This is a genomic window from Flavobacterium azizsancarii (genome assembly GCF_027980145.1).
Lineage (GTDB): Bacteria > Bacteroidota > Bacteroidia > Flavobacteriales > Flavobacteriaceae > Flavobacterium > Flavobacterium azizsancarii.
Window position 1 is genome coordinate 57,672 of record NZ_JAMZNK010000012.1, and the last position, 57,671, is coordinate 115,342.

Below are 57,671 nucleotides of genomic sequence, written 5' to 3' on the forward strand. Positions count from 1 at the left end.
ACTGTAGCATATCCTGAAGTTAATGGTACTGGGACATTAATAAGCAAATCATTTGTTTTTTTGTAGTAAACATCAAACACAAAGTTTATTTTTCTGTCTAATAAAGACAAATCTAAACCCACGTTGTATTGATTTGTTTTTTCCCATTTCAAATCCGGATTTGCCAGTCGGGTAGGAGCTAGTCCCGTGTATAAAGTACCTCCAAAAGAATAATTTACAGAACCCATTGCAGGAAGAGAAAGGTAGTTGCCAATCTCTTGATTTCCTGTTGTTCCGGCTGTTATTCTAAGTTTAGCTTCAGTTACACCTTTTATGTTTTTGGCAAAATCTTCATCCGTAATATTCCATGAAAATCCTGCTGACGGGAAATATCCCCATAGCGATTCAGAACCAAATCTTGACGAACCATCTGCACGGGCAGAAAGCGTTAAATTATATTTTCCTCTATAAGAATAATTTATTCTGGTCAACCATGATTTTAATACACTTTCGAATGCATCGCTGTATGGTTTTACCGCAACACCATCCTGAAGTGCATTATAAGTGTTGGCATCATTTACAAAAGTATTGGCGCCGGCATTTACAACTTCACCCTGAGTGTATTGAAGTGTATATCCTCCTAAAACTGAGAACTTATGGTTTTCGCCAAAAGTGGTATTGTAGTTCAGAGTATTTTCATTTAGTACAGAACTTACCAATCTGTCTCCAACAGATGCTAACCCTTTTGTTCCAGCACCTGTTGTAGTAGTTGCCGGAGCATAATAATTTTGTTTTGTATTAATTACGTCACCACTCACGGCAACCTTCGCAACCAGTTTTTTGGTTATTTTATATTCACCAAATAAGCTGGTCAAAATTCTATTAATTTTAGTTTCATTGGTGGTACTTACCAAATCGTTTATAGGGTTTGGTATTATACCATTAACCGCTGTTGCGTAAGGATTGTTTGTTAAATTATAACTTCCGTCAGCATTTTTAATTGGTACTACTGGCGGTTGATATAAAGCAACAACTAAAGGACTTGGTGATCTTCCGGCTGTAGCTCCTCCATTGGTTCCTACACCATTTGAAACTGAATTACTGTAGTTGGCATTGACACCAAATTTAAAATTCTGGGAATAATTTCTTTCGTAGTTAACACGTAGAGAAATTCTTTTGAAATCAGAAGCAATCACAATTCCATCCTGTTGAAAGTAACCTGCCGAAACTGCGTATCTTGATTTTTCATCTCCTCCTGAAAATGATAATTGATGATTTTGAACCGGTGCAGCAGTTCTAAAAAGAGCATCTTGCCAGTCATAACTTCCGGATGTTTTAAAAGCTTCTATTTGTGCAGCCGAAAAAGACGGAGCCTGTCCAATACTTGCCTGAACGTCATTGCGTAAGCTTGCCCATTGGCTGGCATTCATTAAATGTAATTTTTTCGAAACATTCTGAAACCCAAAATAACCCTGATACGAAATATTATCCTGTCCTTTTGTACCTTTTTTGGTAGTGATGATTACAACACCATTTGCACCACGAGATCCATATATTGCAGTTGCAGACGCATCTTTTAATACTTCGATAGATTCAATATCGCCGGGATTTATAGTAGACAATACATTGATTGATGAACCGGCGTTTGAAACTCCCGCTGTACCATTATTATTGTCATTATAAATCAATATTCCGTCTACTACATAAAGTGGTTCATTACCCGCAGTAATCGAATTTCCTCCTCTAATACGTACACTTGAAGAAGCTCCGGGACGTCCTGAACTTTGCGTAACTACCACTCCGGCAATTGCGCCCCGTAATAAATTATCTGCAGATGAGGTAACCTGAGCTAAATTTGCTTTAGGTACTGAAGCTACAGATCCTGTAATGTCTTTACGTTTTTGAGCACCGTAACCCACAACTACTAACTCATCTAATTCCTGACGTTCTTCTTTTAGATGAATTGTAACAGGATTTTTGTTTACAACTATTTCCGCTTTTTTGTATCCAATGTAAGAGACAATCAATGTATAAGGAAATTTTTGACCGGTCTGAAAATAAAATTTTCCTTCTGCATCCGTCTGAACACCGTGAGTTGTTCCTTTTATATTTATTGAAGCTCCTATAATAGGTTGATTTGTAATATCATCGACTACAGTTCCGTCAAGCTTAGATTGAATAAGTGGGGTTGTATTTTGGGCATTAATTCCGGCTGATAACAACAGGATAAAAAGCAATGAGTATATTTTTAATTTTTTTTTCATTTCTTTGTATTGGTTTAAGTAATTAACAAGGCACCTTGAAAGTTGAATTTTCAACTCTCTAATGGGATTCTTGATTTAGTGATAAATGTTCTTTAAGCCTTGCCATTTCTGTTGCCGCAGAAATGGCTTTTTTTATTTACAGCAACAATTTTGTATCTTTTTCATTTTAGTTTTTATTAGTTATTAGTCGTTTTTCTTTTTATTATATAAGTATAGTTTCAAGAATCCTTTCGACACAAATTATGTGTTAAACAGACTTTTGTAATTTCAGTAAATAATCTTGAGGTGTTTTTTTATAAGTTCGTTTTTAAATCGATTCGATAGGAGAGAGGAATCGAATGCAAACGAAAAAATTGCCAGGAATTAGCAACAGAAGCACATATAACAAAATGTGTTATAAGTATTTTTTTTAGAAAAAATGTGATACAATATGCTTTCGGTTGTTTTCAAAATATAATTCTTTAGGTTTTTAAATATTTCTATACTCTACTAATCCTATAGACAAAGTTAATTTTATTGTAATAATATCCAAAAAATAGTTTAGTTTTTTTTAAAAATAGTTAATTTTATTTTTTTTTAAGTGTAATTATTTTTATTTAAATTATTGAAAATCAATTATTTGTAATGTTTTTATTTTGTGTTGTATATGTTAAATAAGTCTTTTGAAAAGGATTCAAAATGTAGTATTTTACACTTAATTTTCTAATTTTTAAATCCTTAGCTATTCTAAAAACAGAACAAAAACGTCGAGCATATGCCATTTAGTCATCTGAAACGAGTTTTTTTAACAAAATATTGATTTTCAAAAAAACATAAAAATGGAATAAAATTAAATGCTCATCAATCACAAAATTTTTTATAATTGAGGAAAGACAATTTTATAATTTGTTTTTTAAATTAATTGGTAACTAGTTATTTACTATTATTGTTTTTTTTACTTTTATCACGTTAATGGTTTTATTATCAGTTGTATATATGTAATATTGAAAAATATGAACTGAGGATAAGAGAACTTCAGTACGTTATTCTGGAAGTATATGAGTAATTAAGCTTAAATTTATATTCTTTAAAAAATTTTAGATTATTAATGAATTCAATTAAGTAAAAATACTAGTATTTGTAATACGTATTTTTTGCTTGTATATAAAATAGCAAACCATGATTCAAGTCGAAGAAGCCTTATCAATTATTGCAGAGAATAGCACTAGAATACTGGTCCAGAAAATCCAGATGCATAAAGCGCTGGGATATATTTTGGCTGAAACGGTTTATTCTCCAATTGCAATGCCACCCTTTCGGCAATCATCGATGGATGGGTATGCTTTTATTCATAGCGAAAAACATCAATATGATATTGTAGGTACTATACAGGCTGGTGATCATTCAAAAATAAAGCTTAAAGAAAACGAAGCAGTGCGAATTTTCACAGGCGCTTTTGTACCTAATAATGCTGATACTGTAGTGACGCAGGAACATGTAATGGCTAATGAAAATTCTATTTTGATTACCATAATGCCGGAGCAACATACAAATGTTCGCAATAAAGGAGAACAAATTGGTGAAGAAGAAGTTGTTCTTAAAGTAAATACGCTGATTACTCCTGCAGCAATTGGTTTTTTAGCCTGTTTAGGTATTACTGAAATTTCAGTTTATAAAAAACCTACGGTTGCCATTTTGGTAACTGGAAATGAATTGGTAGAAGCCGGTAAGAAATTGCCAAAAGGAAAAATTTACGAAAGCAATTCGGTAATGTTGCAAGCTGCGCTTCAAACGATTGGAATCAAAAAAGCGAAAGTTTATAAAGTAAAGGATGATCTAAAAGCGGCAAAAAAAGCCCTGAAAGAAATTCTGAATAAATATGATATTGTTTTAGTCTCAGGAGGAATTTCTGTTGGAGATTATGATTTTGTCAAAGAAGCTTTATTGGAAAATGGCGTTCAGGAACTTTTTTATAAAATCAATCAAAAACCTGGAAAACCAATGTTTTTTGGGTCTAAAAATGAAACCTTAGTTTTTGCTTTGCCTGGAAATCCTGCTTCATCGCTAACTAATTTTTATATTTATGTTTATCCGGCGATCAAAAACAGAATGGGTTTTTCAGACATTCATTTAAAGAAAATAGTTCGAAAATTACAAGATGACATTCTAAATACAACAGGAAAAACATTGTTTTTAAAAGCCTTATATGATGAAACTCAGGTTAGGGTTTTAGAAGGCCAGAGTTCAGCAATGCTAAATACTTTTGCTATTGCCAACAGTTTATTAATTGTTCCGCATGATGTAGAATCGATCAAAAAAGGAGAGTTGGTGACTTTATTGCCGATAGGGTAGATTTTAGAGAATAGAGTAAAGAGAATAGAATAAAGAGAATAGAGGATAGAGGATAGAATAAAGAAGAAAAAGTGTAGAATGCGGTATGTAAATTTAAACATATAGCATAAACCTGAAACAAAAAAACCTGAAACAAAGAAAACCTGAAACAAAAAAATAAACCTGAAACTTGAAACAAAAATTAGTCATGGAAACATTAGCTGTATTTATTCTTTGTGGAGGAAAAAGTTCTCAAATGCAATCGGAGAAAGGATTAGTTCTGTTTCAGAATAAACCATTTATTGAACATATTATCAAGGCGATTTTACCAATATCAGAAAACATTAAGCTGATAACAAACAATAAAGAATACGATTATCTGACGTATCAAAAAATACCGGATATAATTTTAGACAAAGGTCCGTTAGGTGGTATTTACACAGCTTTGTCAAATTCAGAAACAGAATTTAATTTGATTCTAAGTTGTGATATTCCCTTAATCTCGACCGAATTATTATCTGAATTAATTGCAAAACATAATCAGGAAGCTCAAATCACTGTTTTTGCATCTGAAAGCAGAATGCATCCGTTAATTGGAATTTATTCTAAAAAAGTAATACCTGTTATCAAAAGTGCAATTGATAATGACGATTTAAAAATGACGAATTTAATAGCGAACGTTCCGCATCAAGTCATCACAATCGAAGAAAGTGAAAACTTTCATTTGACTAATATTAATTCGGCAGACGAATTGAACGATCTGAATATCAATTTAAGTTAATGTTATGCGAAATTTAAAGACACCAAAATTAACGATTGTAGGTGCAGGACCGGGTGATGCCGAATTGATTACACTAAAGGCGATAAAGACTTTAGAGAATGCTGATGTAGTATTATACGATGCTCTTGTTAATGAAGAATTATTGCAATATGCGGTAAAAGCAGAAATTGTTTTTGTGGGTAAACGTCTGGGATGTCACGCTTATACGCAGGATCAGATTAATGAATTGATTGTTTCGATGGCTAATCGTTACGGTCATGTTGTACGTTTAAAAGGTGGAGATCCTTTTATTTTTGGAAGAGGAAGTGAAGAGATTGAATATGTAGAAAAATTTGGAGTAGAAACAGAAATCGTTCCGGGAATTTCCTCTGCTTTAGGTGTACCGACTTCCGTTGGGATAAGCCTGACAGAGCGTTTGGTATCAGATAGTTTTTGGGTCATTACAGGAACAACTTCAAATCATGAATTATCTAAAGATATTAATTTAGCTTCAAAGTCTAATGCAACGGTTGTGATTTTAATGGGAATGCACAAATTAGATGAGATTATTTCCATCTATCAGAAGAACCGAACAGATGATTTACCAATTGCGATTATTCAAAACGGAACTAAAAATACAGAACAAAAAGTGACAGGGAGAATAAGTACGATTAGTAAATTGGTATCAGAAAATAAAATTTCATCTCCCGCAATTATTGTAATTGGCGAAGTTGTGAAAAACACTTCAGGATTGAATTCTTATGTTAAAGAGCATCTTGATGATGAATCATCCCGATAGCGATGAGGGCACGAGGTCCAAAATCCAAATTCAAAATTTATCGCAATAATTATTTTTGCTTAGTGCAATAGATAATGCCCACCAAAAAAAAGGTTCAACTTTATAAGTCAAACCTTCTTTCTAAATTATTTCTTCTTTTTTGCTTTTGCCTTTTTCTGAGACTTAGCTTTCTTTTTTGCTATTTTTTTCGCTTTTGCTTTATCCTTAGCTTTTTTTGCTTTTTCTTTTTTCTTCGCAGTAGCTTTTTGTTTCGCTTTTTTAGCTTTCTCTTTCTTTTTGTCTTTTTTAGCTTTTTCTTTTTTCTTGGCTAATTTCTTTTTCTCTTTTTCCTTGTCTTTGTCTTTCACTTTTTTCTTCTTTTTATCTGTTGATTTATCTTTTTTATCTTTTTTATCTTTTCCTGTTATTTCGGTTGCTTTATCAGTTTTGTTTTCTGATGGCTGTTCTTTCTTTTTTTCTTTGATTGTAACTTTTGGAGTTGTTATTTCTTCTGTTTTCTCAATGGCAGCCGGAGTAATTTTTCTTGCAGGAGCCTTTTGAACTGTCGATTTAGGCGTAGTTGTTGTTGCACTTTTTACAGCAGGTCTTACGGGAGTTTTTGTTACCGTTGGTTTTGCCACTACTGGTTTTACCGTTGGTGTTGCCGGTTTTGCAGCTGCTGTCTTAGCAGGAGTTGCTTTACGAACCGGTGCTTTTGCAGGTGCTGGATTTACAGGTTTTATGTTTTCTGCAACAGGCTTGCTGTTTTCAGATGTTGGTGAATCAATTTTCTCAGGAGTGGTTTCTGTGGGTTTGTTTTCCATATTAATGCGCTTTTAGATGTAGATATTATTACAAATGTGACTAAATTGTTAATTTACAGTTAAGTAAATATAATCATTAAATAAACTCGCCAATGTTAAGTTTTTCAATAAATTTATAAATTAACGTATTGAATGTTAGTTATTTGAAGTGTATTGGAAATATAAAAGATAAAATCTCTTAACAATTTCACTAAACAAAATTGTAAAATAATGCAGGGAAGTTTGTTTGAAAACTGAAAAGCGTATGGGAAGTAAAAAAGTCAGATGAATTGAATGCAAGGAGAAAATTCATTTTTGTAGAGACACGCAAGAGCGCGTCTCTACATCGGTATAATTATTTTTTTAATGCAACAAATCGAATTACAGAGCCTTTTCCGTTATGGAATAATCCTTCATTCAATTCAATCTCTTTCTCTTCTAACACGATGATTTCATAATTAGGAAAATCAGCTTTTATTTCTTCGATAGAAAATAAAGATTCAATATCTTTTGGTCCACCCACTTTATCATTAATCGCAAGATATTCTAAGTGTTTTTTACTAAAAGCTTCAAAAATAACTACTCCGCCTTTGCCTAAATATTGGTCAAGTGTTTTATGAATAGAAGATTTAATTTCTGCGGGAAAGTGTGCATAAATCAGGGCGATAGCATCAAATTGGTTGGGTTGATAATTCAGCGTTTCTAATACTCCAACCTGAAAATCAATTTCAACCTTGTTAGCTTCAGCCAGTTTTATTGCCTTGTTTTTTCCTTCGGCACTAATGTCAAAAGCAGCAACCTTCCAGCCCAATTGTGCTGCAAAAACAGCATTGCGGCCTTCGCCTTCAGCAGGGAAAAGAATGCTTCCGGGTTTTAATTTTCCCAGTTGTTCTTTTAAATAATTGTTGGGTTCCGTACCGTAAGCAAATTCTTCGCTGCTGTAGCGGTCATCCCATCTATCTTTCCAGGAGTTGTTCATGGTTTTATTTGTATTTTGAATAGTACAATAGCCTTAAATATTTTAAAAAGGCTAAAAAAAGGAATTCTTTTCTAAATCAAATATACCCAAATTAAAAAATAAAAAATATTACCATAAAACAAAAAAAACATCCTTTTCAAAAGAAAAAAAAGGTGAATTATAATATTTAGATTTAAAAAATATCTATTTCTTCTATCTAAAAATTCCTGGATTTACAGAAATCATTAGCCAGGTCCAATTGTTGGTATGACCGGCATATCCGGGAGCTTTTAAAACTTCTCAAGTTTTTAGTGGTCTTTTTTTGTTAATTTAAAATCATGAAATATGTTCAAACACATTAATGAAACTATAAACCATAGTAGGACTTATTCAATAAATAAAATCTGAACGTTTTATAATGGTTAAAAACGAAAATGAACTTAAAATATAATTAGGTACAAATACGTAATTTTATACTAAGGAATATTCAGAAGCTTTATTCGAAAGTTCCATTAGATTCTTCACTTTTAGTTTTTTCATCAGATTAAAGCGATGCACTTCAGCAGTTCGTTTGCTAATATTTAGTGCTTCGGCTATTTCTTTGTTTCCTTTTCCTGATAATAAGAGAGTCAGGATCTCTTTTTCTCTTCTGGTAATCATCATTTGTACACCAGAATTTTGTTTGGGTTCCAGAGCTCCGGAAGAACCTGTTAACTGACGAATAAGAATAGAAGAAACATCACCACTAAAATACTTTCCACCTGCTGCAACTGTATGTAAAGCCTTTAGGAATTCCTCCTTACTTGAACCTTTTAGTAAATATCCGTCTGCTCCGGCTTTTAGTGATTTTAGTACATACTCCTCAGTATCGTACATAGAAAGCATTATAATTTTTATCTTATTGTTTTGAGCCCTAAGTTTTTCGATGACCTCAATTCCATTTAAGTTCGGCATCTTAATATCCAGAATAAGTAAATCCGGAACGGTTTCGTTTATTACTTTAATAGCATCGATACCATCAATAGCTTCACCTACAACCTTTATATTTATTTCATTTTCCAGTAATGATTTTACACCATCTCTCACAAATACGTGATCATCTGCAAGGACTATTTTAATAACATTATTCATGAATTACTTATTTTTAATTCTCACTATTTACGTATAATTACCTATAGATAATACGCTAATGTACTTATTTTATATATTTGAAATAAAATTAATTGTAAAATAAGTAAGTGAAATATTATTTTTCAGTAAATAAATTAAGTTTATAAACCTAAAGACGCTTTTATCAAATTTAAGTTTTCTTCAGAATAATTAATCTTTAATGCTTCCTGATGTCCTTTGTCAGACATTTTATCCCAGGTTTTTTTAATGATGTTTTTTAGTTTTTCTTCGTCGTGTTTGTGCACAAAAGGATCCAGGTAATATCCTAAAAAAACTAAGCAAATAACATCTTCAAGTAATTGTGTTTCTACATCTTTTTTAAGTAATTTCTTTTCGATCAAAAAAGAGACACGATCTGTAAATTCAGAAGCATATCCGGCTTTTTCTAAAATTGCTGCGGTAGTTTTAGCATGAAATTTTTTAAGTTCTTCCCTCCATTTCAAGTAACCAACACGATCCATTGGGTACGATTCCCGGGCCACTTTCCATCTGCAAATATGCTGCGCTTTAGAAGCAATCTGCACTTCTTCAGAAGCTTCAGGTTCAAATTGCATTAGTCTTTGATACATCCTGTTCGAATATAATAATTCCTTTGGATATTCAATATTCTGGTCGATTTCGATGTTTGGATCTTGTGCGTTTTCGGTATCGATCCACTCGCTTGCTTTTTGAAAAGGTGTCTTCATTTTTTGGTAAGATAATAGATTTCAAATATACATAATTAATCTCTAAAGCTTATGTATACTTTAGTAGCACAGGTTTTATTCATTCAATATTCAAAATAAAATATTCATTCTAAAGTATGAAAAAATAGTACCATGGATAATTTCTATAGAATTCAGAGTATTTATTTTTAAGTATGTTTTGATCTTAAAATTTTAATAAAGTGTGTTATTTTTCTTAAATTTGATAGTATTCAATTTCTAAAAACATATCTCATGAAAAAACTTCTTTTACTAATGTTATTATCTTCTTTGATAATAAGCTGTAAAATAGCGATAAATAAAAATCCAGATACAAAAGAAACTACTTCAGAATACGGAACTCAGGAAGATCAAATGAAGTATTATTTTACTGCAACCGGCAACGAGCCTTTTTGGGCATTAAAAATGGGGACAGAAAATATTGAGTTTACATCATTAATCTCGGGGAAAGAGAAACTTATTTTTCCTGCAACTGAAGCCATACGAGCAATGGATGCTAATGTAAAAATGTACAAAGTCAGTAACGAAACATCAAGTGCGACAATTTCGATTCAGCAATTAGAATGTCAAAATTCAATGTCAGGAGCAATTTCGCCTTATAAAGTGTCGATTGAAATTAAGAATAATTCGGAACTTGAATTAAAAAAACTGGACGGATGTGGTAATTATAATACAGATTATCGTCTTCATGATATCTGGGTTTTAGAAGAGCTAAACGGATTCAAAGTCTTTTTAACAGATTTTCAAAAAGAACTTCCAAGAATCGAAATTAATGCTGCAGAAAATAAATTTATGGGTTACGGAGGTTGTAATGCAATTAGTGGCAGTATTTTTTATGAAAAAGACGTACTCCGATTTTCCAAAGTTATTTCGACTATGATGGCTTGTGCACCCGGAAATAAAGATGATCAATTTATAAAAGCACTTCAAAATACCACCACATATTCTTTTGGTGATAATCGATTAACGCTTTCTAATCCTTCAGGTAAACTTTTGGTTTTTAGAAAAGTAGATTAGTTTTTTTTTGATTTTCATCGCTAGTTCCGTGGAGTAACAAACTATACGATGAAATCAAAATAATATAGAAATCCGTGTAATTCTGCGTTTTCGCTTTAGCGAATCCGTAAAATCCGTGTGCCATTTCGTATTACTATTCCAGTTCTTTAGGATCTTCATTCTCTTCTTCAATAAAATCAAGTTCCAGAGCTCTCACCGTTTGAACAGCATTTCCGGCAATACCACGAATAGATCCGTACATTCCTAACGTATTATGAACGACTTTTTCGATTTGTTTTTCACGTTGCTTCCAAATACGCTGCATCGCTCTTTTTTCAGAATCAAGATCGCCTTGCATTTGCGTAAAACCTTCTACAATTCCTTCAATTTGCAAACGGAATTCGTTACTTGTTAGAAAATCATATAACATCGACATTTTGTCGCCTTTGTTTTCCTGCGCCTGAACAGCCTGACTTACTTGTATCAGAGATTGACGCAAAACCGCGCTTAAACCTTTAAATTCTTCATAAGTACAAATCCAGATTCCGTCGCGCATTCCCATTCTGTCCAGTCCTGCCGGCATAACCTCAGTTACTAAAACACCAATATTGGCTCTTTTAGTTCTAATGTCATTTTTGAATTTCTCAATCCACGCAGGCTGAAAAGCTTTTGTACGCTTGCTTTCGTAATAAATTGAACCACAATTTTGTAATTCCCTGGTATTTACAATCTGAAGACAATCAGCACCGTTTGCACCTTTTTTGATTTCGTCGATAGTATCAAGCGGAAAATTATTTGCCAACCATTCTTCGATTGCTAATTCCATTACTTCGCCTTGCAATTGCATAGATCCTTGTTCCTGCTTGCGTTTCATTTCTTCAATCAGCTTTTTTTGATCGTCAGATTGTTTTTGGTATTCTTTTATTTTTAGTTCATTTTTTTCTTCTTCCTGTTTGCGGATTTTGTCCCGTTCTAAAACCAAAGTAGCATTGAGTTGTTTTTCAGCTTCAGCCTGAATAGCATCTTTCATCTCCAGTTTCTCCCGTTGAAGTTTAGCAATTTCTCCTTGCATTTTACTTAGATCGCGAAGTTTCTCAGATTTTTCAGAAAGTTCTTTTTCCATCGAAAGCAAACGATCCTTATTTTCTTCGTCTAGTTTTGTTTTTAGTTTTTCGGTAATTTCTTTTTCGGCAACTTTTTTCTCACGTTCTAAACGTTCTGCAAAAAGTTCGTTTTCGTGTTTCTTTTTGGCTTCAAATTCAGTTTTGGCCTTTTCAAATTGCTCGTTCTTAAGTTCAAGTTCTTTTGTCTGAGCATTCGTTTTTTGTTGAAATTCTTTGCGGATACTATCTTCTAACTGATGTTTTAAAATATCATTTACATCGATAGTTGTTCCACAATTTGGACACTGAATTGAAGATTGCTCCGCCATTTTTATTGATTTTATTGAGTAGAATTATAATCTGCTAAGGTATTTAAAAATTGAGGTTTTTTTGTCACGAATTCCCTGAATTTTAGTTAATATTGTATAGTTGCTTAAGCGCTAAGAATTAATTTTAAGCCACAGATTATAAGGGGCATAATGATTTTTGCTCATTTTATGTCATTTTGACGAAGGAGAAATCACACTCGAAATTCGACAAAGATTGACACTTTTAGCAACGGAATAACTACTGTGATTTCTCCTTCGTCGAAATGACAAACTTACTTAAACCTAAAGAAACTTTGCGACTCTGGACCTTTGCGAGATTACTTTATAGTTTACAATTTAAAGATTTCTTTTAAGTAATTTTTACGGATTTCCTTCGTTTTAAAAATTTGAGGCAAACTTATTTCTTAGAAAGATGCAATAGAAAATCAACGGCCACTTTTGTAATTTCAGAATCATCTTCTTTCGATGTAATCAATGAAACATCCGTAAACAAATTGACCTTTTTTAATTCGATAAAACCTATTTCCAAATCTTGATTATTCTTCGCAATATTTGATGGAACAATCGAAATCCCGAGACCATTTTTGACCAATTGTACAATCGAATTGATGTTGTTTGATTCATGAACTACCTTTGGCGTAAAACCATAAAAAGCACAAAGTTCAAGTAAAACTTCATGGTAATGCGGTGCGTAATTTTTATTAAAAAAAACAAAAGTTTCGTCTTTTAAATTCGGAATTTCTTTCTCTGAATTAATTTGAATTAAACTTTTATTATAGACAACCGAAAAACCATCACGAAACCATAATTGCGATTTTATTATGGGTGATTTTATTGGAGACCGAATAATTCCTAAATCTATTTTTCCTTGTTCTAATGCCGATATTTGTTTGGTTGTTGAAATCTCAAATAGTTTGAAATTCACATACGGAAATTCGGCTTTCAGATGTTGTATCAATTCTGAAATTACGCTTGAATAAATTGAACTGATATAGGCGATTCTAAAATCTCCGGAAACATTTTTAGCAATTTTTTGTGTTTTGATTGTAATGCGTTCGAGATTCTGAAAAAGTTCTCGTACTTCTTTTTCAAAATATTTCCCGGCTTCGGTCAATTCAACTTTTTTATTATTTCGATTGAATAAGCGCGCCTGAATTTCTTCTTCCAATTCGATAATTTGTCGGCTCAAAGGAGGTTGAGAAATAAAAAGTTTCTCAGCAGCTTTGGTAAAGTTTAATTCTTCGGCTACAGCCAAAAAATATTTTAAGTGACGTAATTCCATAAATACCTATTAAGTATTAATAATTGACAAAATAAGTATTTTTGAAGTATATATGAAAGATATACTTTTACTAAAAAAATATTAGGTCTACGGGTTTTACGGATTGGACTGGTTTGTGCGGATTTTTTGTATGTTACGTAAAAGTTCGTTCGCCACGAATTTCACGAATTTTCGCGAATTACTTATTTTTAAGTTTGTGAAAATTAGTGGCAAAAAAAGGTAGAAACTATGAAAAAAAAATCCATAAAAATCAGTTTAAACCCGCGTCATCCGTGTGCTAAAAAAACTCATGCTAAATAATTATATGATGAAAAAATCAACTATTGATGAAATCAGAGAACGTTTTGATAATGATGTCGAACGATTTTCGAATTTAGAAACGGGACAAGTCGCTACAATTGACGCTACGATCTCATTAGAATTAATTACGGAAGCTTCTAAAAGAATTGTTCCTCATGCCAAAACTGTTTTGGATATTGGATGTGGAGCGGGAAATTATACTTTGAAAATGTTATCGAAAGTTAGTAATTTGAATTGCACATTGGTCGATTTGAGTTTGCCAATGTTAGACAAGGCTTTTGAAAGAGTTTCAAAAGAAACTGACGGAAGGGTAGAGGTAAAGCATGGTGATATTCGTGAGGTAGATTTACAGGAAAATCATTTTGATATTATTTTGGCGGGAGCAGTTTTGCATCATTTGCGTGATGATCAGGATTGGGAAAGTACTTTTACTAAAATATTCAAATTGTTGAAACCCGGTGGATGTTTTATGATTTCGGACTTGATTACACAAGATACTGAATTGTTAAACGAATATACCTGGCAGCGTTATGGAGAGTATTTAGAAGGAATTGGAGGTGCAGAATACCGTCAGAAAGTATTGGATTATGTAGAGAAAGAAGACACACCAAGATCAATGAATTACCAATTGGATTTGATGAAAAAGGTAGGGTTTTCAAGTGTAGAGATTTTACACAAGAATATGTGTTTTGGCGCTTTTGGCGGCATAAAATAGTATTACAAAGTTTGCCACGAGTTCCACGAATTCCCACCAATTTTTATTTTTTGGATTATCCAATTGAATATTTTAATTAGTGAAAATTGGTGGAATTTGTGGTAAAAAAAATTATAGTATTTGTACTGTTTTGTAAACCTGAATAGGAGCAGAAACAAAACTTTCGCTTTTTGCGATGAAATCAAGTAAATAAGGTTGATTGTTATGTATGTCAAGACCTGGCTGATCTTTCCACTCCTCCCAGATAATAAAAACATGATCAGCATGATGAAGGTCGTAACGAACGCATGCGGCTTCTTTTCTGGTCTCAGTAACGAGGTGATTTAACATGCTTTGTAGTTGTTCCTTATTTTCTGGTTTACTTTTAAAGAGGGCTGTAATTGAAATCATGATTATAAAGTTTTAAAGGTTTGTTCTAAATGTTTGGTATAGTTTTTCTTAAAGATATCAATATTTTCTGCAGTAGCACCTTTTTCGACATCGTGAAAATGGAATCCGTCCAGTTTTTCCATACCTGTAAATTTATTCATTTTATGAAAACCAAACATAGCGCCATCATCTACAGATGTTTCTTCGAAGAATTCTCCCGGAAGTGTAAATGCTGTTGCAGGCGCATTCCAACTTGTGGTTAACATGTATTTGCGTCCGTGTAATTGGCCGCCGGTTCCGTAATTAATGTCTGGATTTGTTCTGCTTCTACCGTCGCTTCTGTAAATTCCTTTGTTGTGTCCGGCTGTAAAAACGTCGTCGATGTATTTTTTGAATTGGTTTGGTAACTGAAACCACCAAACCGGTGTGTGATACACGATAACATCTGCCCAAACGAATTTTTCTACTTCTTCGTCTAAGTCGAAATCTTGTTTGATGTCGGTGGTTTTAATTTCGAATTGCTTGCTGTTCGTTAAGTATTCGATTGTCCAGTTGGTAACGGTTTCGTTGAATTTTCCGCCTGAGTGCGCAAAATTTTGACTTCCGTTGATGATAAATATTTTCTTCATATCGTAAATGTTCTTTTATATTTTGTTTTGTGTGAGGGATAGAAGTGAAAATCCTTTTTTATAAATTTTTTCTATTTATAAAAAAGATTGTAACGAATAGCCCGATTAGCCGCGGCGAACACACCCTAATTATTTTTATTGTTGAGTGTAATTTTTTAAACACATAGAAACATAGGTTTTTTTGTTTGCTTTTAAAAGGATTCAAAAAAGAAACTAGTTTCTAACACATACCTATGTTTGTTTAAACAAGTGAAACGCCTTTCTATATTTCTATTGGCTATGTTTCTATGTGTTTAAATATTTTGTGACTAGTATTATTTTAGTTTTGAAATTGCCTGATTGATGAAATCTAATTCTGAAATCGATAAATCAAAATCCATTGTTTTTGCGTTTGAAATGGCTTGTTCTGCGTTTCTTGCTCCGGCTAAAACAATTGTGATTCCTTTTTGTAAAGTTGTCCAGCGTAAAACCAATTGTGAGATTGAAATGTGTTTTGCATTCGCCAATGAACTCAATTCTTCGACTAGAGTTTTTACTTTTTGAAGATCAAACTGACCAAAATATCCGTTTCTGTGATCGTTGTCTTTTAGTTTACTGTCTGTGAAATATTTTCCGGTCAATAAACCTCTTTCCATTGGGCTGTAAGCTATGATTCCGATGTTTTCTGTGGTTGTGTATGGTACTAAATCTGATTCGATACCGCGATTTAGCATGCTATACGGAACTTGGTTGGATGCCAATCGAATTGTTTTTTGTGCTTCCTGAAGTTGCGAAAGGCTATAATTACTTACTCCGGCTGCCCTGATTTTTCCTTGTTGGATTAAGGTTTCAAGTGTTTCCATAGTTTCATGGATTGGAGTTGTAGCGTCTGGCCAGTGAATTTGTAATAAATCGATATAATCAGTTTGAAGACGTCTTAAGCTATTTTCGACTTCTTTTATTATACTGCTTTTTGATGCGTATTTGTAAACCGGGATTTGTTTTCCGTTGTCATCGGCATCAAAAAAGAATTCTCCTTTTCCGTTGTTGCTTCCGTCCCAAACCAAACCAAATTTGGTTAACAATTGTACTTTTGATCTGTCTTTTGTTTTTAAGGCTTCACCAATCATTTCTTCGCTTAAACCAAATCCGTAAAAAGGAGCAGTGTCGATTGTGGTTACGCCATGATCGATTGAAGCGTGGATAGAATCGATTGAATCTTTCTTTTCGTTTCCGCCCCACATGTTCCCGCCAATAGCAAATGCTCCGTATGTAATAGTTGATAATTCAAGTTCTGTATTGCCTAATTTTCTATATTCCATAATATTATATTTTAATGCTTAAAAATTGTTTAGCAAAATTATACCATTTTTAAGACTATTAATTTGTATATATTTGTCTTTTTTATGTAAATTTGTAGCCGAATTAATAAAGACTATCATGAAAAAAGAAAATTTATACGAGCCGTTTACCGTTTCCTTTGAAACTCTGGATGAATATCCTGATGTTGGGGATCGTCATAATTTCTTTGAATTGGTATATATTCTGGGAGGAACAGGAAGGCAATGTATCAACAAGAATGTTTTTGAATATGATGCGGGACATATGTTTTTATTGACGCCTGAGGATTGTCATAACTTTACGATAGAGAAGGAAACGAAGTTTTTCTTTTTGAGATTTAATGATATCTATTTGAAAAATTCGAGTCTGCAGAATGAGAATATTCAGCGTTTAGAATATATTCTACAAAATGCAAATCATCAGCCGGGATGTATTTTAAAAAATGAGGCAGATAAATGTTTGGTAAAAGTGATGGTTGAGGCTATTATTAGAGAACATGAGAATAAGGATGTTTATAATAAAGAATTGATTCAGCAATTGGTGAATACTTTGATTATTGTAGTAGCGCGAAATATTGCGAAGTACTTGCCGGAACAGGTTAATATTGGCTGTGAAGCCAAAGCAATGGATATTTTGCAATACATCCAGAACAATATCTATTACCCTGAGAGAATAAAAGCAGAATCGCTCAGTGAATATTTTGGTATTTCGAATACATATTTAGGGCGTTATTTCAAGAAACACGCTAATGAAACGATGCAGCAATATATCAGTAATTATAAAACAAAACTGATTGAACATCGTTTGCAATTTAGCGATAAGCGAATCAACGAAATTGCGTATGAATTTGGTTTTACGGATGAAAGCCACTTTAATAAATTCTTTAAGAAACAGAGAGGGAATAGTCCTTCGGAGTTTAGGAAAGTGATACGTGTTAGTGCATGATAATGGCACACGGATGACGCGGATTCGCAAGCGAAAACACGGATTATCGCGGATTTTTTATAATAGATTAAAGAATAAGTACTTAAAGACGAATTACATTAATTTGCACGAATTTTTTTGCCACCGATTTTTGCGACGCAAGTTCGTTATCATCTCGGGTACAAATTAAAAGAATTTTTTAATCTGTGTTAATTTGTGAAATTCGTGTTTAAATTATTTTTTTTATTACTCTAAGTGTATGTGTGTGTTTATTCAATTCAGCATTGTAAATTCCTAAATGGTCCAGACGGTCGATACGTACTTTTCCACTTGCGTGAATGATGTAATTATTGTCCATTATAATACCAACGTGTGTGATGTTTCCTTCGTCATTATCAAAAAAGGCTAAATCTCCTGCTTCACTTTCTTCGATAAAGCTTAACGCTTCACCTTCAAGAGCTTGCTGTGAGGCGTCGCGATGTATTTTGTATCCGTTTAGTTTGTAGACCATTTGCGTAAAACCGGAACAATCGATTCCAAAAGGTGTTTTGCCGCCCCAAAGGTAGGGTGCGTTTAAATACATAAAAGCGGTATTTATTAAAGCGCTTTTTGGTTTTGTGCCACTAGTTTTTGTGCCTTCGAAATCAAAGTTAGAAGTATTTATTTCGTTATTATTCAAAAAGGATAATGATGCACCAAGCGGAATCGGTAATAATAAATTTTCCGGCGCACTGATATAATCAATTAGATCAGCATTAAGAATAATCGCTTCTTTGCTTAACTGATTGAAATTTGCTTCAGAAATAATTTGGTACTGTTTAGAATCTACCCAACCTTCGTAGTCATCATATTGCATTCTTATTCGGGCCCATTGATTTTGGCGTTCTAAAATCTCGAGATGTTCGCCAAACAAAAGTTGTGTAACGATTTCACTTCTGTCACTTGGCTCAGATCGAACGGGTACTATAGCTAGATTGCAAATTCCGAACATTTAGGGTAATTTATTAGTTGAAATTCAGGAGTTATTTGCACTTGAAAATAACTCCTGAATTTAATATTATTTAAGCTCTTTCTATAACAATTGCAGATGCGCCACCGCCACCATTGCAAATTGCAGCAGCTCCGGTTTTTGCATTGTTTTGTTCTAAAACATTTAGCAAAGTTACAATGATTCTTGCTCCGGAACATCCCAGAGGATGACCTAATGAAACAGCTCCACCATTCACGTTTACTTTATCATTATCAAGACCAAGAATTTTTGAATTAGCCAATCCAACAACTGCAAATGCTTCGTTGAATTCAAAATAGTCGACATCGCCAATTGCTATTCCTGCTTTGTCTAAAGCTTTTGGTAAAGCTTTTGCCGGGCTTGTTGTAAACCATTTTGGTTCCTGAGCAGCATCAGCATAACTTTTTATGTAGGCGAGGGGTTTTAATCCTAATGAGATTGCTTTTTCTTCAGACATTAAAACTAAAGCTGCAGCTCCATCATTGATTGTTGAGGCATTAGCAGCAGTAACAGTTCCGTCTTTTGTGAAAACGGCAGCTAATGAAGGTATTTTATCCAGTTTTACGTTAGTGTATTCTTCGTCTTTAGAAACTATGATTGGTTCACCACGTCTTTGAGGTACTTCTACAGGAACAATTTCGTTATCAAATTTTCCTGCATCCCATGCTTTTGCACTTCTTTCATAAGACTGAATTGCAAAATTATCCTGCTCTTCACGGCTGATTTTGTATTCAGATGCACATAAATCAGCGCAAACTCCCATTGCGTTGTTATCGTAAGCATCTGTCAAACCATCTTTTTGCATTCCGTCAAGCATAGTTGCAGGGCCAAATTTAGTTCCGTTACGCATTTGTACGTAGTGTGGAATCAAACTCATGTTTTCCATTCCTCCGGCAACTACTATTTCAGCATCGCCACAAGCGATAGCCTGAGCAGCAAACATAACAGCTTTCATTCCTGAAGCACAAACTTTGTTTACAGTTGTAGCAGCAACTTCATTAGACAGGCCGGCGAAAAGTGCAGCCTGACGTGCTGGCGCTTGTCCAACTCCGGCTTGTACTACATTCCCCATGAATACTTCATCAACTAATTTTGGGTCAAGGTTAATTTTTTGAAGTGCGCCTTTAATAGCGGCAGCACCTAATTTTGGTGCGGGTACGGTAGATAAACCTCCCATGAAACTTCCGATAGGTGTTCTAACGGCAGAAACGATAACAACTCTTTTGTTCATTTTCTGTTAATATTAGTTAATCAAGCAAATTTACTCTTTATTTGAATAAATTCAAATTTTGATCCAATTCGATTGGATTTTAAATTTAATATAAATTTTTTGTTAATTCTATTTGTTTGATTGTGAAGTGTTTTAAAAAAAAGATGAAAAAAAGATGAAAAAAAGCACCGAAATAGTTGTGAGATATCTAATGTTGTCATACCTTTGCCACCGCAAAACAGGACATGTTTCCTTGAGCTGGAGAGTTGCCTGAGTGGCCGAAAGGACTTGTTTGCTAAACAAGCGTATGGGTAACTGTACCAAGGGTTCGAATCCCTTACTCTCCGCTTAATTTTTGTCTCGGGTTTAGAGTAGTCCGGTTATCGTGTCCCGATTTAGATTGGGAATAACACAGATACAAATCTATTGACTAAAAAGTTCGGGGTGTAGCGTAGCCCGGTTATCGCGCCTGCTTTGGGAGCAGGAGGCCGCAGGTTCGAATCCTGCCACCCCGACGAAAACTTTGCCATAAAGTTTTAAAACAAATGGACGCATAGCTCAGCTGGATAGAGCACCTGCCTTCTAAGCAGGCGGTCGAAGGTTCGAATCCTTCTGCGTTCACATAAAAAGCCATTCAATTGAGTGGCTTTTTTGTTTTAATGACCGTGGTATAGTTTTAGTAAAATAATTGGATGCATAGCTCAGCTGGATAGAGCACCTGCCTTCTAAGCAGGCGGTCGAAGGTTCGAATCCTTCTGCGTTCACGAAAAACCACTCAAATCGAGTGGTTTTTTTGTTTTGTATCATTTGCTAAGAAAACGAAATTGATGAATTACTTCTATGTCTTATATTCAAATTCACTTAATCAATATTATATTGGTCATACATCTGAGAGTTTAGAGGAACGATTACGTAAACATTTATCAAATCATTCTGGATTTACTGGCAGAGCGAAGGATCCGATCGTTGCTTATTTTGAAGAATTTGTGACCAAATCATTGGCTTATAAAAGAGAATTAGAAGTGAAAAAATGGAAAAGTAAATTAAAGTTGAAAAACTTATAAATAATCTGTCGCCATAATTCAGCTGGATTGAGCATCCCGATTCAATTGGGACTGTCTAAATTCTTTTTAATTTACGAAATACAATTTGTCTATATATTAAGATAACTAAAGCTGTTTTGCTTCAGCATTTCTGGTACGAATAGCTTCTTCGGTTCTGGGAATAAGAATTTCTAACCCAAAGTTTACAGCATTTGCCTGAACCTCTTCGATAAACGGTCGAAAACTTATATTATATTCTTTAAAAGCTTCTTCAAAATTTCCGTCATGTTTTTCAAAAGCATCTGCCAAAGACGCCGCACCATTTATTGCCAGCGATCCGCCCATTCCGGCTGCTGGAGATGCACAATAAGCAGCATCGCCTACAAGAGCAATTCGGCCTTTTGTCCAGGATGGCATTTTTATCTGGCAAAATTTATCAAAATAAAAAGTTTTAGAATTCTGTACTTCTTGTAATAATTCCGATGTTCTCCAGCTTTCTCCAGCGAATTTTTCGAGGATAATATTTCGTTGTTCGTCCTCATTTCGATAATCATAAGGAATTTCTTTTTCGGAACGAAAGCAAAGAATAATGTCTGTTTTATTGTTGTAAGTATTCAGCATAACAGCTTTGTTGGGCACATTATACAATTGAGCACTATCTTCTTTTATTAAAAGTTTATCTACGATAGTAATCGAAAAATATTGCTGTAAAAAGTGCACATAGTCAGTTTCAGGACCAAACCACAGTCTTCGTACGGCGGAATGAATTCCGTCACAACCAAATACGAAGTCAAATTTTTTCTGAGGATTATTTTTAAAAGTAACCTTGACCTCTTCATTTGTTTCGTTTAATGCTGTAATACTGTCATTGAAAACAAATTCGACATCATTTTTTATCGTGTTGTATAGAATTTTAAGCAGTATATCACGTTCAATTTCAGATTCATCGTCGTCAATTTGTTCGTCGTCATCATGCGCCATGAAACCTTCGGTGATATTATCAGCGTTTTTAAATTCTATAATTCTCGGATTCAGCCTGTTTGATTTTATCTGCTCAAAAATGCCCATACGTTTTGCAATATCAACAGTATTGCCCAATATATCAACAGGAGTTCCGCCCATTTTCAGGTCATCTGCAACTTCGACAATAGTTACTTTGCAGCCAAATTTATTCATCCAGTAAGCGGTAGAAAGTCCGGCAAAACTTGCGCCTGAAACAAGTACTTTTTTATTTTTTAATGTTTCCATTTTGTATACGATTTATATTCAATGCAAAGGAACATCCTAAATCAGTGTCGCAAAATAGCCAATCAAAGTAAGTATTGGACTAATCGAGGTTTTTGTTTCTAAAAGTTAAAGCAGACATGCCTGTAACCTTCGTAAACAGTCGTGAAAAATAAGCATAATCATCGTATCCTAAAACCGAAGCAATTTCTTTTACCGATTTATCAGAGTGATAAAGCAACCGTTTTGCTTCTAAAATTACCCGTTCCTGTATGTGATGTGAAACCGAAAATCCAGTTGCATTTTTGATACATTCGTTTAAATAAGGAGTCGAAATATTCAGTTTTGGACTATAATCGGCAGGACGTTTTAGAGTGGTATAATTCTTTTCTAATAATTCCCGGAACGTTTTCGTTACAACGTCAAATCTTGAAATTTTATCTGTTGACGGAACATTTTTCAAATACTGCGAAATCACTAATGCAACGAGCGAATTACAACTGTCTTTTATTATAGAATGATATAATTTATCGCTTTTAAGTGCAGATAATTGTATACCAAGTAATACTGCTTCTGCGATAACAGAGAATATTTCTTTCTCTAAAACTAACGGTTTTACGGGAGTAATTTCTTCCAGCAATTTCAAATATTCAGGATTCAGGTTTTCATTATCAATAGCCCAACAGCTCACGATTACATTTTCTGTGGTTATGGTATGATGCACCTGATTGGGGTGAATGTAAATCACAGAAAAGGGTTCTATTGTATACTTTTGAAAATCAATTTCGATAGCAACAGTTCCTTCTTCAAGCAGAAAAAAAGAATGGCGATCGTGTCGATGTGCCTGATTTTCTTCCTTAAATTCAGCTTTTTCTTCAATGCTCAAATCGTTAAAATTAAACCTTTCGATAGCAATACCGGTATGCACATCTTCTGTCATACGATTTACCGGAATAGTTTTATTTTTCTTAGACATTGGCTGTTGATTGAGATTGCAAAGTTATTTATTCATGGCAATATATTCAGATGGTGTCATAGAAAAATGCTTTTGAAAATTTCTTCCAAAACTCGTCTGAGATTTATAACCCACTTTTTCTGCGATTTCATACATTTTAAAATTCTCGTTCAAAAGTAGTTCTGCAGCTCTTTTTAACCGAACTAAATTGATCAGTTCATTCGGGCTTAGATTCGAAATATCCTTGATTTTTCGATACAAAGTCGAACGGCTCATATTCATGATTTCTGCGAGTGATTCTACGCTTAAATCGGGATCTGTAATGTTTTTTAGAATTTCGTCATCCAGTTTTTTAAGGAACTTTTCATCGGTTTTATTGTGTGCGATACTTTTAATGTGCGAAAGTGGCGAACTCGCATAATAATTCATAATCTGTTTTCTATTTTCGATCAGATTATTAGCCTGAACTTTTAAATAATCCATTGAGAAAGGTTTTGCGATATACGCATCTGCGCCAGCACCAAGACCATCAATTTGAGATTTTAGCGAGTTTTTGGCCGTAAGCAAAATAACCGGAATATGACTCGTCTCCAGATTGGATTTGATTTCTTTACACAGCGTAATTCCGTCCATAACAGGCATCGAAACATCACTTATCACCAATTGAATGTTTTCGTTGTGAATTATTTTCAGCGCATTTTCGCCATTATCAGCTTTTAAAACAGTGTAAACCGAAGACAATTCTGTAGCAATAAAATTCAGTAAATCTTCATTGTCTTCTACAATCAAAAGCTGTGGTTTCTCGTGTTTGTTTTCGATTGCAATAGTTTCGGATTCAGTTTCGATTTCTTCTTTTTCAGGTTCATTATAAAACATAAATTCTTCTTCCTGGCGCAGCGGAACCACAAGTTCAAAAATATTAACTTCTGAATCTGGAATTACCTGTAAGTTTCCGTGATGCAATTGCGTTAGCGAATGCGCCAGCGAAAGCCCAATTCCCGTTCCTGAAGTCGTATCCATATTATCCACTCTGAAAAATGGTTCGAAAATTTTATCTTTTAAATGAAACGGAATTATATTCCCGTCATTTTTCACAATCAAAGTCAGTTTTTTTTCGTCCCTGAAAAGTGTAATCGAGGCTTTGTCTTTGGCATATTTAATGGCATTGCTCATCAAATTGCTCAGGATTTTTTTGAAAGCCTCTTTATCTACAAAAGCAAAAATATCTTTATCGCCCAGTTCCAGTTCAAATTTAATGCCTCTTTCTTCAATCAATTGGCTGAATCTTAAATGAAAATTCCTCACCATCGATGAAATATTTGCTTCGACAAAAGTAAGTTTCAAACCTCCAATTTCAGATTTTCTAAAATCTAATAATTCGTTTACTAATTTTAATAATCGTGAGGTATTTTTTTTCATTATAGAAAGATTCTGAGGTACTTCCGGCAATTGGTGTTCCATCACTAAAAGTTTTTCCAGAGGTCCTTTTATCAACGTCAATGGCGTTCTGATTTCGTGCGCTACATTGGTAAAAAAATCAATTTTGGCCTGATAGATTTCTTTCTCTTTTTCGTCGTTAAGATGTTTTATTTTGCGATTGTTCTTAATCTGGGTTAAATTTTGCGAATACCGAATTATATAATAAAACGAACCGCAAATTAAGAGAAAATAAAAAAAGTAAGCATAAGAACTTGCCCAAAACGGAGGAAGGATTCTTATTGTTAATTCGACTTCTTTACTCCAAACGCCAAAACTATTCAATGATTTTACTTTAAAAACATAATCGCCAGGTGCCAGTTCTGTAAAGAAAACTTTGTGGTTGCGTTCCAGATAAACCCAGTCATTATTAACGTTTTCGAGTTTATACCAATATTCTGTAAGTTCAGGAGCCGTGTAATTTAAGGAAGCAAATTCAAGATTAAACGACGATTGGTTGCTGTTAAGTTCCAGTTCATCAATATGAGAAATCGATTGTTTTATAGGAGAATCATCTCCGTTCGCATCAATATCTTTATTATTGATCTGCAAATTGGTAATAAAAATCGAAGGCGTGTATTTGTTTTTGGTAAAATTCTTTGGGTTGAAACTAATCATTCCGTTAAGGTTTCCAAAATACATATCGCCGTTATCATCTTTAAAAGCCGATGCATAATTAAACTGATCGCTCAATAAACCATTTGCCGTGGTATAAATTTTAATGCTTTTATGGTCCGGGCTAAATTTTACCAAACCTTTAGAAGTCGTCAGCCATAAATTTTTGGCATCATCTTCTAAAATTGAATATACGACATTGCTTGGGAATCCGTTTTTTGTGGTGAATTTTTTAAAAGTCCTTGTTTTTTTATCCAATAAATCCAGTCCGTTTTCGGTGGCAAACCATAAGTTTTTTGCGCTGTCTTCAAAAATATAGTTGATGGAATTATTACTAATGCCATTCGGATTTTTGTAATCATAAATAAAAACCTCTTTCTTTTTAGTTTTCGGATTATAATAAAACAAACCGTCGCGATAACTTCCTGCCCACAAATTGCCGTCGCTGTCTTCTTTATAATTCGTGTAATGTGTCGTTTCAGGAAAGTTTTTTAAGGTTTCAAAAGTATCATTTTGATCGTTATATTTATAAAGTCCCATTGTTGTAATCACGATCAATTCGTCTTTTTTGGTTTCATAAAATGAAAAAATAAAATTACTTCTCAATCCTGACGACGGATTATTAGCACTATAATGTTTGATAACGGCGCCTGAATTTCGATCTAAAACATCTAATCCGTGCTCAAAAGTTCCCACCCAAATTTTGTCTTTTCTGGGCATCAAAGCATGTATATTGTAGTATGAAACGTTGCTTTTGCTTCCGTTGGGCAAATACGAAGTAAATTGTTGGGTTTTAGGATTAAATCGGTTTAAGCCAGCATCTTCAGTTCCAATCCAGAGATCGCCTTTATCATCTTTATGGATTTCCCTGACGGCGCTTCCGCTAATAGAATTTTGCCCTTTCTGCGGGAAGTATTTCTTGAATTGTGTGTATTGTTTTTGATGGTAATTGATACCGCCAAAATAAGTTCCAATCCAAATCCCGTTTTCCTTATCAATAGTGATAGAATAAGCCGCATTGTCTGAAATCGCATACGGATCATTGTAATTTTTTTTCAGATTTACATTCACTTTTGTTTTTAGATTATAAACATAAACTCCTGATTCGCTGGCAATCCAGAGTTCGTCATTGTCTTTCTTTTTAAATTGACGGACATAAACCGGATTCTTGGTCGAAAATTGCAGACCTGAAGTCATTTTTCCGGGAATATTATAAACCAAAACTCCATCTTCTTGTGTACCAATCGCAATATTGTTTTTGTCTAAAGCATAAATAACCGTAATCCTAAAATTGGCAGAACCTGCGGGAGGCGTAATCGGAATGTTTTCAAACGAAAGATTTTCTTCAGAATAGCGGTAGATTTTATTTAGGGAAGATGCCCAGATTTCTCCATTTGCATCGCGTGAAATCGAAGTCACAATAAAGTACTTATTGGGGTTGAAAGTCTTGGTTTCTTTTTTTACCATAGAATATTTGTAGAGAATATTTCCTGAGATAAACCAAATATTTCCATTCTTGTCGTGGTTGATATCGTTGATCCTGTCATTAATTGCTTCGTTTAAAACTGTAAACTGGTCTGTCTTTTTATTGTATTGGTACAAACCTTTGTCTGTACCCACCCAAATTACACCTTTATATTCATGCAGGGATTGTATATAATTGCTTCCTAAACTATGAATTGGGTTGCCATTACTTCGATAGGTTTTAAATCGGTAACCATCAAATCGGTTCAAACCGTCTTTAGTTCCAAACCACATAAAACCATCTTCGTCCTGTAAAGAAGTCAAAACGGTGTTGTTTGAAAGTCCTTCTTCGACCTGAAAATGTTTGAAATAATATTCTTGCGCCTGAATAAGATTTATTGAAAAAATCGAAAAAAATACAATAAGAAAGAATTTACGCATAGTTGTGTTTTTTATGATAAAACCAGAACTTATTCAAATCGTGTCAATATTCGACATAATGTTGCAAGTCGTTGTTTTTCTGGTCTGTTTTGTACAATTTGACTCATTTGAGAGAGATATTGACACAAATGAATCATTTTATTTTGAATTAAAATCATCTACTTTGACTTTTTAAATAAATGATATTGATATTTTTTAACCTTAAAAAATAAGACATCAGTAAAATTAACTTTAAAAAATAACGTCATTAATACTTTTGAATTAAAATGCACACATTATTAACAGATGCCAATTTACAATGGTACGCCGCTCGGATAAAAGATGGCTAAAACTTTACAAATTAAGTACAAAACCAACCAAAAAAGAAAACTATCTAAAATGAAAAATCAATGAAAACAAAGTTCACTCAAATTTTAAAGCAGAGATATTACCTCTTGTTTTTCTTTAGTTTATTAGTGCAACAAACGTATGCGCAACAGCAAATAACCATAAGCGGAAAAGTATCTTCAGTAACAGGAGAACCAATTCCGTTTGCAAATGTTGTCATCAAGAATACCAAAAACGGAGCAGTTACTGATTTCGACGGAAGGTATAAAATTGAAGCAGCTTCAAATCAAACACTGATTTTTAGTTCGCAGGGATATAAAACAATTGAAATTGCGATTAACAATAGAACGACAGTAGACGCTTCTCTGGAAGAAGATGCAATGAAACTGGACGAAATTGTGGTTGTAGGGTATGGATCTCAACAGAAAAAAGACCTTACAGGAGCAGTTTCCCTAGTAAAAGCCGAAGAAATTCAAAAACGTCAGATTACAACTGTAGCAGACGGACTACAGGGTTTAGTTACTGGAGTAAAAGTGCGTGGCGGTGGTCGTCCGGGACAGGAAGCGAATATCGAAATTCGTGGTTTAAAAAATCTTCAAAGTACTAACCCATTATATGTAATTGATGGATTGGTTACATCTGCAAACAGAGATTTTAACCCAAATGATATTGAGACTATTCAGGTTTTAAAAGATGCATCTGCAGCAGCAATTTATGGTTCGAGAGCTGCAAATGGTGTAATTATTATTACAACCAAAAAAGGTAAAAAAGGTCCGCTTAAAGTGGAAGCTTCAGCAAAAAGCAGTTTTACTACAATGCCAAAATATAGTTTGATGGGAACAGAAGAGTTCGCTAAATTCAATAATCAGGCGTATGATAATGCCGGAGCGCCAAGACAAAACTTAAATATGGCAGTCGATACAGACTGGCAGGATGTGGTTTTCCAGAACGGAATGATCAATGACTATAATGTAAGTGTTTCCGGAGGAGGAGATAACTCGTCATTTTTTATGTCGGGAAATTATTTTGGAAATAAAGGAACTGTAGTAGGAACTGATTTTGACAGAATCTCATTCAGGGTAAATTCAAGCGGTTCAAAAGGTATTTTTAGTATTGGAGAAAACATTGCTATTAGTAATTCAAAAACTGATGAAATGTCAGGAAACCCAATTATTGATGTATATAGATTAACACCAACAATTCCTGTTTACGACGCTTCTAATCCTGGTGGTTACGGTTACGGAAAACAAGGTGTCGCAGATACTTTTGGTACAAACCCTTTGGCTCTTGCTGATTTTGCCAATACTATCAATGAGAATTTTAGAATAAGAGGAAATATCTGGTCTGAACTTAAATTCACGCCATGGTTGAAATACCGTTTCAATTTTGGATATGAAACCAGCTTTGATAGCTATAATTTCATGAGGAAATTAGGAAACTGGACTTTAAATCAACCGGTAGAAAAATCATTCATCAACCAAAATAAAGGAAGATCAGAAACCTTGCTTTATGAAAATACACTGACTTTCAAAAAAGCATTTGGTAAACATGATTTCACTGTTTTGGTGGGACAAACATTCCAAAAAGACAATTACAACCAAATTTACGGAACAAAGAGAAATCTTTTGATAAACTCAGGTACAGGATCATATTATGATGTTCTGGATTTAGGAGATTCGCCGGAAGTTGGAGGTTTTAGAAACGAAGCTGCTTTGACATCTTATTTAGGAAGATTAGAATACAATTATGATAATCGTTATTTGCTTAATGCAGTTATCAGACGAGACGGATCTTCAAGATTTAGTGACGATAATAAATGGGGGAATTTCCCATCTGTTTCTGCAGGATGGAGAATCAATAACGAATCTTTCTTTAAATCAGAATTTATTAAAGATTTAAAACTAAGAGCGAGTTACGGAGAATTGGGTTCAGGAAATATAGGAAACTACGAATATAAAAGTTTCATTAATACTTTTGGAACTGTAGTTTTGGGTAACGGACAAGGTTTGTATCCTGCTGCAACTCAGGTAAGATTATCAAACGCACAATTGCGTTGGGAAAAATTAAAACAATCAAATTTCGGTTTAGATCTTGGTGTCTTGAACAACGATTTGCGCTTTACAGCAGATTATTTTGTGGCACGTACCGAAGATGTATTGTTTGGTTTCCCAATTTTATTAACTACCGGAAATGACGGAGGAAATCCAATTTCTAATGCTGCAACTGTAGAAAATAAAGGTCTTGAACTGGAATTGGCTTACAGCAAAAAAATCAATGATTTCTCTTTTAATGCTTCGATCAATTTTACTAAAGTAAATAATAAACTGGTTTCATTAGGTAACGGGCAAAACCAAAATATTCAGGATAATACGATTACTCGTGCCGGAAACGCGGTAGGAATGTGGTACGTTTTGCAAACAGACGGATTGTTTCAAAACCAAGCTGAAATTGCCAATTACAAAAATGCGGATGGAAAAGTAATTATGCCAAATGCGCAGCCTGGAGATATTCGTTTTAAAGATGTTAACGGCGACGGACAAATTACAAACGAAGACAAAGATATTGTTGGAAGTCCTTGGCCAGAATTTGAAATGGGTTTAAATGCAGGAGCTGAATACAAAGGTTTTGATTTTTCTATGAACTGGATTGCGTCACACGGGGCAACGGTTTATAACGGATTTAGGAGTGTTGTGGATCGTTTTGATGACAATAGCAATTACAGAACAGGAATTCAGCCCTGGACTCCGGAAAATCCAAATACTGATTTTCCAAGAATTGTAAAAGGAACAACTTTGAACTCAAGGGGAGATACAGACAGATTCTTAGAAAACGGTGATTTTATCCGTTTGAAATACATCGGATTGGGTTATAACATTCCGGATAGCGTCTTGAAAAGTGCCGGAATTACAAGAGCAAGATTAACAATATCTGCACAAAATGTTATTACAATTACAAAATACAAAGGTTTAGATCCTGAGTTTAGTAACTCTAATATTTTTCAGAGAGGTGTTGATAACGGGGCTTTCCCAAACTTACAAACGTATTCATTTGGTGTTGAATTTAGCTTCTAATTTTAAAAAAATCGCGTAATGAAAAAAATAATAGTATTAATAGCAATTTTTTCAGGTCTGTTTTTCACATCATCATGTGAAAACGAATTAGATCTGGACAATCCAAATGCTGTAACCGTAGATCAGTATTGGAAGACCGAAACTGATGCACAGGCAGGAGTAAACTCCATTTATGCCATGTTTTATAAAGATGGATTATGGGCAAGATGGATGTATTTTCGCTTAGACCTGACTTCTGATGAAGGATTTAGCAATAGCCCGTGGACAGAATTAGCTGACTGGACAAGATTTAATTACATTAATTATAATTTCTGGGAAGGGCAGGTAGTAACCTGGAGAGATACTTATAAAGCCGTTTTTAGATGCAATCAGGTATTGGCAAATGTGCCGAACATTACGTTTCAGAATGAAGACGATAAAAAGAGAATTATAGCACAGGCAAAATTCTTTAGAGCATTACATTATTATTATGCTGCAATACTTTGGGAAAATATTCCGCTTGTTTTAACACCGTCTACACCAGCAGATTTACCGGAACAAAAAAATGTAACCGAAGTTTGGGCACAAGTAGAAAAAGATCTAAATGAGGCTTTTGAAGATTTACCTACATCATGGTCAGCAGAACAAACAGGAAGACCTGATAAAGGTGCAGCAAAAGCATTTTTAGCAAAAGTATACATGCAACAGCACAAATGGAGTGAAGCAAAAGGCGCTTTAGATTATTTAATAAGCGGGGCAGGCGCAAAATACAGTTTAACTTCAAATTTTAGAGACAACTTCACGGATCTAAAAGAAAACAACAGTGAATCTGTATTTGAAATTCAGTTTGGAGATCAAAAAAGCGGAGGAACAGATGAGGGTCAAAGTGCTGCAGTTTCAAGCAACCGTGCTCAGTTTTTTGCACCAAGAGGAATTGGATGGTCTGACGGACAAGCTCGTTTCTGGTTGATAAATGCCTTTAAACAAGAAAAAAATAAGGACGGAAATCTTGATACCAGATTGAGATATACATTATACTATCCTCAATTACTAGCCGATTTTGGAGACAAAGTATACGGTAAAAACTGGGAATGGGGCAATGACGAAGCATGGTTCAGAAAAGGAAGCCGTGATTATTACCGAAATAACGAAGATTATTACAGTCAGGTAAATTACAGATTGGTTCGTTACGCCGATATTTTATTGCGCTATGCCGAAGTTTTGAACGAACTGGGAAATACGCAAGATGCTTATCAATATGTAGACTTAGTGAGAGCCCGTGTAAACATGAACGCTTTAGCGGTGGCTCATCCTGAAATAGGAAACGATCACGATAAATTTTTAGAAAGATTAAAAACAGAACGAGTTTTAGAATTGGCCGGAGAAAGTGTTCGCTGGGAAGATTTAAAACGTTGGGGAGATTTAAACACTCAGGCTTCTGTCGATAAAATTGCACTTCGTGATCCTGATTTCAAAAACTTTGTAGTAGGAAAAAATCAAAGATTACCAATTCCGCAAGTTGAGGTTGAAAATAATCCGAAATTAAAACAACACGACGAATATTAATAGCTTAAAGGGAATCAGATCAAACAAATCTGATTCCCTTATAAAAAGAACGATCGTTCATAAAACAACAAAATTTATAATGAAAAAAGTAAAATTGTGTCTGACATTTATGTTGGCAGGACTTGTATTGCTTAGTTGCAACAATAAAAAGAATACTACCGAAGAAAATAAAAATGAAACAACTGCGGTTGAAAAAAGAGAAATCTGGACAAAAGATCAGGCCAATAAATGGTATGCGGAACAACCTTGGTTAGTAGGCGCAAATTATTATCCTAGCACAGCTATAAATCAGTTAGAGATGTGGCAGGAAGATACATTTGATCCCATAAGAATCGACCAGGAACTGGGTTGGGCAGAAGCTATCGGCATGAATGTTATGCGCGTTTATCTTCATGATTTATTGCACAAGCAAGATGCGGAAGGTCTTTATAAACGCATGGACAAGTTTCTGGAAATAGCAGATAAACATCATATTAAAACATTATTTGTTTTATTTGATTCCTGTTGGGATCCTTTTCCAGCTTTAGGAAAACAACGTGCGCCAAAACCATTTATACACAATTCAGGCTGGGTACAAAGTCCGGGGCAAAAAGTTTTGCAGGATGCTGCACAATATCCTCGTTTAGAGAAATATGTAAAAGAAACTGTTGGTAAGTTCAAAGATGATAAACGTGTTTTAGGTTGGGATGTATGGAACGAACCGGATAATATGACGGGACCATCTTACGAAAAAATCGAAATAAAAAACAAAGTCGATTTGATTCTACCACTTTTAAAAAATGTTTTTGTCTGGGCAAGAGAAAGCAATTCTTCTCAGCCATTAACTTCCGGAGTTTGGGTTGGTGATTGGAGCGATGAAACAAAGATGAAACCAATACACAAAATGCAGATCGAACAATCTGATATTGTTTCTTTTCACAATTATAATACACCTGCGGATTTCGAAAAAGTAATCAAACAATTACAGCGTTACGGAAAACCTTTATTGTGTACAGAATATATGGCAAGACCAAACGGAAGCACTTTTGAGGGATTTTTACCAATCGCAAAAAAGTATAATGTTGGCATGATCAACTGGGGTTTTGTTGACGGAAAAACACAAACTAAATATGCTTGGGACAGCTGGACGAAAAAATACGATTCAGAGCCAAAACTTTGGTTTCACGAAGTACTTAAAAACGATGGAACACCTTATATAAAAGCAGAAACAGATTTGATTAAGAAAATGACTGCTGAGGCGAATAAGAAGAATTAGAAAATTAGATAATGTGTCAATTTGATAATTTTTTTGCCACAGATTGCGCAGATTAGAATGATTAATTCTAATCTGTGATGAAAAACTAAACACAAAGAAACATAGATTTATTGTTTCTTTTTAAGAGTACAAAAAAGCTCGCTTTCACAAATAGCGATGTGTATTTTAATAAGTGAAACGCCTTTTTCAGTCAAAGAAAAGCGATGTCTCTATGTGTTAAAGAAAACATTTTTATCCCGATACTATCGAAGTGGCAAAAAATAATTAGTGGAATTCGTGGCAAAAAAAACATTTTAATCTTTTAAAAACATGAAAAAAAACACAATAAAACAGCTCTTTTTTCTGGTAGTAATTCTAGTAGGATTTTCAGCGAAAGCGCAACAGCCAGATCCGCCTGGTCAAGTAAAGGGAAATGAAAAACCTAAAAACGAAGCGTATCTTTTTGCGCATATGACACACAACGATTATGGTAGATTGTATTATTCTGTGAGTCTTGATGGTTTGCATTGGGAAAACTTAAACAGCGGAAAAAGAGTTTTTGAAGATTATAAAGGACATCCCGATATCTGTAAAGGTCCGGACGGAAAATATTACATCGCAGGAAATACAGGCGACGATGCAAAAACCATCAACATTTGGGTTTCGGATGATTTAATTACGTGGAAAAAACACTCTGATTATACGCCTGATTTAAAAAGTACACCTGATTATTCGAATGCTTTACAGCGAATTGGCGCACCAAAATTATATTATGACAAAGACTCAGAAAAGTTTATCATGACCTGGCACACGCCACATCTTGACGGAACAAAAGAAGATCCGGAACGTTATTGGGCAAGTCAGCGAACGTTGTATGTTTTATCTAAAGATTTAAAAATTTTTGAAGGAACACCAAAACGTCTATTTGATTGGGATATGGGAACCATTGATGTTTTCATTCGTAAAGTTGGCGATTCCTACTACGCCGTAATCAAAGATGAAACCTATCCAACTCTATATTGGACAACCGGAAAAACCGTCCGTATTGCGAAATCAAAATCACTATTAGGACCTTATTCTTTGCCCCAGCAATCTATCAGTCCCAACTTTAGAGAAGCACCAATGTTGATTCCTTCACCAGATGATAAAATATGGTACATGTATTACGAACAATATCCCGGAGTTTCCTACGGATTATCTATCGCAGATAATCTCAACGGACCTTGGTTTCAAGCCTCAGGTTACACCTTTTTTTCCGATTGGGATAAATACAGTTTCCCCGAAAAAGTACGTCATGGTTGTATGATTACAATTTCAAAAAAAGAATACGACGGCTTGGTGAAGAAATTTGGTTTGACAAAAAAGTAAAAAATAAACCATATAAACAATATAAGATGAGCTTAAATTAATATGAACTTTTATTGCTTATATGGTTTAAAAAATGAGTTCTAAACTCAGGAAAAATATGGTTAGTGAAGTTAGTTTAAGTAATTACCAGACTTGTGTGAATATAAGTCTGGTAATTCAATTTTGATTTAAATGAAATATCACGGCATTATTTAATGAAAGATGCCAAATAAATAGACAGCATGAAAAGAAAAAGTATCGTTTTTTTAGCCTTGTTTTCGATGTTTGCAGCAAATGCGCAATGGAAACCTCAGGGCGATAAAATCAAAACCAAATGGGCAGCACAGGTTGATCCTGCTAAAACATTACCAGAATATCCCCGTCCGATTATGGAGCGCAGCCAATGGAAAAATTTGAATGGTTTATGGAATTACGCCATTCAGGAATTTGGAAAAAACGCGCCATCAAAATATGACGGACAAATTCTGGTTCCGTTTGCGGTAGAATCTAGTTTGTCTGGCGTGATGAAAGAAGTAGGGGCAAAAAATGAACTTTGGTATGAAACCAATTTTTCGATTGAATCCAACTGGAATAATAAAAATATCCTTTTACATTTTGGCGCTGTAGACTGGAAAACGGAAGTTTTTATAAACGATATCAAAGTAGGTTCACATACAGGTGGTTATACACCGTTTTCATTTGATATTACACCATTTATCCAAAAAGGAAAAACTCAAAAACTGGTTGTAAAAGTTTGGGACCCGTCAAATGATGGGCCGCAGCCAAGAGGTAAACAGGTTAAAAATCCCGAAGGAATCTGGTATACGCCTGTTACCGGAATCTGGCAGACGGTTTGGATAGAACCCGTAAATACAAAAAATATTACGGCACTAAAAACAACTCCAAATATTGATCAAAATACGATAAGCATTAAAGCTGATGTCGCGGGAGCAACAACCGGAGACGTAGTCGAAATATCAGTTTTTGACGCAGGAAAAGAAATTGCCAAAGAAAAAGCTGTTGTTGGCGAAAGCAATGATATTGTTTTGAATAATGTGAAATTATGGTCGCCTGAAAATCCATTTTTATATCAGACAAAAATCCGTTTAATCAGCAATAATAAAGTGGTTGACGAAGTGAAAAGTTATTTTGCGATGCGAAAAATTGCATCAAAAAGAGATGAAAACGGAATCATGAGAATGCAGTTGAATAACAAAGATTATTTTCAGTTTGGTCCTTTAGATCAAGGGTGGTGGCCAGATGGTTTGTATACGGCACCCACAGATGAAGCTTTGAAATATGATATTATTAAAACAAAAGATTTGGGTTTTAATATGATTCGTAAACACGTAAAAGTCGAACCGGAACGCTGGTACTCACACTGCGATCAATTGGGAATTTTAGTTTGGCAGGATATGCCAAGCGGAGATGAACAACCGCTATGGCAAAACAAAAAATATTTTGAAGGAACTGAATTACTGCGTACTCCAAAATCTGAAGAAATCTATAGAAAAGAATGGCGGGAAATTATGGATCATTTGTATTCGTATCCAAGTATTGTTGTTTGGGTTCCGTTTAACGAAGCGTGGGGACAATTTAAAACTGTAGAAATTACAGAATGGACAAAACAACATGATCCGAGTAGATTAACGAATTCATCAAGCGGTGGAAATCATTTTCAAACGGGAGATATTCTCGATTTACACAATTATCCGGGACCTGAAATGTATTTGTATGATGCCAGAAGAGTTACTGTTTTAGGTGAGTACGGCGGAATTGGCTTGCCACTTGAAGGTCATTTATGGAGAGCAAATGACAATTGGGGTTACGTAAAATTTAAAAATGAAAGTGAAGTAACAGCCGAGTATATCAAATATGCCCAAATCCTAAAAAATTATGTAAAAAGCGGATTCTCAGCAGCAGTTTACACGCAAACAACGGATGTTGAGGGCGAAGTAAACGGCTTCATGACTTACGACAGAAAAGTAGATAAAATGGATTTTAAAGCTGTGAATAAAATGAACACAGAAGTTATTGATGCTTTAAACCATAAATAGTTTTTTTAAGCACATAGAAACATAGTTTTTTGTATCGAAAAGAGAAGATAAAAAGAAACAAGTTTCTAAACATAGTAATAATGCATAGCCCGAAGTTTCAATTTTGGGAGTCAAAGAGAAAAGTCAGTTACGTATTTCTATCTGTACGAGGTTTAATTTTTATTCTAAAAAAGCAATATAAATGACTTTTACCGCAAAGAGCGCAAAGGTTTTATGCAAAGTTCGCAAGATGACAATGATTGTGTTTACGGATTGAGAAGAATGGATTAAAATTCATCCCTACAATATAATTTGAGCGAAGGCTCTTTTAGGAGGAACGAGTTATATTGTAGCAACGGATTTAAATCCGTTGAAAAGAACAAAAAGATTTGGTTTTATTATAGAAATTAGGATGACAAACTATGCCGAAATATTGTTATGAAAATCATTGTCTTAGCCCCGATAGAAGTGGAAATCCTTTTGTGGAGGGGTTCGCCACAAAAGATTGTAACGGATAGCGGGATTAGCTTCTAATAAAAGGAAGCAATTTGACCCAATTTTTGATACTAAAAACAGATACCCAACAATAAAAAAATAAAATGAAAAAATGCTTATTACTCTTTTTGCTAGCGATTGTTTCTACTGGATATTCACAGCAAAAAACATTCACAAATCCCATTCTACCAGCGGGTGCTGATCCTTACAGCACGTATTACAACGGATATTATTATTACACGAATACGTTACAAAACCGATTGGTGCTTTGGAAAACAAAAGATCTATCTGATCTGAAAAATGCCCAAAGCAAAGTCATTTGGCAAGCACCAAAAGGAACCGATTATTCTGCGGATATCTGGGCGCCTGAGTTTCATGTCATTAACGGGAAATGGTATTGTTATTTTGCAGCAGACAATGGCGATAACAACACGCATAGAATGTATGTATTGGAAAATAAATCATCAGATCCGTTTAAAGGAGATTTTGAATTTAAAGGAAAAATCGCTGCTAAAACGGACAAATGGGCGATTGATGGAAATGTTTTTGAGCATAAAAAACAATTGTACATGATCTGGGCAGGATGGGAAGGCGAAACTAACGGACAACAGAATATTTACATAGCCAAAATGAAAAATCCGCTTGAGATTGAAGGAGATCGCGTTATGATTTCCGCACCAACAAACGATTGGGAAACGCACGGAGCTTTGCATGATGATATAAATCCGGCGCAGGTAAATGTGAATGAAGGCCCTCAGTTTTTATCTCGAAATGGTAAAGTTTTTATCGTGTTTTCGGCTAGTGGCTGTTGGACAGATTTTTATGCTTTGGGATTGTTAACTTTTACAGGAAGTGATAATTTGTTAGACGCATTGGCATGGAAAAAATCTCCTGAACCAATTTTCAAACAGTCGGATAAAAATAGGGTTTATGCGCCGGGACATAATTCGTTCTTTAAGTCTCCTGACGGAAAAGAAGATTGGATTTTATACCACGCCAATTCAAATCCGGGAGAAGGATGCGGGAATAAAAGAGCACCAAGAATGCAGAAAATCAATTGGGATGCAAATGGATTTCCGGTTTTGGGAGAACCTGTAAGCGAAGGAACCAAATTAGCGTTGCCATCAAAATAGAAATTAGAAAACATCTTAAAAGTATAAAATGAAAAATATTCAGATTGCTGGGGTTATCATGCTGGCACTTTTTCAATTTAATTGTAAAGACAGTAAAAAAGAAAATTCACCATTAAAAGAAACAATTGGCACAAGAACAGATTCTACAAAAATAGTTTTAGAAGAGAAGAATTTTGATACTACAATAGACAATAAAAAAGTCAATTTGTATTGGATTGAAAATAAAGGAATCAAAGCGGCTTTTACCAATTACGGAGGAAGATTAGTTGGCCTTTGGGTTGCAGATAAAAACGGAAAACCAAGAGATGTTGTGGTTGGAATGAATAGTGCAAAAGGTTTTAAAAATGCTACAGAACCTTATTTTGGCGCTACAATTGGAAGAGTGGGTAACCGAATTGCAAAAGGAAAATTTACCTTGGAAGGAAAACAATATCAGGTTCCGCTTAATAATGGAGAAAATGCTTTGCACGGCGGGATAAAAGGTTTTCAGGATGTGGTTTGGGATGTTGCTAAAACTAATGAAAACACTTTGGTTTTTAGTTATGTTTCGCCAGACGGAGAGCAAGGTTTTCCCGGGAATTTAACGGTAAGAGTTACATACACTATTACAGATGATCATTCTATAAAAATGGAATATGAAGCGACAACCGATAAAACGACAATTGTCAATTTAACAAACCATGCCTTTTTTAATTTGAATGGGGAAGGAAGCGGTAGTATCATAAATCATGAATTACAGATTTATGCCAATGAATTTACACCGGTTGATGAAGGTTTGATTCCGAATGGAGAATTAAAATCGGTAAAAAATACGTCATTTGATTTTACTTCAAAACATACTATTGGAGAACGAATTGAAACGAAAGACGAGCAGTTGAAATTTGGAAAAGGATACGATCACAACTATGTTTTAAACGGAACTAAGAAAAACGGATTGAACCATGCGGCAACAATTTCAGGAGATAAATCGGGAATAATAATGGATGTTTATACTCAAGAACCTGGATTACAGTTCTATAGCGGAAATTTTATGCAATCAAAAAACACGTTTAAATCTGGTTCGAAAGATGATTTTAGAACGGCTTTTGCATTGGAAACACAACATTTCCCGGATGCACCAAATCAGCCAAAATTTGCACCAATTGTTTTGAAAGCAGGGCAGAAGTATCATACGGTTTCTTATTATCAGTTTTCGGTGAAGTGAGAGAAAGACGGAATGAGATAATGAAATAATGGGAGAATAAGAGAATAAAGAACATAAAGTAAATCGCCCAAGTTTGTCATTTCGATCGAAGAGAGAAATCACATTAGTAAGTCGACAAAGATTGGCGATATACTATACGGAACTTCTTGTGTGATTTTCCTCTGTCGAAATGAAAAACGGTTGATAATTAAACCTAAAAATAAATCAAATCAAAAATGAAAAAAATAGCAACTCTAATAACTTCACTCTGCGTGTTTGTTGCATGTTCGCAGGAAAAACAAGCAAGCAAACCAAAAGAGGAAAAATCCAGTACAATTTTACTGGCAGATCCTACTATTTTTTATAACAACGGGACCTATTATTTATACGGAACGACATCAGGAACTATCCCAAATGGCGAAGGTTTTCAGGTTTACACTTCTTCGGATTTAAAAGATTGGAAAGGACCCGCTGGAGCGCAAAATGGTCTGGCTTTGAAAAAGGGAGATTCTTATGGAGATAAAGGTTTTTGGGCACCGCAGATTCTTTCGTATAAAAACAAATTTTACATGATTTATACGGCGAATGAAAACATTGCAACAGCGGTTAGTGATAGTCCGCTTGGACCATTTAAAAATGAGACCAAAGAACCGATTATTAAAACCGGAAATCAGATTGATCCGTTTGTGTTTATTGATGATGACGGGAAAAAATACTTATATCACGTGAGATTGACCAATGGAAACCGAATTTTTGTTGCCGAGATAAACGACGATCTTCAAAGTATTAAACCAGAAACGTTGACTGAATGTATTTCGGGAACATTGCCTTGGGAAAATACCGAAAAAACCAATTGGCCAGTTACAGAAGGACCAACGGTGTTAAAACACAATGGTTTGTATTACCTGATTTATTCAGCAAATGATTTTAGAAACATTGATTATGCTGTTGGTTACGCCACGAGTAAAAGTCCTTTAGGTCCTTGGGAAAAATCAAAAGACAGTCCGATCATCAGTCGAAAAAACACGAATCAAAACGGGATTGGTCATGGAGATGTTTTTTGGGATCAAAATCAAAAAATGCATTATGTCTTGCATACGCATTTTAATGAGAGTGCTGTTTCTCCCAGAAAAGCAGCTATAATTGATATCGAATTTGTTGGTAATGAATTAAAAGCAGTCAATACTAGTTTTAACTTTTTGAAAAATTAGAAAATAGCTTTTGTTAAGAGAAACAAATCAATGAAGTGATTGGTCAGATCAGGAAAATATTGCTTTGAAAAAAGATGTCCTTTTTTATGCTAACAATCCAGAAAACCAAAGTTTAGTCTTCTGAAAGTGTTTCAGAAATTTTTTCTCCCAAAGCTTTTAGTTTCTCAAAGGTTGCATTAGAAACCAATTCTTTGTCAATGTTTACCTTTAATTTTTCTTCTTTTAATATAAAAGAGTAAGCCGTTTCGCCATTGTGATCTTTTTTCCAAATTTTGGTGTCGGCATCAGTTGAGAATAAACTATTGTCTAAGTTTTCAGATAATAGTTTTTCCAACTTTTTAGTTCTCCAGGAATCAAAGTTCGCAAGTAATGAATAATAATTGTCTGAATTAGAAATTGATATCGAAGTTTTGGTCGATTTTGTATTTTTAGAAGGAGTTTTTGCAACTGCTGTTGTGTTTCCGGATTTAGAAACTGTGGTTTGTCCGTGAGCTAAAGCTCCACAAATTAGCATTATTAAAAATAAGATGATTTTCATAAGTAAAAGTTTTAAATTTTTATTCGTTTTTGCTATTAAACTCAAATCCTAAACCTCTTACACTTGTGATGGAGATGTTTGGATCGTTGCTAAAATATTTCCTGAGACGGCTGATAAAAACGTCCATGCTTCGTCCTGAGAAAAAGTCGTCATTGCCCCATATTTCCTTTAAAATATCTTCACGTTTGACCAGCTTGTTTTTATTGGCATATAAAAACCGAATCAGGTGCGCATCTTTTTCAGTAATTCGGTGTGTGATTTGTTCATGGGAAAGCGTATAATTATTACCATCAAAAATATAAGTACCAATAGAGAATACCAGAGTTTCCTTAGCATTTCCGGTAACCGGCTTTTGACTGCGCTTCAGGATGTTTTGAATCCGCAAAATCAATTCTTCGACTTCAAAAGGTTTCACTACATAATCATCAGCGCCAAGTTTCAGTCCTTTGATCTTATCTTCTTTGAGACTTTTTGCTGTTAAGAATATAAAAGGAGTTTCAGGATAATTTTCAATAATATTTTCAGCCAGGGTAAAGCCATCCATATGGGGCATCATAACATCCAAAACACAGATATCCGGTTTTGTGTCCGAAAAAATTTTCAAAGCTTCCTTACCATCCTTTGCCCAGGTTACCATGAAGCCCGAAAATTCAAGATATTGCTTTAGTATAGAAGCATAGTCAAAATCGTCTTCTGCTAATAAAATATGCTGTTTCATATTGGAATTGTAATTATAAATATAGATCCTTTTTCTTCTTCGCTTTCCACAACGATATTACCGTTATACGTTTCTACCAATTGCTTGATATAGAATAACCCAAGCCCAAGGCCTTTGCTGTTGTGAATATTTCCTTTTTCGACTCTATAAAATTTATCGAAAATTGAGGTCTGCTCCTGAACCGGGATTCCTTTTCCATTGTCTTTTACAGAGAGAATAAAGTTTTTATCTGTTATTTTTAAGTCAGTTTCAATTTTGTCAGCGCCATATTTTACGGCGTTGTCTAACAAATTTATCAGAATTGTATTCAGGTGAAAACGATCCATCGAAATACTAAAAGCTTCTTTTTGGCACGAGAACGCAATTGCTACATCTGGTTTCGAAAGCTTAAAGTCGTCAATCATGTCCTTAATTTCTTCATTGGTAACCTGAATAGTGTTTTTATTGGCAATGGGCTTGACAGAAGCTTCGGTTACTTGACGAAACAATTTTTGCAGTCTTTCATTTTGTCTTGCAATCATGGCGAGTGTATTTTTATAATGTTCCGGGCTCATTTGTTCGTCCTTTCGCTGCAATGTTTTTATGGCAATATCCATTGTAGCGAGTGGCGTTTGAAATTCATGTGTAATATTATTGACAAAGTCCGTTTTGATATCGGCAATTCGCTTTTGCGAAATCAGGTTTTTTAGGGACATATAGTATAAGAAAACAACAAAAGCCATTAATACTATTGAAAAAAGTAATAAGCCGGCCATTTTAGAAATAATGGTTTGCTGCAATTCATCAAAACCATAATAACGTTGGCTTTTTATAACCATTGAAAGTTCTGTATCATTATCTTTAACCTCCCAGCGTCCGATAGAAGAAAGAATTAGGTTTTTTTTTAGGGTGTCGTTGGCTAAGACTAATATTTTTCCTTTAAATAAAGTATCTGTTTTTTTATTATTTATAAGTATTATCGAATTGAGATAAATAGAATAATTAATATTATAGTCTTCGGGTTCCGCCATTTTTTTCATGTAGGTATTCATAGCCCTGGAAAGCGAATCTTTATTGGCACTCAGATATTTAATGAAATTTTGTTTTGTTACATCTCCTTTTAGATACTGTTTTGCATATTTTTTCGAATGTCCTGCCCAGTTATCATTCAGTTTCTCCCATTCGTCAGTATCTTCCAGGCGTGCAATTTGTTTCTTTATGGCACTATTTATTTCTCTTTCGTTTAATTGATAAGTGTTGTAGATAAAATAGCCTTGTATGGTTGCCAAGGCCATTACTGTAAAAATACAGGCACCAATCAAGAGCATTATTTTTCTTTTCATCTGTTCTTAAAGTTTTAATCCGTGAAGCGAATCAGTTTGTTTTGTTGAGACAAAGCTATCGCATTTTGGGTATTTTCAGTTCAAATATACTAGCCTTAACCCTTCGTTAACCAAATTTATAAACAATAACTCAAACAAAACTGCGCCAGGATTGAAATGTCTTTTATCAAGGGCAATTTGAGTTTACAATCAGCTTTTTATCTTTTGGTGTTTAACCCTTCGTTAACCCTGTGTTAACCATTTTCGGAAAATGATTTACAGAGCTTTGCATCAAATAAATCATCAATGAAAAAATTAATCATGTTACTGTTGTGGGGTTCTTTTGCTGGATATTCGCAAGAGATTTCCCTGTCTGGAAAGGTAGTTGACGGCTCTCATCAAGCCGTACCTTTTGCAGATATGCTGCTTTTGCAGGCAAATGATTCTGTAAGTTATAAGACTGCGCAGACGAATGAATCAGGTGAGTTTCGTTTTAACGGCTTGGCAAAAGGCGATTACCTGCTTAAATTGAAAACAATTGGTTTTGAAGAGTATCTCAAAAAGATAACAATTCAAAAAGATACGATTTTGGATATAATTTCTTTAAGCGAAATAACAAATAATCTGGAGAGTGTGACTATTACTTCAAAAAAACCTATTGTAAAGAGGTTGATTGACAGGCTTGAGTTTGGGGTCGAAAATTCATCACTTTCATCAAACAATGCCTGGGAGATCCTAAGCAAAACACCTGGCGTAATGACGGGAACTTCGGGAGCGATAAGCATTCGGGGCAGTCAGAGCATTCTTGTTACTATCAATGACAAGAAGGTTTATCTTAGTGGAGAAGAGTTAAAACAGTTTTTAGAAAACACGAGTGGCGAAGAAGTAAAATCTATAGAGGTTATCACGAACCCGCCTGCTAAATACGAAGCGCAGGGAAGTGCGGTTTTGAATATCAAGCTAAAAAAGAATGTTTCGCAAGGCTATAAAGGCTCTGTTAATACTGCTTATGTGCAATCAATGTATCCAAAAGGTATTGTATCTACAAATCAGTTTTATAAAGGAGAAAAATTATCTCTGGCAGGGAGATACGGTTTTGGCTCAGGCATATATGTCAATGAAGGAACTGATGTCGTGCATTATTTAAAAGAAGATGGCTCAATCGATTCGCGCTGGGAAAGCATTATGAGACGCAAGTCAAAATCACTGGCTCAAAATTCATATCGTCTTCAGGCTTCGTATGAAATTGATTCGCTGAATACGATCGCTGCAGGTGCAACTGGATTTATAGCGCTGCAGCAAGAGGGAGATTTTACTGTACCAACGTTTATTTATGGAGGCAATGGTGCTCTTGATTCGCTTTACGTAACGAGAAATAATCGTACTAATCCGCTCAAAAATAAATCCTATAATATGTCCTTTGACCATCTTTTTAGTGAAAAAGAAAAAGTGTCTGTAGCGGCAGATTATACTCAATATTGGCGTCAGGAACGTCAGGATATTACATCGGCATTTTCGCTTCCTGAACAAAATCCGTATCGCACTACACGCTTTATTAGTGATAATGTGCAGGATATTCAGCTTTTTACGGCTCAGACGGATTACTCGAATGAAATTAACGGAACTCTGGAAGCAGGACTGAAATTTGGAAATGTAAAGGCCCAAAGCGGTCTTGATTACAAGGACGAAATTGCTGGCAATCTCGTAAACAATCCAAATAAAACCAGTGTTTTTCTTTATGACGAATCGATACTGGCAGGTTATGCGAGTTACAATAAGGAATTTGGCAAGTGGAGTCTCAAGGCTGGTTTGCGTGGCGAATATACTTCGCTGGAAGGAAATTCGGTTACTACTTCAGAAATAAACCAACAGCGTTATTTCAAGCTTTTTCCAACATTTTATGGGCTTTACAAACCAAAAGAGGGACATGAAATTGGTATTTCTTATGGCAAGCGAATTACGAGACCGCAATACAGCAGATTAAACCCTTTTCGTTCGTATTATAATTCGTATTCTTATTTTATGGGAGATCCAAAATTACTTCCTACAATTACGCACAATTTGAATTTGCTTTATACGCTTAAAAATAAATATAATTTTGATCTTTTTTATCGCCTTGAGAAGAATCCTTCTATGGAAATTTCTTATCAGGATTATGAAACTAATATGTTGGTGTACCATTTTACAAATATTAAAAAAGATTTTGCCTTTGGACTTGAGTTTAATACTAATCTTACGCTGTATAGTTTTTGGGAATCTGGAATTCAGGCAGGATTAAGTTATGTTGAAGATCGTTTTCAGGGCAGGGACGGCAATTTCTATAAAAACGGAAAGCCAACTTATAACACGAGTATCAGCAACCGTTTCGTACTTACTAAAAAGAAAGATCTAAATGCAGAATTAAATTTTCAATACAATTCTTCTTCAGTGCAGGGTACTTTTGTTTACAGTCAGACTTCAAGTCTTTCTGCCGCTATTCGCAAGAAAATATGGAAAGAAAACGGGGAAGTATATCTTATTATTTCGGATATCTACAGGGGGCAAAAAGAAAAAGTCGTTACAGATTATGCTGATCAGTACAATTATTTCAAGTCGTATGCAGACACCCAGAGTTTTAGATTAGGTTTGCGTTATAATTTTGGAAATCAGAAATTAGAAAACAAAAAGAAAGAAGTCCAGACTGAAGAGCAGCAAAGGTTATAATGCGAAAGCAGCAACAGCAAAATTTGTTTTAAGCAGGAAAGAAAGAGGTATTTATTGAAATTTATAAAAGTCCGGAATATATATGAATATCAAAACTTCTTTCATTTTCTTGTCGCGTATCAGTATAGAGTCTCTTAAGTTTTGGGAATATTTTTTATATGAAATTAATAATAATAAAAATGAAATAAAAAAAGACAGTTTTTAATTACATGTTTGATTGATTCCTTAGCTTTGTAGTATGCACCATAAAAACTTTTTATCATGCCTATAATTGAACAATCAGAATATAATTTACCTTCTATTATTCATCGCAACAGGCACATTTCGACTATTTATGCTGCTTTGTTTAAAAAGTTTGACGCTCCGGGATATACAAGGGAAAAGCATGAGTTAAGTGATGGAGATTTTATCAATATCGATTTTATTATAAGTGACCCTAAAAAGGCAGTTATTTTATGTCATGGATTAGAAGGGGATTCCCGCAGGACGTACAATAATAGTTGTGCGGCTTATTTTCAGGAAAAAGATTTTTCGGTTTTCGCATGGAACAATCGTACCTGCGGAGGAGAGATGAACCGTCTTCCCAGACTTTATCATCACGGCGCAGTTGATGACCTTGATCAGGTGGTGCAGTTTGTTTTACAAAAAGGATTCGATGAGGTTTATTTAATTGGGTATTCGATGGGTGGGGTTCAGCTTTTGAATTATTTTGGCTGGACAAAAATCGATGAGCGGGTCAAAGCTGGTGTTTGCATTTCTGTACCAACTCATATCGCAACAAGTGCTGCGGTACTCAAACAAGGATTTAACAGGGTTTATTTAAAGAATTTTACAATTGATATTAAAAAAAAGCTGAAATATAAAGCGGCACAGTTTCCTGATTTTATAAACCGCGATCAGATTGATAAAATTACTTCTTTTGATGAAGTCGATCAATATTTTACAGCACCGTTACATGGTTTTGCAAGCCGTGATGATTATTATGAGCGCGTCTCTCCTGAATTTTCTCTTAAAGACATTACTACTCCGGTTTTGATTATTAATTCTCTTGATGATCCTTTTTTAAGCGAGAGATGTTATCCCAGAGCTATATCGCAGGACAGTGCATTTGTATATCTGGAAACTCCAAAATACGGAGGACACTGCGCTTTTCCATTGCGCAATTCTACGCATTCTTATGTAGAGAAAAGAGCTTTTGAATTTTTTACCAACAATCCTGGAGCTATTTTTAAGGCTTAAAACGAGGATACAAGTTATGGCTTTGAGCAATTATGAACTCAGGGATTATTCCTTTTTATTGTCAAGCTGTACCCTGAATTTTCCAAAAAATGGATTGTCAGCCATTTGCGTATGTCCAATTACTAAAACATAATTTCCTTTTTGTTTGAGAGAGATTTTCATATCCATTCCAAAAGGTCCGTCTGAGGTTTGATCTGGAAAAATAATTTGGTTGAAACGAATATTTCCTTTGCCTGTAGAGGGAACAATTGTTGCATTCAATTTTTCTGAATTTTCATTTTTGAATTTGACATATATTCTGGAATGAATTGAATCTAAGGAACCTTCGGCTACATACAAACCTTTATCATCTCTAAAATTCATTAGGATAGTATCGCCTATTTGTTTATTCTCTTCGTTTGGTTTGTTTATCTCTTTATTTTTATTTGCCGTAATTGTATCTGTAGAGTAAACAATACCGTTCTTATTTTCTTTTTGTTGGCATGAAAAAAAGAAAATTGATAGTAAAAGCATTAACGAATTTTTCATAGCAGAATTTTTAATAGCGTACATCAAATTTAATTTTTCCCTGAAATTTTCTGTTATATAATAGTAATTGGATTTTGCAGAATCCCGATCTAAATTTGATAGGATTTTATAGAGAGAAAATTTCGTTATCGGCACAGATGTCGTAAATTTTAATATAAATAAGCTGCTTTCTTGCCTGTAACGGCAATATCGATTGTTGCAATTTGTATTAAAAAGTAATCCTTGAAATAGATGCTAGTTCAGTTCTGAAGCCGCTTCTTTTTCAAGGATTTATTGCTGTTAAAATATTTGATATTCCTTAAGATTTAATAAACTCTAAGATATCTTTATTAATTGTTTCTGCTTCTGTAGTTGGCATTCCGTGAGGAAATCCCGGATATGAAATCAGTTTTCCGTTTTTTAATAGTTTAGCTGCTTTTGGAGCCTGATTAAAAGGGACAATCTGATCATCTTCTCCGTGCAAAACGAGAACAGGAATTTCTAAACTTTTAAGATCTTCTGTAAAATCTGATTCAGAGAAAGCTTTTATACCTTCATAATGTGCAAGTACAGAACCCATCATTCCCTGACGCCACCAGTTATGCTTAATTCCTTCCTGAACTGTTTTTCCTTCGCGGTTCCATCCGTAGAAAGCTATAGGGAAATCGTAAAAATATTGCGCTCTGTTAAATCCTGTACCTTCTCTTATTTCATCAAAGACAGACAATGGCACACCTTCAGGATTTGCTTCATTTTTTATCATTATTGGTGTTACAGCACTAATTATTATAGCTTTTGCAACACGTTCTTTTCCATATTTTGCAGCATATCGTATCACTTCGCCACCACCGGTTGAATGCCCAATATGAATCGCATTTTTTAGATCAAGAGCAGCAGTCAATTCAGCAATATCAGCAGCATAAGTTTCCATGTTATTTCCTTCAGAGCTTTGACCAGAACGACCATGTCCACGTCTGTCGTGTGCAATAACCCTGTATCCTTGTTTCAGGAAAAACATCATTTGTGCATCCCAGTCATCACTTGATAAAGGCCATCCGTGATGAAAAACAATAGGTTGTCCTGTTCCCCAATCTTTATAATAAATTTCTGTTCCGTCTTTTACTGTAATTGTGCTCATTTTTTTTGGTTTTAAGATTAATAAATTTAGGAGATATCCTAATTTGGTATTGTAACTAAAATTTAAGTTTTTATCTGTATTTATTTTGGCTTAGATTTCTTGTACAAATTTATATAGGAAGGGAAGACCTATCGATTAATCTAGATTAAGTAATGAGTTTTAGGTACTGATTCTTTTTTTATAATTAAAAATAAGTGACCCAAAAGGATTTCAATAAATTAGGTATTGGAAAAAAAATAATAATTGTAATTTCTTGATAATAAAGGGGTATAATTGATTTTTTGACTAAAAAAGGGAACTGTAAAATAATAAACCAGTCTAATTATTAGGCAATTTATTAAAATTACTTTGCCCTTTCGTACTCAAATGTTTTATCTGAATTTTCAGGAATTAGTACCAGTTTTACTGTTGTCAATTCCTTGATCTTACTTTTCAAATTCTCGTTGGTAAATGCAATCGACAAGTTAGTTCCCGTTCTTATAAAAGTTCCTTCCTGGGTGCTGAGATTACAATTTACATTTCCGGTTTCATCACTTTTTACCGCTATTACCGCAGTACCGTCAAAAGACATATTTTCGTTTAACCGGCATTCGCTTAAAGATTGTCTTACGCCACCAATATACTCTGCTTTTAATTGCCATGTTCCCTGAATATTACCAGATGTGTCGTCTGGAATATTGTCGTTCTCTGAAGAACATGAAACTAAAATGGTTACAAGCATTGATAGTAGAAAGATCTTTTTCATAGTTTTGAATTTATATTCAAATATAAAATAAATCTGGTAATTATATTATCATAAAACTTCTAATAATCAGCCTTATTCAATTTTAAGTTATAGAAAATCCTATAATTAAAATGTTTATATAGAATAACATACGAAATTTTATTTTCCGGAAGTTTATTTTATTCCTCGCCAGTTCTAAGCCAGACAATAAAATAAATGTCTGGCTAAAAATGGCTTTACAAATTAAATTGTTACTGCGTTTTCTGTATAAAAAATACCTTCATAACATGCATTATAAATATCTTTTAAATCTTCTAAAGTAGAAACACGCGGATTAAATCCTGTACATGGATCGATTAGTGCATTGTTTGCAATATAATCAAGGTTTTTATCCCAGTCTTCTTTAGAAATTCCAAATTCTTTTAGAGATGAAATGTTGTTTACTCTACTTCTAAGACCTTCGATCGCTTGCGCAAGATCTTCGGCAGTTGCTACACCAATTACTTTTGCTAATGCAGGATATTTATTCGTTGCCAAAGCATTATAACGAATAACATTAGGTAAGAAAATAGCATTTGCACAACCGTGCGGAATACCGTATAAAGCACCTACCTGATGTGACAATGAATGAACAATACCTAACCATGCATTATTAAAAGCTAATCCTCCCATAAATGAAGCATCATGCATATTTTGTCTCGCTGTAATATTTGAAGGGTTTTTTACCGCTTCTTCCAGATTATCAAATACAATTTCTAATCCGCCTTTAGCCAGAACGTCAGCAAAATTATCATCAATGTTAGAAACAAAAGCTTCTACACAATGAGTTAATGCGTCTAATCCTGTATTTGATGTAACATGAGCAGGCATTGATGCGCAAATTTCTCCATCGATAATGGCAACATCCGGCGTTAATTCATACGATACAATTGGATATTTAACCCCTTTTTCGCGATCTGTAATTACTGCTAAACCAGTTGTTTCCGTTCCTGTTCCGCTTGTAGACGGAATGGCTATAAACTTAGCTTTATTTCGTAATACAGGTACATTGAAAGGTTTGATTAATGAATCGAATTCAGTATCAGGATGTTCGTAAAAAATCCACATTGTTTTTGCTGCGTCAATAGCAGAACAACCTCCTATACCTACAATCCAGTCCGGCTGAAACTCGCTCATGGCTGCTGCGCCTTTAAAACTTGTAGCAGATGAAGGATCTTCCTCTACACCATCGAATACAAAAGTTTCGATTCCCGCTTCGTTTAAAAAAGCTACTGCTCTGTCAAGAGTTCCGCTTTTTTTCATAGAACTTCCTCCAGTTACAACAAAAGCCTTTTTTCCTTTGATGTTTTTCAATTCCTCAAGACTTCCGGGACCATGGAAAACCTCGCTTGCAACAAATAATTTGCTCATCTTTTAAATAGTATTAATTATTGTGGCAAAGATAAAAGAGCGTGCAGGGGAGGATGTTATACAAACAGGACTATGCGGTATAAATTTGCGCCAATTCCTGCTGTAGTTCAGTAGGCGTTTCTTTGAGTTTTGCCTTTACAAATTTGTTTAGTGCCGACGGGGAACTAAACCCCAGGTCGAATGCAATCTCTTTGTGGGACAGATCTGAAAAAAGCAATTGTCTTTTTATTTCGGTAAGGATTCGGTTATGAATCGCATTAATTGCCGTTTCACCGCAGTGCTTTTTTGTTATTTCATTGAGTTTTTTTGGCGTAATTGTGAGCGTCGAAGCATAATATTGCACAGTACGCTCACTTTTATAGTGCTGATTTAGCAGTTTTTTGAAACCGATATAAATATGCTGATTTGTTTTTTGATGCAAAACAGGATGCTGGCCGTGAATAGATTCGATTAAACCCAGCAGAAATACTTTTATATAAAATCGCGCCTGTTCTTTTTTGACCAACGTTGGGTTGTTATATATAGTCTGAATGTTTTTTATAAGAGAAAGTGCCTGTTCAAATTCAGCAGTAGGGAGTACCGTACAATTAAGGTTATCAGAAAGATTTACATTATACGGACTTAGTTCATTTTTTAATATATCAGAGCAAAACAGGACTTCTTCAAATAAAATGATTTTGCCTTTTAGATCATCACTTTTGGCTAAGATAAAATGAATTTGTTCCGGAAAGATTATAGAAATTTTACCTGCTTTGAGATAATGTATTTTTTCTTCGATCTGAATATCAATAGTACCGGTTTCAACAATTATAATGCAGAAATGATCTTTTTTATGAGGTTGAAAATAGTCTTCGATATATTCTGTATTCAGATCAAAAGCGCGAAAGGATAGATTTTTGTCTTCGGCTTTTTGAATGTTTTTGCTGATCTGTAATCTTTTTAAATTCATTAGTATTTTTTTTGCGTCAAAAACATTATTCCGGCATTTGGTCCAACTGAAATTTTTGCACTTTAGTAAAGGTTCTCAGTTATGAATTTGCAAATTTACTTAAAATAAAAAAGATTTTTTTCCCTTTAGTATCGATAAACTTATTTTTTTGAATTTTAGCTATTGGTATAAACGAAGAAAATTACGATCGGGAAGACCGTAATTTTCATTTGTTTTTTAGTATCATAAAATGATGTAAAAAGTTTTAATTTTTTTTAGTCGATGTCGATTTTTTATCGTCAGTTGACTTGTTGCTACCTTTTGAAGCAGTTGATTTTGTATCAGTTTTTTTGTCTGACATTTTTGCACCTGTAGTGCCGCTGTTTTTTTGATTTGAAGTGTTCATAATAAATAGTTTAAATTAATAGATTAATACAATCTTTATTCAAAAACAAATTGAATTGTTGTAAAGATCATATCCAAAATTAGTTTGAAAGCAACGTATTTATTTATAGAATTTTAAATCTCAATTATATAATTATCAGTGAATTACATTCTTGTTTTTGGTTTTTGAAACGCTCAGAACGGTAATTTAACATCGCAGGCAATTTTTTGGGTACAACATTGTAAATTATGAATGAGAATTATGCAAAATGTGAGTATCATTTTATAATTTTTTGTTCTCTGTATAAACATTGAGAGAATAGAAAAACATTACAAAAAAACTGTCTCCAAATAGCGGTGAAACTTTTTGGAGACAGTTATTTATGTTTTTTTTATTTTATAGCGGTAAATAAATATTGAATGTGGTCCCGTGATTGACTTTGCTTTTTGCAGCAATAAATCCGTTATGATTTGCGACAATTTTTTTAGCCAATGTAAGCCCAAGACCACTGCCATGATATTGATCGTTGTTGTGTAATCTATAAAAAGGCTCAAATATTTTTGATGCAAATTCCTGGTTAAATCCAATCCCGTTATCAGTCACGCTAATTTTTACGTAATTACTTTCTTTGTTACCGCCAATTGAAAGGATTTCGTCAGTTGAAGGCTGCTCTGTTTCAATTTTTATTTCAGGCGTGACGTCGCTTTTTGTGTATTTAATAGCGTTAAGAATTAAATTGGTAAAAAGCTGTTGTATTTGATACGGAATCACATTTAACTGTGGAAATGAAGAAACTGTTATTATGGTGTTTGTTTCTAAAATAGTGTCTTTTATATCTGCAATAATCTTCTTTAAAAGAACGTTCAGATCTGTTTTTTTATATTCTTTTTCTATAAAATTTATTCGCGAGTACGCAATCAGGTCAGCAATTAACTGGCTCATGTTGGTCACGGCAAATAACATTCGCTCCAGATTATGTTTACTTGATTCAGATAAATGCTCTTCGTTGTCAATAATCCTTTTACAAAACATATGAATTTTGCGAAGCGGTTCTTGTAAATCATGACTTGCTGCAGCACTAAAGGCTTCTAGCTGATCGTTATAATTTTGCAGTTCTTCATTTTTGATTGTCAACAATTCATTAGCACTAATTACATCTGTAATATCTTCGAGTGCCAGTAAGATCATGCCGGCAGGTTTTGCATTTAGTATACGGCGCGCATTTATCATCATGATTTTTTTGCCAATGCCTTTACAGGTAGTATCAACCTTGAAATCTTCGATCTGGGTTTTTTCGCCAAGCATGTTATAAATCAGATCTTTAAATTCCGGAATATCCCATTGGCAATCTCCAATCTCAAATAAGGAATAACCTTCTGTTTCTTTTTCGGTAGTTTGAAAATATTTATAAAAAGCAGGATTGGCATTTTTTACAAAAAAGTCCTGATCAATAATAATCAATGGTTCGCGAATGGTTTTAAAAATCGACTCAGAATAATTTCGCATAGAAGTCAATTGTTCCTGACGGTCCATTAATTCGTCGTTTACGCACATTAACTCTTCATTATTAGACTGCAGTTCTTCTGTTGAGGTTTCTAATTCCTCGTTCATCGCCTGCATTTCTTCACTGCTGCTCAATAACTCTTCATTTGTAGTCTGAAGTTCCTCAAATGCAGTTTGTTGTTCTTCGGTGACCCGTTTGATGTCTTCACGAAGTTGGTTAAGTTCATTTTCGAGTTCTTTGATACGCTGCTGATCAGAACTTTTTCGGCTTTTTTTAGTGTCTTCGTCTAATTCAGGAAGCATTTTTTTATGAAAAAGAACCATGATATGTTCGTCATCATTAGGGATAGCAAGTACTTCGAATGAAGCAAGATAAGGTTGATCCTTGACCACTATATTTTCTTTGATGACATTTTTTTGTTCCTTTTTTATTTTCAAAATAGCATTACGCAATTCAAAGCTGATGCCTTCGCGTGCCATTTTCAAAATATTAAAGTTTGGTTTTCCGGGCGATGGTAATAAAAAGAAACTTGTATCACCATGAAAATGAACAATTTCCAGATGTTCATTTATAATGACGCTTGCCGGAGTATATTTTAGGAATAAAATATCTGAAGCAATTTTTCTAAAATCCGTTTCCGGTTGAATCTTTTTAGGAAATATTTCTGTTTTGCCTCTCGAATTTATGTTTGCCGGTTTAAACGCCTCAGGAACATAACGTCCAGGTGCAAATTTGCGGATATAGATTTTTTCGTTTTTGCCAAGAGGTTCAAACAAATTTTGTGCATTGGCTGTAGTTTCCGATTTTCCCAGAAACAAAATTCCTTTTTCTTTTAATGAATAATGAAATGAACTTAAAACTTTGTTCTGTAAAAACGGATCAAAATAGATGAGCACATTTCGGCATGAAACCAAATCAATTCTGGCAAACGGAGGATCTTTGATAAAGTTGTGAACTGCAAAAATGCACATATCACGAATTACTTTATTGATCTGATAATGACCATCACGTTTTGTAAAATAATTTTGAAGCCTTGACGGCGAAACATGTTGTAAATCCTGAGCTGAATAAAGTGCTGTTCTGGCTTTTGTAATGCATTTTTCAGAAATATCCGAAGCAAAAATTTGAACCTTTATATCTTTATTGTTTTTTTCTGCAAGATATTCATGAATGCAAATAGCAATCGAATATGCTTCTTCGCCAGTGGCACATCCTGCAACCCAAACACGTAAATTATTGTTGAGAGTATTTTGAATCAGGGTTGGGAACACAATATTTGGCAGCGATTCAAAAAACTTAGTATCTCTAAAAAAGTACGTTACAGGAATTAAAAAATCATTGAACAAGAGATCCTGTTCAGCTTTATCATTTCTTAAATAATGGTAATATTCTTCGAGACCTTCTTTACGAACGATCACCATTCTGCGGGCAATACGCCGTCTTATAGTAGGTTGTTTGTAATGATTGAAATTATTTCCTGTTTTTAAAAAAACAATATTTATAATTTTATTCAGGATTTCTTCTTCATTTTGAGGAATATGTTCCTCTTCACTATAACCATGATTAAGGGTATAACTTTTCTGAATTTGAAGCAATTGTTCCGGAATAAGTTCAGGTGCAAGAACATAATCAGCCACATCAGCGTCGATAGCGCTTTGAGGCATTCCCTTAAAAGCTGCCGTTTCAGGATCCTGAGAGATTGTTACACCGCCAAGTTCCTTTATTTTTTTAAGTCCGTAAGTACCATCAAAAGCAGTTCCGGAAAGAATTACACCAATTGCAAAACTCTTATGAACTTGTGCCAACGACTCAAAGAAAATGTCGATGCTGTTATTTTTTCTCTCATCACGAGTTCTGTTATGCAGTTTTAGAACGCCATCTTCAGCAATAAGATTGTTATTTTCCGGAATAATATAAATATGGTTTGGTGCCAGATTTATATCATTAATAATCTCATGAACCGGAATATCTGTGCTTTGAGAAAGTATCTCAGGAAGGTTGCTGGGATAGTCAGGAGACAAGTGCTGTACAAGCACATATGCCATCCCTGAATTATTGGGTATGGCTTTCAGTACTTTTTTGAAAGCATCCAATCCTCCGGCAGAGGCACCAATGCCAACTACGGGAAAATCCTGTATTGTTTTGTGAGGAGTTTTAGCAGGAACTTTCATGGCAAACTATAATTTAGACCAAATGTATTAAGTCTTTTTAATATTAAAAAATTGTATATTGAATAAATGGAAATGTTGTAATAATAAATTCATAAAAATATAAGATTATGGTCTAGATTCAGGTAAAATTTAGTTTTATAATTATTTTTTGAAATTTTAATTGATTAAAAATCAATATTATGAAAAAATCATTGAGTGCTATTTATAATAAGTAAGCATATTAATTATATGCCAATATATAAAAAACCTCAAAAATGAAACAAAAAAATCCTAACCAATACAATACGATTACTACCAGTATACGTCTCGACGTAAATTGAGTATTAATTGTATTGTTATTAGAAAAATGTATTTATGCAACTGAGATTCTAGGTAAACGTTGTCAGGATTTTTTTAAGTACATTAAAATCGCTTGGTTTAATAAAGTAGTCCATTATGCCAAGATCTTTCATTTTGTTTTTTACTTCAGGAGGTATCGATGTTGAAAATATAATTACAGGTATATTTTTAATCACTTCTTTCTTTTTGATTTCATACAATACTTCTAATCCGTTCATGATTGGCATATTAATATCAAGAACAATCAGATCAGGAAGTATTTCATTATCAACAAGCTTTTGTATCGCCTGAACAGGATTATGGATCGCTGTATATGCAGCTACAGAAACTTCTTCAAGAGCTTCTAAGAAAAAATTGCAATCATCATAATCATCGTCGATTTGTAAAATGTTTTTATATTTCATGTTTGGGGGAATTGTATTTATAATTGTTGCAATAAGTGAGAGATAATGCGACCTGATAACCGCAAAAGTCATCAAAAAAAACAAATCAGACAGGAGGGATGAATAGCAAGATTTTTTGCATATTTTTTTATTTTTAAAGTTAAAAAAAAAGCTTGTAATACAAACAAGCCTTTTGTCAGATAAATTGTAAAAGAAAAATCATTGTTTTATAACCAGAACCGAATTGGCTTTTGTTATTTCTGCTTCTTTTTGATCACGCGTATAATCTTTATTATCACAATGCGGGACACAATTAATATTGAATACTGTAATTGAAAAAACGGTTAAAAAAAGTTTGATAATCTTCATTTTGTGGCTCTTTAAGTCTGTAACTAATTTAATTGCTTTTTGTAAATTTAGAATCATGAACAGGTACAAATTTATATAATTTTCATTTTTTTGTTGCATAATTACCACATTTTATTTAATGAAAGTATATGTTAATTGTTTGATAATGTTTCGCTTGCATGTAAATGCCGCCCTGGATTCTTAATTGAAATTTTATAATCTTACCCGAAAATAGTAGAAGTTTTTTAATCTAATTTTTTATTAATTTGAAACAAATCAATTTATTAAATTTAAAAATAACTACTATGAAAATACCAAGAGAAGTAATCAATGGGTTTTATATTTTTTTAGGAATCGCTATTTTCTTTTTATTAATGGAAGTTTTAGGTCTTTCTCACTTGTTTTATCTACGTTTATTAAATGTGCTCTTCATTTTTTACGGAGTAAACAGAACTCTAAAAATGAACCTTGCCGAAGGTAAAAACAGTTTTGTTCCCAATGCAATCTCGGCAATGGTCACGTCATTTTCCGGAGTTGTATTTAGTGTCGTGGCCTTACTTATTTATAGTTATGCAAAAGGTGGCGATGCTTATGTAAAATCATTATCAGAAGCTTTTATGTTT

At 34.1% G+C, this 57,671-nt stretch carries 44 protein-coding genes and 4 tRNA genes (2 of these 48 cut by a window edge); 22 read left to right on the plus strand and 26 right to left on the minus strand.

Translation table 11 applies throughout. From position 1 onward, the window contains the following. Nucleotides 1–2,243, minus strand: the 5' portion of a protein-coding gene (locus NJT12_RS09750) for a SusC/RagA family TonB-linked outer membrane protein (protein ID WP_271335710.1). 889 nt of this gene lie to the left of the window's left edge; the window shows 2,243 of its 3,132 coding nt (coding positions 1–2,243); its start codon is at nucleotides 2,241–2,243; the stop codon falls past the left edge of the window. Between the two features lie 1,158 nt (nucleotides 2,244–3,401). Between NJT12_RS09750 and NJT12_RS09755 the strand changes: the two genes are divergently transcribed. The 3 genes from NJT12_RS09755 (at nucleotide 3,402) to cobA (ending at nucleotide 6,112) form a co-directional block, all read left to right on the plus strand. After that, the gene (locus tag NJT12_RS09755; protein ID WP_271335711.1) at nucleotides 3,402–4,574 is read left to right on the plus strand and encodes a molybdopterin molybdotransferase MoeA; all 1,173 of its coding nucleotides are present in this window, start codon (nucleotides 3,402–3,404) and stop codon (nucleotides 4,572–4,574) included. Between the two features lie 187 nt (nucleotides 4,575–4,761). Further along, nucleotides 4,762–5,334 carry a molybdenum cofactor guanylyltransferase gene (locus tag NJT12_RS09760; protein WP_271335712.1) on the plus strand — a complete coding sequence of 191 codons (573 nt, stop codon included), beginning with the start codon at nucleotides 4,762–4,764 and terminating at the stop codon, nucleotides 5,332–5,334. Nucleotides 5,335–5,338: 4 nt separating this feature from the next. Further along, a complete protein-coding gene (gene cobA, locus NJT12_RS09765) occupies nucleotides 5,339–6,112 on the plus strand; it encodes a uroporphyrinogen-III C-methyltransferase (RefSeq protein ID WP_271335713.1) in 774 nt (257 codons plus the stop codon). A 125-nt stretch (nucleotides 6,113–6,237) separates the two neighbouring features. On the opposite strand, the gene NJT12_RS09770 is transcribed toward cobA, so the two are convergent. From NJT12_RS09770 to NJT12_RS09785, 4 genes are all read right to left on the minus strand, one after another. Then, on the minus strand, nucleotides 6,238–6,915 hold the full coding sequence (locus NJT12_RS09770) for a hypothetical protein (RefSeq protein ID WP_271335714.1): 678 nt from the start codon (nucleotides 6,913–6,915) through the stop codon (nucleotides 6,238–6,240). A gap of 334 nt (nucleotides 6,916–7,249) precedes the next feature. Beyond that, nucleotides 7,250–7,873, minus strand: coding sequence for a class I SAM-dependent methyltransferase (locus tag NJT12_RS09775; protein WP_271335715.1), 624 nt, complete (start codon nucleotides 7,871–7,873; stop codon nucleotides 7,250–7,252). Between the two features lie 450 nt (nucleotides 7,874–8,323). Then, nucleotides 8,324–8,983: a response regulator gene (locus tag NJT12_RS09780; RefSeq protein WP_271335716.1), complete on the minus strand. Its 660-nt coding sequence runs from the start codon at nucleotides 8,981–8,983 to the stop codon at nucleotides 8,324–8,326. A 140-nt stretch (nucleotides 8,984–9,123) separates the two neighbouring features. Then, on the minus strand, nucleotides 9,124–9,708 hold the full coding sequence (locus tag NJT12_RS09785) for a DUF4202 domain-containing protein (protein ID WP_271335717.1): 585 nt from the start codon (nucleotides 9,706–9,708) through the stop codon (nucleotides 9,124–9,126). A 252-nt stretch (nucleotides 9,709–9,960) separates the two neighbouring features. On the opposite strand from NJT12_RS09785, the gene NJT12_RS09790 reads away from it, so the two are divergent. Then, the gene (locus NJT12_RS09790) at nucleotides 9,961–10,743 is read left to right on the plus strand and encodes an META domain-containing protein (protein ID WP_271335718.1); all 783 of its coding nucleotides are present in this window, start codon (nucleotides 9,961–9,963) and stop codon (nucleotides 10,741–10,743) included. Nucleotides 10,744–10,876: 133 nt separating this feature from the next. Here the strand turns inward: NJT12_RS09790 and NJT12_RS09795 are convergent, their stop codons facing one another. Both NJT12_RS09795 and NJT12_RS09800 read right to left on the minus strand, forming a co-directional pair. After that, nucleotides 10,877–12,154, minus strand: coding sequence for a DUF2130 domain-containing protein (locus NJT12_RS09795; RefSeq protein ID WP_271335719.1), 1,278 nt, complete (start codon nucleotides 12,152–12,154; stop codon nucleotides 10,877–10,879). Between the two features lie 397 nt (nucleotides 12,155–12,551). Then, nucleotides 12,552–13,436, minus strand: coding sequence for a LysR family transcriptional regulator (locus NJT12_RS09800; protein ID WP_271335720.1), 885 nt, complete (start codon nucleotides 13,434–13,436; stop codon nucleotides 12,552–12,554). 307 nt (nucleotides 13,437–13,743) lie between these two features. Here NJT12_RS09800 and NJT12_RS09805 point away from each other — a divergent pair, with 307 nt between their 5' ends. Next, entirely contained in the window at nucleotides 13,744–14,451 is a 708-nt protein-coding gene (locus tag NJT12_RS09805) for a class I SAM-dependent methyltransferase (RefSeq protein ID WP_271335721.1), read from the plus strand. A gap of 111 nt (nucleotides 14,452–14,562) precedes the next feature. On the opposite strand, the gene NJT12_RS09810 is transcribed toward NJT12_RS09805, so the two are convergent. The 3 genes from NJT12_RS09810 to NJT12_RS09820 form a co-directional block, all read right to left on the minus strand. Further along, a complete protein-coding gene (locus NJT12_RS09810; RefSeq protein WP_271335722.1) occupies nucleotides 14,563–14,841 on the minus strand; it encodes a putative quinol monooxygenase in 279 nt (92 codons plus the stop codon). Between the two features lie 2 nt (nucleotides 14,842–14,843). Further along, nucleotides 14,844–15,449 carry an NAD(P)H-dependent oxidoreductase gene (locus NJT12_RS09815; protein WP_271335723.1) on the minus strand — a complete coding sequence of 202 codons (606 nt, stop codon included), beginning with the start codon at nucleotides 15,447–15,449 and terminating at the stop codon, nucleotides 14,844–14,846. 314 nt (nucleotides 15,450–15,763) lie between these two features. Continuing rightward, nucleotides 15,764–16,750, minus strand: coding sequence for an aldo/keto reductase (locus NJT12_RS09820; RefSeq protein WP_271335724.1), 987 nt, complete (start codon nucleotides 16,748–16,750; stop codon nucleotides 15,764–15,766). A gap of 118 nt (nucleotides 16,751–16,868) precedes the next feature. Between NJT12_RS09820 and NJT12_RS09825 the strand changes: the two genes are divergently transcribed. Next, complete coding sequence (locus NJT12_RS09825; RefSeq protein WP_271335725.1) at nucleotides 16,869–17,714, plus strand: AraC family transcriptional regulator; 846 nt, start codon at nucleotides 16,869–16,871, stop codon at nucleotides 17,712–17,714. A 208-nt stretch (nucleotides 17,715–17,922) separates the two neighbouring features. On the opposite strand, the gene NJT12_RS09830 is transcribed toward NJT12_RS09825, so the two are convergent. After that, nucleotides 17,923–18,684: a C40 family peptidase gene (locus tag NJT12_RS09830; protein WP_271335726.1), complete on the minus strand. Its 762-nt coding sequence runs from the start codon at nucleotides 18,682–18,684 to the stop codon at nucleotides 17,923–17,925. Between the two features lie 70 nt (nucleotides 18,685–18,754). Then, nucleotides 18,755–19,933 (minus strand): acetyl-CoA C-acyltransferase, encoded by a 1,179-nt coding sequence (locus tag NJT12_RS09835; RefSeq protein WP_271335727.1) that lies wholly within the window; start codon nucleotides 19,931–19,933, stop codon nucleotides 18,755–18,757. A 239-nt stretch (nucleotides 19,934–20,172) separates the two neighbouring features. Between NJT12_RS09835 and NJT12_RS09840 the strand changes: the two genes are divergently transcribed. The 5 genes from NJT12_RS09840 (at nucleotide 20,173) to NJT12_RS09860 (ending at nucleotide 20,976) form a co-directional block, all read left to right on the plus strand. After that, nucleotides 20,173–20,259 (plus strand) — tRNA-Ser (locus tag NJT12_RS09840). A gap of 93 nt (nucleotides 20,260–20,352) precedes the next feature. Beyond that, a tRNA-Pro gene (locus NJT12_RS09845) sits at nucleotides 20,353–20,427 on the plus strand. 32 nt (nucleotides 20,428–20,459) lie between these two features. Continuing rightward, nucleotides 20,460–20,533 (plus strand) — tRNA-Arg (locus NJT12_RS09850). Between the two features lie 69 nt (nucleotides 20,534–20,602). Continuing rightward, nucleotides 20,603–20,676 (plus strand) — tRNA-Arg (locus tag NJT12_RS09855). A 63-nt stretch (nucleotides 20,677–20,739) separates the two neighbouring features. Beyond that, the gene (locus tag NJT12_RS09860; protein WP_271335777.1) at nucleotides 20,740–20,976 is read left to right on the plus strand and encodes a GIY-YIG nuclease family protein; all 237 of its coding nucleotides are present in this window, start codon (nucleotides 20,740–20,742) and stop codon (nucleotides 20,974–20,976) included. 105 nt (nucleotides 20,977–21,081) lie between these two features. Here NJT12_RS09860 and NJT12_RS09865 read toward each other — a convergent pair whose 3' ends face one another. The 3 genes from NJT12_RS09865 to NJT12_RS09875 all read right to left on the minus strand — a co-directional run bounded on the left by NJT12_RS09865 (nucleotide 21,082) and on the right by NJT12_RS09875 (nucleotide 27,130). Further along, nucleotides 21,082–22,203, minus strand: a complete 1,122-nt coding sequence (locus tag NJT12_RS09865) for an FAD-dependent monooxygenase (protein WP_271335728.1) — start codon at nucleotides 22,201–22,203, stop codon at nucleotides 21,082–21,084. 79 nt (nucleotides 22,204–22,282) lie between these two features. After that, nucleotides 22,283–23,155, minus strand: a complete 873-nt coding sequence (locus NJT12_RS09870) for an AraC family transcriptional regulator (protein WP_271335729.1) — start codon at nucleotides 23,153–23,155, stop codon at nucleotides 22,283–22,285. Nucleotides 23,156–23,179: 24 nt separating this feature from the next. Further along, nucleotides 23,180–27,130, minus strand: coding sequence for a hybrid sensor histidine kinase/response regulator transcription factor (locus NJT12_RS09875; RefSeq protein WP_271335730.1), 3,951 nt, complete (start codon nucleotides 27,128–27,130; stop codon nucleotides 23,180–23,182). Between the two features lie 389 nt (nucleotides 27,131–27,519). On the opposite strand from NJT12_RS09875, the gene NJT12_RS09880 reads away from it, so the two are divergent. The 8 genes from NJT12_RS09880 (at nucleotide 27,520) to NJT12_RS09915 (ending at nucleotide 40,712) form a co-directional block, all read left to right on the plus strand. Continuing rightward, nucleotides 27,520–30,528, plus strand: coding sequence for a SusC/RagA family TonB-linked outer membrane protein (locus NJT12_RS09880; RefSeq protein ID WP_271335731.1), 3,009 nt, complete (start codon nucleotides 27,520–27,522; stop codon nucleotides 30,526–30,528). Nucleotides 30,529–30,546: 18 nt separating this feature from the next. After that, a complete protein-coding gene (locus tag NJT12_RS09885) occupies nucleotides 30,547–32,073 on the plus strand; it encodes a RagB/SusD family nutrient uptake outer membrane protein (protein WP_271335732.1) in 1,527 nt (508 codons plus the stop codon). A 79-nt stretch (nucleotides 32,074–32,152) separates the two neighbouring features. Further along, nucleotides 32,153–33,328, plus strand: a complete 1,176-nt coding sequence (locus NJT12_RS09890) for a glycoside hydrolase 5 family protein (RefSeq protein WP_271335733.1) — start codon at nucleotides 32,153–32,155, stop codon at nucleotides 33,326–33,328. A 309-nt stretch (nucleotides 33,329–33,637) separates the two neighbouring features. Further along, nucleotides 33,638–34,675, plus strand: a complete 1,038-nt coding sequence (locus tag NJT12_RS09895) for a glycoside hydrolase family 43 protein (protein WP_271335734.1) — start codon at nucleotides 33,638–33,640, stop codon at nucleotides 34,673–34,675. Between the two features lie 221 nt (nucleotides 34,676–34,896). Continuing rightward, complete coding sequence (locus NJT12_RS09900; RefSeq protein WP_271335735.1) at nucleotides 34,897–36,711, plus strand: glycoside hydrolase family 2 protein; 1,815 nt, start codon at nucleotides 34,897–34,899, stop codon at nucleotides 36,709–36,711. A gap of 578 nt (nucleotides 36,712–37,289) precedes the next feature. Beyond that, nucleotides 37,290–38,318 (plus strand): glycoside hydrolase family 43 protein, encoded by a 1,029-nt coding sequence (locus NJT12_RS09905; protein WP_271335736.1) that lies wholly within the window; start codon nucleotides 37,290–37,292, stop codon nucleotides 38,316–38,318. 28 nt (nucleotides 38,319–38,346) lie between these two features. Beyond that, nucleotides 38,347–39,522: an aldose epimerase family protein gene (locus NJT12_RS09910; protein WP_271335737.1), complete on the plus strand. Its 1,176-nt coding sequence runs from the start codon at nucleotides 38,347–38,349 to the stop codon at nucleotides 39,520–39,522. A gap of 215 nt (nucleotides 39,523–39,737) precedes the next feature. After that, on the plus strand, nucleotides 39,738–40,712 hold the full coding sequence (locus NJT12_RS09915; RefSeq protein WP_271335738.1) for a glycoside hydrolase family 43 protein: 975 nt from the start codon (nucleotides 39,738–39,740) through the stop codon (nucleotides 40,710–40,712). Between the two features lie 112 nt (nucleotides 40,713–40,824). On the opposite strand, the gene NJT12_RS09920 is transcribed toward NJT12_RS09915, so the two are convergent. Genes NJT12_RS09920 through NJT12_RS09930 form a run of 3 tightly spaced genes read right to left on the minus strand, consistent with a single transcriptional unit; the run spans nucleotide 40,825 to nucleotide 43,290 of the window. Further along, the gene (locus tag NJT12_RS09920; RefSeq protein ID WP_271335739.1) at nucleotides 40,825–41,250 is read right to left on the minus strand and encodes a hypothetical protein; all 426 of its coding nucleotides are present in this window, start codon (nucleotides 41,248–41,250) and stop codon (nucleotides 40,825–40,827) included. 19 nt (nucleotides 41,251–41,269) lie between these two features. Then, a complete protein-coding gene (locus NJT12_RS09925; RefSeq protein ID WP_271335741.1) occupies nucleotides 41,270–41,968 on the minus strand; it encodes a response regulator transcription factor in 699 nt (232 codons plus the stop codon). After that, the gene (locus NJT12_RS09930; RefSeq protein WP_271335742.1) at nucleotides 41,965–43,290 is read right to left on the minus strand and encodes a sensor histidine kinase; all 1,326 of its coding nucleotides are present in this window, start codon (nucleotides 43,288–43,290) and stop codon (nucleotides 41,965–41,967) included. The genes NJT12_RS09925 and NJT12_RS09930 overlap by 4 nt, the downstream gene beginning before the upstream one ends. Nucleotides 43,291–43,575: 285 nt before the next feature. Here NJT12_RS09930 and NJT12_RS09935 point away from each other — a divergent pair, with 285 nt between their 5' ends. Then, a complete protein-coding gene (locus NJT12_RS09935; RefSeq protein WP_271335743.1) occupies nucleotides 43,576–45,972 on the plus strand; it encodes an outer membrane beta-barrel family protein in 2,397 nt (798 codons plus the stop codon). Nucleotides 45,973–46,233: 261 nt separating this feature from the next. After that, nucleotides 46,234–47,211 carry a YheT family hydrolase gene (locus NJT12_RS09940; RefSeq protein WP_271335744.1) on the plus strand — a complete coding sequence of 326 codons (978 nt, stop codon included), beginning with the start codon at nucleotides 46,234–46,236 and terminating at the stop codon, nucleotides 47,209–47,211. Nucleotides 47,212–47,256: 45 nt separating this feature from the next. Here the strand turns inward: NJT12_RS09940 and NJT12_RS09945 are convergent, their stop codons facing one another. From NJT12_RS09945 to NJT12_RS09980, 8 genes are all read right to left on the minus strand, one after another. After that, the gene (locus NJT12_RS09945; protein ID WP_271335745.1) at nucleotides 47,257–47,739 is read right to left on the minus strand and encodes a hypothetical protein; all 483 of its coding nucleotides are present in this window, start codon (nucleotides 47,737–47,739) and stop codon (nucleotides 47,257–47,259) included. A 298-nt stretch (nucleotides 47,740–48,037) separates the two neighbouring features. Further along, nucleotides 48,038–48,856 (minus strand): alpha/beta fold hydrolase, encoded by an 819-nt coding sequence (locus NJT12_RS09950; protein WP_271335746.1) that lies wholly within the window; start codon nucleotides 48,854–48,856, stop codon nucleotides 48,038–48,040. 343 nt (nucleotides 48,857–49,199) lie between these two features. Continuing rightward, nucleotides 49,200–49,601, minus strand: coding sequence for a lipocalin-like domain-containing protein (locus NJT12_RS09955; RefSeq protein WP_271335747.1), 402 nt, complete (start codon nucleotides 49,599–49,601; stop codon nucleotides 49,200–49,202). A 222-nt stretch (nucleotides 49,602–49,823) separates the two neighbouring features. Further along, complete coding sequence (locus NJT12_RS09960) at nucleotides 49,824–50,990, minus strand: iron-containing alcohol dehydrogenase (protein ID WP_271335748.1); 1,167 nt, start codon at nucleotides 50,988–50,990, stop codon at nucleotides 49,824–49,826. A 70-nt stretch (nucleotides 50,991–51,060) separates the two neighbouring features. Continuing rightward, on the minus strand, nucleotides 51,061–51,939 hold the full coding sequence (locus NJT12_RS09965) for an AraC family transcriptional regulator (protein ID WP_271335749.1): 879 nt from the start codon (nucleotides 51,937–51,939) through the stop codon (nucleotides 51,061–51,063). 244 nt (nucleotides 51,940–52,183) lie between these two features. Further along, on the minus strand, nucleotides 52,184–52,324 hold the full coding sequence (locus tag NJT12_RS09970) for a hypothetical protein (RefSeq protein WP_271335750.1): 141 nt from the start codon (nucleotides 52,322–52,324) through the stop codon (nucleotides 52,184–52,186). 375 nt (nucleotides 52,325–52,699) lie between these two features. Next, nucleotides 52,700–55,978: a CheR family methyltransferase gene (locus NJT12_RS09975; RefSeq protein WP_271335751.1), complete on the minus strand. Its 3,279-nt coding sequence runs from the start codon at nucleotides 55,976–55,978 to the stop codon at nucleotides 52,700–52,702. Nucleotides 55,979–56,346: 368 nt separating this feature from the next. After that, nucleotides 56,347–56,721, minus strand: coding sequence for a response regulator (locus tag NJT12_RS09980; RefSeq protein WP_271335752.1), 375 nt, complete (start codon nucleotides 56,719–56,721; stop codon nucleotides 56,347–56,349). A 632-nt stretch (nucleotides 56,722–57,353) separates the two neighbouring features. Between NJT12_RS09980 and NJT12_RS09985 the strand changes: the two genes are divergently transcribed. Further along, nucleotides 57,354–57,671, plus strand: the 5' portion of a protein-coding gene (locus tag NJT12_RS09985) for a hypothetical protein (RefSeq protein ID WP_271335753.1). It continues 120 nt past the right edge of the window; the window shows 318 of its 438 coding nt (coding positions 1–318); the start codon lies at nucleotides 57,354–57,356; its stop codon lies beyond the right edge, outside the window.

Excerpts from the sequence above, each read along its gene's own strand:
- NJT12_RS09895 (WP_271335734.1), top strand. The coding sequence starts at position 33,638 with ATGAAAAAAAACACAATAAAACAGCTCTTTTTTCTGGTAGTAATTCTA.
- NJT12_RS09910 (WP_271335737.1), top strand. The coding sequence starts at position 38,347 with ATGAAAAATATTCAGATTGCTGGGGTTATCATGCTGGCACTTTTTCAA.
- NJT12_RS09880 (WP_271335731.1), top strand. The coding sequence starts at position 27,520 with ATGAAAACAAAGTTCACTCAAATTTTAAAGCAGAGATATTACCTCTTG.
- NJT12_RS09890 (WP_271335733.1), top strand. The coding sequence starts at position 32,153 with ATGAAAAAAGTAAAATTGTGTCTGACATTTATGTTGGCAGGACTTGTA.
- NJT12_RS09925 (WP_271335741.1), bottom strand. The coding sequence starts at position 41,968 with ATGAAACAGCATATTTTATTAGCAGAAGACGATTTTGACTATGCTTCT.
- NJT12_RS09785 (WP_271335717.1), bottom strand. The coding sequence starts at position 9,708 with ATGAAGACACCTTTTCAAAAAGCAAGCGAGTGGATCGATACCGAAAAC.
- NJT12_RS09935 (WP_271335743.1), top strand. The coding sequence starts at position 43,576 with ATGAAAAAATTAATCATGTTACTGTTGTGGGGTTCTTTTGCTGGATAT.
- NJT12_RS09830 (WP_271335726.1), bottom strand. The coding sequence starts at position 18,684 with ATGTTCGGAATTTGCAATCTAGCTATAGTACCCGTTCGATCTGAGCCA.
- NJT12_RS09820 (WP_271335724.1), bottom strand. The coding sequence starts at position 16,750 with ATGGAATATAGAAAATTAGGCAATACAGAACTTGAATTATCAACTATT.
- NJT12_RS09805 (WP_271335721.1), top strand. The coding sequence starts at position 13,744 with ATGAAAAAATCAACTATTGATGAAATCAGAGAACGTTTTGATAATGAT.
- NJT12_RS09875 (WP_271335730.1), bottom strand. The coding sequence starts at position 27,130 with ATGCGTAAATTCTTTCTTATTGTATTTTTTTCGATTTTTTCAATAAAT.
- NJT12_RS09970 (WP_271335750.1), bottom strand. The coding sequence starts at position 52,324 with ATGAACACTTCAAATCAAAAAAACAGCGGCACTACAGGTGCAAAAATG.
- NJT12_RS09795 (WP_271335719.1), bottom strand. The coding sequence starts at position 12,154 with ATGGCGGAGCAATCTTCAATTCAGTGTCCAAATTGTGGAACAACTATC.
- cobA (WP_271335713.1), top strand. The coding sequence starts at position 5,339 with ATGCGAAATTTAAAGACACCAAAATTAACGATTGTAGGTGCAGGACCG.
- NJT12_RS09960 (WP_271335748.1), bottom strand. The coding sequence starts at position 50,990 with ATGAGCAAATTATTTGTTGCAAGCGAGGTTTTCCATGGTCCCGGAAGT.
- NJT12_RS09825 (WP_271335725.1), top strand. The coding sequence starts at position 16,869 with ATGAAAAAAGAAAATTTATACGAGCCGTTTACCGTTTCCTTTGAAACT.
- NJT12_RS09945 (WP_271335745.1), bottom strand. The coding sequence starts at position 47,739 with ATGAAAAATTCGTTAATGCTTTTACTATCAATTTTCTTTTTTTCATGC.
- NJT12_RS09775 (WP_271335715.1), bottom strand. The coding sequence starts at position 7,873 with ATGAACAACTCCTGGAAAGATAGATGGGATGACCGCTACAGCAGCGAA.
- NJT12_RS09965 (WP_271335749.1), bottom strand. The coding sequence starts at position 51,939 with ATGAATTTAAAAAGATTACAGATCAGCAAAAACATTCAAAAAGCCGAA.
- NJT12_RS09915 (WP_271335738.1), top strand. The coding sequence starts at position 39,738 with ATGAAAAAAATAGCAACTCTAATAACTTCACTCTGCGTGTTTGTTGCA.
- NJT12_RS09980 (WP_271335752.1), bottom strand. The coding sequence starts at position 56,721 with ATGAAATATAAAAACATTTTACAAATCGACGATGATTATGATGATTGC.
- NJT12_RS09810 (WP_271335722.1), bottom strand. The coding sequence starts at position 14,841 with ATGATTTCAATTACAGCCCTCTTTAAAAGTAAACCAGAAAATAAGGAA.
- NJT12_RS09780 (WP_271335716.1), bottom strand. The coding sequence starts at position 8,983 with ATGAATAATGTTATTAAAATAGTCCTTGCAGATGATCACGTATTTGTG.
- NJT12_RS09900 (WP_271335735.1), top strand. The coding sequence starts at position 34,897 with ATGAAAAGAAAAAGTATCGTTTTTTTAGCCTTGTTTTCGATGTTTGCA.
- NJT12_RS09930 (WP_271335742.1), bottom strand. The coding sequence starts at position 43,290 with ATGAAAAGAAAAATAATGCTCTTGATTGGTGCCTGTATTTTTACAGTA.
- NJT12_RS09975 (WP_271335751.1), bottom strand. The coding sequence starts at position 55,978 with ATGAAAGTTCCTGCTAAAACTCCTCACAAAACAATACAGGATTTTCCC.
- NJT12_RS09870 (WP_271335729.1), bottom strand. The coding sequence starts at position 23,155 with ATGTCTAAGAAAAATAAAACTATTCCGGTAAATCGTATGACAGAAGAT.
- NJT12_RS09940 (WP_271335744.1), top strand. The coding sequence starts at position 46,234 with ATGCCTATAATTGAACAATCAGAATATAATTTACCTTCTATTATTCAT.
- NJT12_RS09790 (WP_271335718.1), top strand. The coding sequence starts at position 9,961 with ATGAAAAAACTTCTTTTACTAATGTTATTATCTTCTTTGATAATAAGC.
- NJT12_RS09860 (WP_271335777.1), top strand. The coding sequence starts at position 20,740 with ATGAATTACTTCTATGTCTTATATTCAAATTCACTTAATCAATATTAT.
- NJT12_RS09755 (WP_271335711.1), top strand. The coding sequence starts at position 3,402 with ATGATTCAAGTCGAAGAAGCCTTATCAATTATTGCAGAGAATAGCACT.
- NJT12_RS09770 (WP_271335714.1), bottom strand. The coding sequence starts at position 6,915 with ATGGAAAACAAACCCACAGAAACCACTCCTGAGAAAATTGATTCACCA.
- NJT12_RS09950 (WP_271335746.1), bottom strand. The coding sequence starts at position 48,856 with ATGAGCACAATTACAGTAAAAGACGGAACAGAAATTTATTATAAAGAT.
- NJT12_RS09815 (WP_271335723.1), bottom strand. The coding sequence starts at position 15,449 with ATGAAGAAAATATTTATCATCAACGGAAGTCAAAATTTTGCGCACTCA.
- NJT12_RS09800 (WP_271335720.1), bottom strand. The coding sequence starts at position 13,436 with ATGGAATTACGTCACTTAAAATATTTTTTGGCTGTAGCCGAAGAATTA.
- NJT12_RS09920 (WP_271335739.1), bottom strand. The coding sequence starts at position 41,250 with ATGAAAATCATCTTATTTTTAATAATGCTAATTTGTGGAGCTTTAGCT.
- NJT12_RS09865 (WP_271335728.1), bottom strand. The coding sequence starts at position 22,203 with ATGGAAACATTAAAAAATAAAAAAGTACTTGTTTCAGGCGCAAGTTTT.
- NJT12_RS09905 (WP_271335736.1), top strand. The coding sequence starts at position 37,290 with ATGAAAAAATGCTTATTACTCTTTTTGCTAGCGATTGTTTCTACTGGA.
- NJT12_RS09885 (WP_271335732.1), top strand. The coding sequence starts at position 30,547 with ATGAAAAAAATAATAGTATTAATAGCAATTTTTTCAGGTCTGTTTTTC.
- NJT12_RS09955 (WP_271335747.1), bottom strand. The coding sequence starts at position 49,601 with ATGAAAAAGATCTTTCTACTATCAATGCTTGTAACCATTTTAGTTTCA.
- NJT12_RS09835 (WP_271335727.1), bottom strand. The coding sequence starts at position 19,933 with ATGAACAAAAGAGTTGTTATCGTTTCTGCCGTTAGAACACCTATCGGA.
- NJT12_RS09760 (WP_271335712.1), top strand. The coding sequence starts at position 4,762 with ATGGAAACATTAGCTGTATTTATTCTTTGTGGAGGAAAAAGTTCTCAA.